The sequence below is a fragment of the Pseudomonas sp. NPDC099000 genome, from assembly GCF_044759925.1.
Taxonomy (GTDB): domain Bacteria; phylum Pseudomonadota; class Gammaproteobacteria; order Pseudomonadales; family Pseudomonadaceae; genus Aquipseudomonas.
The window spans coordinates 115,343-172,508 of sequence record NZ_JBIWAF010000002.1 but is presented as its reverse complement, the minus strand read 5'-3'; the positions used below and the strand labels follow the sequence as shown (position 1 = coordinate 172,508).

Genomic DNA, 57,166 nt, shown 5'->3' with positions numbered 1-57,166 from the left:
GTGACCAGGTTGCCTTTCATCAGTAGCAACCGACCTTTGGAGTAATTGCCGGCATTGAGCTTTTCCTGGTAGTCACCGAACAAAGAACTGCAATAGATGCTGTCGTCCCACACCAGGTTCGTCGCGCGCACGAATGGACCGCGGGTGACCTGTTCACGTAAGGCCAATTTGACGTCATTGCAGCTTTGGCCGGCCAGCGGCAACAGTTCCCGTGCGGCCTGGGCGTTATTGTCGAGCATCAATTCGAATTGGCGGATGGCTTCTTCGGCCGTCAGCTCGGTGCTCTGCTTGAGCGCACGCTCAGCCTGCATATAGAGGATGACAACGCCCAACAGCACCGGGAGCAACCCGCTCAAAATGGTTACAGCCATTCGATTGCCGCGTTTGCGGCGGGTTTTGGCGTTCAGTGGCATTCGCAAAGCCTGTGAGGATGAGATACGGCTCTCAAATGCTGGGAGGACAAGGGCACGCCTCCCATAAAGAGTTCAGGTGATGGGCATGATAGATGGCCGTCGATACTTATGCCGCTCAACGATAGTCAAGGTTTGCAGCCAGCTGGATAAACGCCAGCGTTGCGGGCGACGACTGACGCTGGTCAAGCACCGCCAGACCCACCTGTCGATTGACGGATGGCGACAGCGGTTTTTTCACGTAGCGGCTGTCGTTGTCGTCGGGCAACGAACCTTCGGCGATCAGGGTCACGGCATCGCCACGGCCCACAGTGTCGAGGGTGCTGAGCAACTGCGAGCAGCGATAACGGATGTTCGGTGTCAGCCGGGCCGCACTGAACAGCCGTGAAACCAGCTCCGAAGACCCGGCTTCGGTCAGCACGAACGGGTCGTTACACAAGTCGCTCAAGCTCAAGCTGTCGCGACCCGCCAGCAGATGATCGGAGGGCAGCAGCGCGACCATCTGGTCCTCAATCAGCGCGAAGGTGTCGAAGCGATCTTCGGGCAGCACCACGAAGCCGATATCGATTCGTCGCTCTTCCAGCCACTGGATAATCTGTCGGTCCGGACCTTCGTCGATGTGGACTTCGATACCGGGATGAGCGGCGCGGTAGTGCTGCAGGATCTGCGGCAGCAGTTTGATCGATGAGGTCGGACCGAACGAGCCGATGCGCAGGGTGCCGCGTTTCATCCCGCGAGCATCAGCGGCTTCCTGACGCAAAGTGTTGGCTAGCCCGAGCATCGCCCGGGCGCGCGACAAGAGCTGTTCGCCGATATCGCTCAGCTCGACTTGGGACTGGTGGCGCCGGAATAATTCGACCCCCAATTCCTGTTCCAGCGATTTCAGGGCATGCGACACCGCCGATTGGGAAATCCCCAACCGATTGGCCGCCGCCGTGAAGCCGCGCAGTTCCGCGACCAGCGAGAAAATCTCGAGTTGTGTCAGGGTCATGAGTTTTTACTCATTTTACGATGATCGAGCATTAGTCGAATGATACGGCATCTCCCCCTGATTTCGGTTCTGACGCCCTATGAATTCCTATGTGCAAACAACGTCATCGGACGTACCGGTTTACCTGAAACTCGCCGCTGTCACCATGATCTGGGGCGGGACCTTCGTGGCCGGCCGGTTTCTTGCGGACAGCCTCAGCCCTTTGTTCGCGTCCAGTCTGAGATTTCTCCTGGCCAGCGTGGCGTTGCTGCTGTTTCTGCTGCTGGCCCGCGTGCCACTGGCGAAACCGAGCCCCAGGCAATGGTTGCAACTGGCGCTGCTGGGGTTCTTCGGCATCTTCTTCTACAACCTGTGCTTCTTTTATGGACTGCATTACATCAACGCTTCGCGAGCGTCGTTGATTGTGGCGCTGAACCCCGCCGTGATCGGGCTGGCGTCGTGGCTGCTGTTCAAGGAGCGCTTGAGTCGGGCGAAGGTGATCGGGATCGCGGTGTGCATCGCCGGGGCGAGTCTGGTGATTGTCAGCCGCAACCCGCAGTTGCTGGCCGGCACTGCCGACGCTTGGATCGGTGACCTGCTGATTTTCGGCTGCGTGCTCGGTTGGGGGATCTACTCGCTGTGCTCCAAAGAGCTGAACCACTCGCTGGGGCCGGTGCAGACGGTGACGTATTCGATTTTGCTGGGCACGTTGATGCTATGGGTGACCAGCGCGGTAAGTGGTGAACTGAGCGTCAGCGCGCTTATCAGTCTAGGTCTGCAACAATGGTTGAGCCTGATGTACCTGGGCGTGCTGGGCTCGGCACTGGCCTACATCGCCTATTACGACGGCATTCGCCAGATTGGCGCGACCCGTTCGGGTGTGTTCATTGCCTTGAATCCGCTGACCGCCGTGATCCTCGGCGCGTTGTTGTTGGACGAGCGGTTGACGCTGGCGATGTGCCTGGGAGGCGGGCTGATTCTTGCGGGGATTTTCCTGTGCAACAAACCCCTTGCGCGATCAGGGAAAAAGGGGATTTGATACAGAAGGCGGACAAACCTATTTACGCTGTGTAGAATCGGGTTACGCATACAATAATAATCGTCTTCTGCCAGCAGAAGCCTCGCCCGCATCAGCCTTGGGTCGACAATGAAAAGTTTCGGGTTTCAATTGATCTACGGTGACTTCCTCGCCCGCAGCGTGCGGGGCATCTCCTGCGCGCCACCCGCCGGCTTCAGCATTCTTAGCAACTAACGTTCCGTTAATTCTAAAAAATGATGAGGCGCCAAAATGGCAGATTTATACGAAAACCCAATGGGCCTGATGGGCTTTGAATTCATCGAGCTCGCATCGCCGACCCCAAACACCCTGGAGCCGATCTTCGAGATCATGGGCTTCACCAAGGTCGCGACCCACCGCTCCAAAGACGTGCACCTGTATCGCCAGGGCCAGATCAACCTGATCCTCAACAACGAACCGCACAGTGTTGCTTCGTACTTCGCGGCCGAGCACGGCCCGTCGGTGTGCGGCATGGCGTTCCGCGTCAAGGATTCGCAACTGGCCTACAAGCGCGCGCTGGAAATCGGCGCCCAGCCGATCCACATCGAAACCGGCCCGATGGAACTGAACCTGCCGGCGATCAAAGGCATTGGCGGCGCGCCGCTGTACCTGATCGACCGTTTTGGCGAAGGCAGCTCGATCTACGACATCGACTTCGTGTTCATCGAAGGTGTTGATCGCAACCCGGTCGGCGCCGGTCTGAAAATCATCGATCACCTGACCCACAACGTGTATCGCGGTCGCATGGCGTACTGGGCCAACTTCTACGAGAAACTGTTCAACTTCCGTGAGATCCGTTACTTCGACATCAAGGGCGAATACACCGGCCTGACCTCCAAGGCCATGACCGCCCCGGACGGCATGATCCGCATCCCGCTGAACGAAGAATCGTCCAAGGGCGCCGGGCAGATCGAAGAGTTCCTGATGCAGTTCAACGGTGAGGGCATCCAGCACGTGGCCTTCCTCAGCGATGACCTGATCAAGACCTGGGATCACCTGAAAAGCATCGGCATGCGCTTCATGACCGCGCCACCGGAAACCTACTACGAAATGCTCGAAGGCCGCCTGCCGAACCACGGCGAGCCGGTCGATCAACTGCAATCGCGCGGGATCTTGCTGGACGGTTCGTCCGAGTCAGGCGACAAGCGTCTGCTGCTGCAGATCTTTTCGGAAACCCTGATGGGCCCGGTGTTCTTCGAATTCATCCAGCGTAAAGGCGACGATGGTTTCGGCGAAGGTAACTTCAAGGCACTGTTCGAATCGATCGAGCGTGATCAGGTTCGTCGTGGCGTACTCGCTACCGAATAAATCGCTTCACCGCTAAACCTGTAGGAGTGAGCCTGCTCGCGATAGCTATCTTTCAGTCAACATTGATGTTGAATGTGAAGGCGCTATCGCGAGCAGGCTCACTCCTACATTTGGTTTTGTGCGCGGCTTAAGGCCTGCGCTGGCGCATCAAATGCTTGAACCCTTCAAACACCAGCACCACCACCGCCAACCAGATCGGAATGTAGGTCAACCATTCCCCGGGCTTGATGCTTTCCCCAAGCAGCAACGCAACGCCCAGCAACAACACCGGTTCTACATAACTCAATAGCCCGAACAGACTGAACGGCAGCAGCCGGCTGGCGATGATGTAGACCACCAGCGCCGACGCGCTGATCACCCCGAGTATCGGGATCAGCAGCGACAACCACGGGTGTTGATCGAACACGCCGAAACCCTGTTCGCCACTCTGCACGAACCAGAACGCCACCGGCAGCGTCAACGCCATGTCCAGCCATAAACCGCCAAGATTGTCGGCGGCCAGGCGCTTGCGCAGGATGAAATACAGGGGATAGCCGATGCAGACCAGCAAGGTCGCCCAGGAAAAACCACCGACCTGATACACCTCGTTGATCACGCCAAGGCAGGCCAGCACCACGGCGATTTTTTGCAGATACGAAAGACGCTCGCCATAGGCGATCCTCCCGGTCAGCACCATGGTCAGCGGCAACAGGAAATAGCCGAGCGACACATCCAGGCTGTAGCCGTTGAGCGGCGCCCACATGAACAGCCAAAGCTGCACGCCGAGCAGGGCCGAGGAGGCGACCAGGCCGGCGATCAATTTCCGATTCCCGGCGATGCGCCGAAAAATCTCGACCACGCGTTTCCATTCGCCGGAAACCACCATGAACACGGTCATGCACGGCACGGTCAGCAGCATGCGCCAGCCGAAAATCTCTACGCCGCTCAGGGGCGTGAGCAACGAGGTGTAGTAATACATGACGGCAAACAGCACCGAGGCCGAGACCGATAAAGCGATACCTTTAGACAAACTGCCCTCGCGAGGTTGGACGTGAAGCGGGCGCAGAGGATACGTGGTTTTCGCGTTCAGTATTGACTAACTGATCAACATCGATCGAGTGCGAAAGCGGCACTGCGGTCCTAGCTCAGAAGGCGAATCGGCTCCCCGGACGACCACGCTTGAATGTCCTCGATCATTTGCGAAAAGAACTGCTGGTAATTCTGCCGGCTGACATACCCGACATGCGGCGTCGCCAACACATTGTCCAGCGTTCTGAACGGATGATTTACCGGCAATGGTTCCACGTCGAAGACATCCAGCGCCGCCCCCGCCAGCCGATTCTTCTGCAGCGCCTTGATCAGCGCCGCCTCATCGACAATCGGTCCGCGGGCGGTGTTGACCAGCAGCGCCGAAGATTTCATCCAGTTCAGCGCCTGGGCGTCGACCAATCCCCGGCTGCGATCACTGAGCACCAGATGAACCGACAGCACATCGGCCTGCTCGAACAGTTCCTGCTTGCTGACATAGGTTACGCCCACTTCGACGGCACGTTCGGCCGTGAGATTTTCGCTCCACGCGATCACCCGCATCCCGAACACCTGACCGAACTGCGCGACACGTTTACCGATGCTGCCAAGGCCAAGGATTGCCAGCGTCTTGCCGTGCAAGTCGCCGCCCAGACCTTGTTGCCATTTCCCGGCGCGCAAGGCATTGGCTTCGGTCACGAGGTTGCGGGTCGCCGCCATAATCAACGCCCAGGTCAGTTCCGGAGCGGCGTGTTTGTAGCTGTCGGTGCCACTGACCTGGATGCCCAGCGCCGTAGCGGCCTTGAGGTCCAGCGCGGCATTGCGCATGCCGCCGGTGACCAGCAGCTTGAGTGTCGGTAACTGGCGCAGCAGGTCTTCATCGAACCGGGTGCGCTCGCGCATCACGCAGATCACCTCGAACTTGCCCAGGCGTTCAGCCAGGGTTGCGTTGTCGGCCGGGTAATCATGAACAAAACTCACCTCGCCGAGGCTGTCCAGCACGGACCAGTCGACCACGTCACGGGCCACGTCCTGCCAATCATCGATCACCGCAATCTGCACCGCCATCAGCCTTACCTCATCAACGCACGGGATTGGTTTTGTTCAGCCAGTCGAGCAATGCCTGGTGGAATTTTGCCGGTTCTTCCATCTGCGGCGCATGGCCCATGCCGGAGAATTCAACCAGTGTGGACTGGGGAATCAGTTTTGCCACTTGCTTGCCGAGCACCTCGTAATGACCAAGCTTCGCCTTGACCTCCGGGGAGGCAATATCACTGCCGATGGCCGTGGTGTCGGACGTGCCGATCAGCAACAGCGTCGGCATCTTCAGGTCCTTGAACTCGTAGTACACCGGCTGGGTGAAGATCATGTCGTAGATCAACGCAGAGTTCCATGCCACTTGCGTGTGCCCAGGGCCTTTATTCAGCCCGGCAAGCATATCGACCCAGCGATCGAATTCGGGCTTCCAGCGGCCACCGTAATAGGTGTTGCGTTCGTAAGTGCGGATGCCCTCGGCGCTGAGCTTGAGTTCGCGCTCGTACCATTGATCGACGGTGCGGTAGGGCACGCCGAGGGCTTTCCAGTCTTCCAGGCCGATGGGATTGACCAGCGCCAGTTGCTCGACCTGATCGGGGTATTGCAGCGCGTAGCGTGTGGCGAGCATGCCGCCGGTGGAGTGCCCGAGCACGCTGGTCTTCTGGATGCCAAGGGCTTTGAGCAGTTGCTGGGTATTGGTCGCCAGTTGCTGGAACGTGTACTGATAGTTGTCCGGTTTGCTGGAGGTGCAGAAGCCGATCTGGTCCGGCGCAATGACCCGGTAACCGGCTTCGCTCAGGGCTTTGATCGAACTGTCCCAGGTGGCGCCGCAGAAGTTTTTGCCGTGCATCAACACCACGCTGCGCCCGTTGGCCTTGCCGTGGGCGGCGACGTCCATGTAACCCATTTGCAGGGATTTACCCTGGGACTCGAACGCGAAGTGCTTGACCGTGTAGGGGTACTCGAACCCTTGCAGTTCCGGCCCGTATTCCGGGCCTTCAGCATGAGCCATAACAGGCAATGCAGCTGTCAGAAACAGGCCGGGCAACCAGCGCGAAAGAGCAAGGGACATGGGTGGACTCCGTTGGAAAACAGCCGATGCTGGATCGGCATGATTAGGGCGACATTAAACACAGGCAATCGCCGCCGCCGATCGTTCAACCGATCCAGCCCAGCGTGGCCAGGGCCAGCACACCATAACGAGCACCCTTGGCAAGGGTCACGATCAGCAGGAAGCGCCCAAGCGGCTCGCGCATGACGCCGGCCACCAGCGTCAGCGGGTCGCCGATGATCGGCACCCAACTCAGCAGCAATGACCAGTGACCATAGCGTTGATAGTGTTTTCTGGCCTGTTCCAGATGGCGCGGGCTGACCGGAAACCAGCGTCGATCGCGAAACCGTTCGATGCGGCAGCCGAGCCACCAATTCACCACTGAACCGAGGACATTGCCCAGTGTTGCGACGGCCAGCAGCGACCACAGCCAGTATTGCTCACTGAGCAACAGCCCCACGAGCAGCGCTTCGGATTGCAACGGCAGCAGGGTCGCAGCACCGAACGCCGCGAAGAATAGCCCGATGTAGGCGCCGCCCATCAATGGGCAGGATAGTCCGCCACCACCACGTCAGTGCCGTCCTTCTTCAGGCCGATCACTTGATAGGCATCGCTCATGCCGTCCATTTCCATGCCGGGCGAGCCCATTGGCATGCCCGGTGCCGCAACACCCAGCAGGTCATCGCGTTTGCTCAAGGCCAGGACTTGATCCGCTGGAACATGGCCTTCGACGAATTTTCCGTTGATCAGGCCGGTGTGACAGGACGCCAGGCGCGGAGGCACACCGTGCTGTTGCTTGAATTCGCTCATGTTGGATTCGACGTGGTCTTCAACCTTGAAGCCATTGGCCTCGAGGTGACTGATCCATTTTTTGCAGCAACCGCAGTTGGCGTCACGGTGGACTTCGATCGGGATCAGGTCGGCGGCCTGAGCCAGGGAGGAGATGAAAAGGGCGCTCAGGGCGACCAGACGCAGGTGGGTTCGCATGGGGATTTCGTCTCGGGGTGGCGGCCAAAAAATGCATTTTGACCATTTTTTGCCGCGAAGAGATACGAGGTTGTTTCGAAGTAATACGGCGAATGCTGAACCATTGTGGTGAAGGGGGGCTCACCAGACCAAACTCCCTGGCCACAGGGAGCTTGTGTCATTCAGCCGCGGTCAACGAACCTTGAATCGCCCCATGATCGCGCTAACACGAGAGTTGGCTTGCAGCAGTTGTTGGGTATTGAGCTCGCTGGCCTGACCGCTTTTCACCAGCTCATCCACCATGTGGCGGATCTGCACCATGCTGCGGTTGATCTCTTCGGTCACCGCGCTTTGCTGCTCGGCGGCGGTGGCGATCTGCGTGCTCAGGCTGTTGATGTGGCTGACCGAGCCGGCCATCTCGTCCAGGCCCGTGTTGACCCGCGCCGTGGCATCGGCGGCGGACTGGCAGCTGGCCTGGGTATTTTCCATGGCACTCACCGAGGAACTCACGCCTTGGGTCAGGCGCTTGAGCATTTCATTGATTTGCGACGTGCTGGCCTGGGTGCGGGCGGCGAGGGCGCGGACTTCGTCGGCGACGACCGCGAAACCGCGACCTTGCTCACCGGCCCGGGCGGCTTCGATGGCGGCGTTGAGCGCCAGCAAGTTGGTCTGCCCGGCAATGGCGCCAATCACCCCGAGAATCTCGGTGATGCGTTGCGCATCCTCCTGCATGCTTTCGACCTTATGGGTGGCACTCGCCACTTCATCGATCAGGGCAATCACGCTGCTGGACGCTTCACCGACCACGACCCGTGAACGGTCGGCGTTTTCATTGGCTCGCTGGGTGAAGGCCGCCGTTTCGGCGGCGTTCTGCGCGACGCTTTCGGCGGTCGAACTCATTTCGGTGATCGCCGTGACCGTCTGATCGGTTTCAGAGGCATGGCGCACCAGAATCTGGCTGGTGTGGGCCGAGGTGCGTTGCAGGTTGTCGAGACTGGACGCCATGGCGCCGGTGGCCTGGGTGACCTCGCCGATCATATTCTGCAAGTAAATGATGAAGGCGTTGACCGAGTGCCCGATAGCGCCCAGTTCGTCTTCGGCGCGGATGGTGATGCGCTTGGTCAGGTCAGCGTCGCCAGCGGACAGGGCGTCGATGTTGGCTTTGAGGATTTTCATCCGCTGGATCAGTTGGCGAATCGCGTAGATCTGCAGCAACACCAGCAGGATCACCATCGGGATTTGCAGCAGGCTCAGTGTGCTGAGCACATCGTCACGCTGGGCGGTGATCAGCTTGGTCGGCAGGGCGGTGGCGAGGAACCACGGCGTGTCTTCGATCGGGCGCATGAAGAAGGTGCTGGCCTCACCGTTGTTGTCGAACTCGCCCCGCTGCGACTGATCACGGCTTTGCAGGCCGGCCTTCACTTGACTGGCAAATGGCGAGTTGCCGGCCAGTTCGCTGATGTTCTTCAGCACGATCGGCCCACTGATCCGAGAGCTGTTGCTGATGATCTTGCCGTCTGCTTCGACGATCAGCATTTCTGCGCCGAGGTCTTTTTCCTTGCGCGCGATCAGATCATTGAAGAAGCCCAGGGTCACGTCGATGGTCGAGACGCCATACGCCGCACCGTTTTTCTGAATGGCCATGGCGCAGTTGGTCCGTGGCTCGGCGCTGGCGTCATCTTTATAGGCGGCGGCCCAGGCGCATTGGCCGCGCGGGGTTTGCATGCCGCCCTTGTACCAGGTCTGGTCGTAATAGTTGGGAGCGGCGTCACTGTTCCAGAACGTGTTGACCGCCAGCTTGCCCGAGGCGTCGCGGTGCCAGAAGGTGCTGAACTTGGTGCGTCCCGCCTCACGCTGGCCGGGTAACGGCCAGATACCGCCACCGAACACTTTCAACTCGCCGTACTGATCGACCAGGCCTGGCAGCACCGTGTCGATGGCGGCGCTGTCGAGCAACGGGATGGTCTGGGTGATGCTGCGCTGTTGCGCCTGCACCTTGTTCAGTTCGCCCTGGATTTGCTCGGCCACTTCGGCGATGCGGTTGAGGGCCACCTGTTCTTCGGTGTGGCGAAGTTTGGGGGCGACCAACTGGCTGATGCCGACGACTGTCAGGACGAACAACAGCAGGATGAACAGGACCAGAAACAGCGTGTAGCGAGCCTGGATGGTGCGGAATGCGGGCATGGGACCGGTCCTTGTGCAGCGTTCTTATTGTGGTTTTCGATCGAAAGATCGGCGCTTCGAAGGGCTATCGGCCTGCAATTGGCGAGCTTTAGGTACGGACGTACAAGATTGGAGGCGGGTGACGGACGGTCGAGTCTTGGATGGTGTCAATGTGGATACAAACGAGGCTGATTTGTTGCCCATAACAATGATGAAAAGTTGGTATCGACCAATCAATCAGGGCACTTTGGCTTTGTATGCGAAATGTACGGAAATTGTAAAAACAAGAAATACTTGTTGGTATGGCTAGTTGCCACGCTGATACTTGACCGCTCTAAATCGGGGTTAACAAGGAGTTTTTATGGTCACGCAGTCGGGAGTTCAGTCATGACTATCGGCTACACCGGGGCTTGGACGTCCAAGGCAGGTCTACTGGTTCAGGACACGGGCGGCGGCAAGCCTGTAAAGCAAAGCGTCAGGGTCAAGCAGATGCTGGCAATGGTGGGGAGCAATCCAAACGCGCTGAGCACGGCGAAAATGGATGCAATGAAAATCCATCGAAACGTAAAAGGTTTTGACCCGGAAAATGTCTCCGCCAGACAACTGGGTAATCTCAGTGCCTTTTTGAGAGGTAAAGGTCTGATTTCCGATCTCACGTCGATGACGTTGATGAATGCCGGTGACAAGTTTGACCGGTTCGGGGTTCAGACAGACCCGGATGCAAAATTCAATGCGCTGGAGTATTTCGCCACGCAGCTGGACACCATCCAGAGCAACAGCATCAAAGGCGACCGGTACGCCACTGGACTGATCCCTGAATACAAGACGGCGATCTACGTACTGCAGAACCTGCACACTTATGGCAAAGGCAACGGTACGACGGTGCCTCCTACCGATGGTGGCGTCAGCTCCAAGGCCTGACGTTCGATGGTACTGGCCCACTCAGACCGAGTGGGCCAGTCGTCGGTCACCGGTCAAGCAACTTCATGACTTCCTCCGATACCGAACCGCCTGATCGATCTGCCCAAGCATGTCTCGGTCAACAGCGCTGATGGTTACATTGCCGCCTGTGAGGCAGGCTATGGACTGATCCAGACGCCGTACTACCACGTTGCCCGCCAACTGAAGGAAGGGCGTCTGTGCGAAGTACTGAAAGCGACGCTGCCACCCGGGATGCCGTTGACGGCGCTCTATCCCCCACACCGCCAGTTGTCCCGGCGGGTGAGGGTGTTTGTCGACTGGCTGGTGAAGCTTTGCGCGCAGCCGGGTAATGAGTTTTACCGACAAGACTCAAGCGGCTGAGCGAGCGCTGCCCGGTGCATTGGTGTTTCGCTGCAAGCCGTCGTGCAACTGTTGCATGTAGGGGCAATGCAGATTAAGGGGCCGAGGCTGCGCCCCTCGATGAAACAGGGCGAACCATCCATGACTGCCGGGAGCGGGCATCACCCCGGTGAACGTGAAGCCAAGCGTCGTCAAACTGCGCAAGTCCTCGGCGAACTGTCGCGACAACGCAAGTTGGGTCGAGATCATCCAGTGACCGGGCAATTGCCGGATCTGGTCGAGCAGACGTTTGGTCAAGCGGTGAATGACCATGTCGAAGCGGTGATGGTGTTGCTTGATCTGCAAGGGTATCGAAGGTTGTGTGGTCATTTCCGGATGGGTTCCGAACAGCGAACTCAGGTGCTGCATAAACCCCCGGTAGCGTTCGGGCCAGGGCATGTCGGGAAGTGGGCGCGCTTGCCCTTCGACCACGTGGCAACCCATCACAATGGTTTCCGGGTGCGGTTCGGCGAAGGGTGAAGGAACGTAGTCGGGCAGCAATCCCGTGCTGTGGAAGCCGATGTTTGCAGCCATGCGTTGCGTGTACGGATGGTGGGTCACTTGCTTGATCGAGACACTCTTGAAGCCCAGTGGTCCTGCCTGCAACAGTAACTCCCGGGCCAGGCGGGTCGCGATACTTTGCCCCTGCGCGGCGGGATGCACCACGCTGAGGGCCAGTTCCGCGTTCTGTGGGGAGGATTCATGGCACAACGCGGCATGCCCCAGAACGCGTACATCATCCACCGCCAGCATCGATTTCCAGCGACCGTCGGCGGTGTGCTGGCTGATCATGTGCGGCAGGTAAACATCCGGTTGAACGTAATGATCGCCATAAACCTCGCGAAACAACTGGCTCACGGCGCGAGCGTCGGAAGGGCGGTAGCGTCGAAAAATCAGATGAGACATCACGCAGTCTCCGGCGATGGCGCGTCATAGGTGCGCAAATCCAGAACCCGCATCTGCTTGCCCGAGCGTGGATGCAGCTTCAGGTCGGTGACGGTGCAGGACTGTACTCGCAACTGCAGCAGCCCTTCGCGATTCAGATGATCGAGCGCGGGGTAATGGGCCACAAGCGCTTCATACAGCGCCTGGCATAGCGGGGCGGTGACCACGACGTTAGCGTCAGGCACCCATTTGACACTGACGATGTCCTTGTATCCGTCATGTTCGATGCGCAATTGCCATTGGTCGGTGCCAGCAACGCGCTGGACAATCTGCAGCATTTCGTCGATCAACAACGACGCCGACCCCACTCGAACCCGCTGACTATGGGCGCTACGTCCCTTGAGGGCGAATTTGCGCATCGGGGTGTTGCCGGGCTCACGCCAGCAGGCGCGGTCGCCCACCGGATAACGCAGCAGCGGCATGAGTCGGCGGGTCAGGTTGGTCACCACCAACAATCCGGTGCGGTCGCATTCTTCAATGACTTCACCGGTCAGTTCATCGACGATTTCCAGCAGGGTTTGGGGTTCAAACACCCGATGCTCCCCCAGGGCGCAGTCGCGGCTTGTAGCGCCGATCAGCCCCGCATCGACACTGGCGTAGCCGATTGAGGCGATGCGCACATTGGGAAACACTTCGGAGAGGATGGCCAGTTGCGGACCGAACAGGCTTTCACCGCCGTACAGCAACGTATCAACCCCACACAACACCCGCCGATGCTGGGTCAGGTACGCCGCGAATCGCAACAACTGCGCCGGCACGCCGACCAGCACGTTGATCCGGTGCTGATCCAGCGCATCCGCCAGGACATCCATGCTGACTTCGCCGGTGAACGGAAACTCACAGATGGACCGTTTGACGTGCGCCAGCGAGTCGTGGATGAACAGAAAACTGGCGTAGAGATCGCCGGAAAAGAACAGGTTGGCGACCCTGTCGCCGTCCTTCAGTTGAGAGGAAACACTGGCTCCAAAGGTACTGACCAGCGTTTGCCACTCATTCTGGGAGTAAACCGACAGTTTGCCGTGGCTGGTCGATCCCCCGGTCTTGAACACCAATCCGTTATTGATCGGGCCGGTCAGCACGGGCCATTCAGTCAGGTCGTTACTGTCAGCCCAATAATCGGCCACATTGGTCAGCGGCAGGTCTTTTAAAGTAATACCTTCTGCCGGTAAGTGTTGCAGGTGTTTGTGATAGAAGTTTGAGTGTTGCCTTATATAAGGCACGAGTTGTTCAAGCGAATAAGTTGTGTTCACTGGGTTCTCTTTTTTTATCAGGTGTTTCTACGGTTTGAAGACTATCGATATGTTTATTTTCTGTTGTCGATAACCAACGGTATTTTTCCGCTGTGTTTGTTTCTGGTGAATCGGGATTCAGCACACTCGTGAACTTCTACCGTGATAAGCGCGGCGTTCACGGCATTGGCCAGTGCTGCATGGGTCAATAACGTTGCATAAACCTTGTCGGCCTCCAGGTTCACTAAAACCTTCAGCCGTTCGCTGCCATCGCAGGTGTGGTCCAGCACCAGTTGAACAGGCAGGCCAAGGCTTTCCTGCAGCGCCGACGGTGAAATGAATTCCGTGCCCATCCGTATCAACTTGCCGTGGCGCTGCAGCAATTCGAATCGCGGTGAGTCGAGCCCGCAAGGGCAGGCTCCGGTTATCCAGCGACCGGTGTCTCCAACGTCATACCGGCGCACGGCCTGGCCTTGCCGGGCCCGGGAGGTGAACAGCAGCCGGCCGATCTCATTGGCTTGCACCGGACTATCGTGTTCGAGATGCACGATTTCCAGATGCTGGGTATCGCACATCAAATGAAAGACGCCGTCCGCCGTTGCCGTGCAGGCGTGCCCCAGCGGGCCGGCATCGACCGAGCCATAAATCGCGGAGCGAATCGTCGAGACCCCGCAGCTTTCCATCAGGCGCAGGCTGGCCTGGCCCGGGTGCTCACCGCCGAGGAACACTTTGCTGATGCCCGAGTACGCGCGAAGCTGGCTCTGTTCGTTGGAAAACAAGCGATGCAACGTACTCGGCATGCCGATTAGCACGGTGACGCGATGATCCACGATCATTCGGGCCATTTCGCTGAAGTCATCATCGTGCGGCGCCCCCATGGGGAAATGCGTAACGCCCATCAATTCCAGAACCTTGGTGAAGCTGGAGAAGCCTCCATACAGGCTGCCGCCGTAAAACAGGTTCATCACCCGATCCGTTGACGGGTCGAGACCGGCGGCGAACAGGCCGTCAGCCGCCGCACGCATCTGCCGTTGAAAGTCCTGATAGCTGAACCCGGCCAAGGCTGGCGTGCCGCTGCTTCCCCCAGAGCGGAAATACAGCTGTGCCAAGGCGTTGATCGGCTGGGTCATGAATGTGTTTTTGTCCATGATCGGCTCATGGTGTGTAGCCGCAGCGGCTGGCAGCGCGTCGAGCGTTGCCCGACCAGGCACTGCCTCAGGCGACAGACTCACCGAGAGTCGGCGACTGAAGCGCGACAGCGCATAGACGCCGTCGTGGGGCTCCCCGGGGTAGCCGTCATGAATCAGCCCGCACGGGGCAATACGCGTGACGCCGGCATTGACCAGCGTGCGCACCAGTTCAGGTGTCTGCACTGGAGAACACATCAGCGCGCAGCTTTGCAGGACGGTGCGCCAAGGCAATAGCGTCTCGGCGATCAAGTGTTGCGGCACCGGTTTGAGCAGCAGTGTACGAAACAGCGGCGAGGGCGCGAGCGTCGGGTGGTGATCCCAGATGACTCTCCATCCCGGGCCGCTCCAGACCTGGCCGGTCTGCTGCGCAAAGCAATGTTCCAACTTCGCCATGGCGGTACGGGTGGTGATTTCCGAAGCCTCCTGGTCGGTAGGAACCAGTGCCGGCCACTGTGAGGCGCGACGTCTGAAGGCTTCGGCCAGACGTTCACCCAGGTCCAGCAAAACCGCCGGATCGTTGCTGTCCACCAGCAGCCATTGCGGGCTGGAACAGGCTTGCTGATCCAGACTGCACACTTCATCCACCAACGCGTCCAGCGTCGAAGGACAAGCCGCGTCAGGCGACAAATAAGCGAAGCTGATCCTGTGGCCCCAATCGATCCAGCGACACCCGGCCGGGATCTGCTGACGAATCGCCTTGAGTGCATGTTCACCGCCCCAGGCGGCGACGCCATCGGCGCGAGTGCAGAGTTGCGCTATCTGAGCCGTGCTGACCGGCAGCACCGCGATGTAATCAGTCAGCTTGCCACTGGTGTCGCAATGCACCAGCGCCGCGAGTAACCGGGCGGTCAATCCTTCATCGCTGGAGCTGGGGCGCAACCAGTTGATGTTGCCGGCCAGCAGGCTTTCCAGGACCGCGCAGAACGCCAGCATCGGCGCATTGCCCGGCGTGATGTGCACCACCAGTCCCAGCGGATGCCAGCTTTCAAAACAGGATTGCCGGTAATCGATACGCCGCAACGAACGCGGTTGCACACCCAACTCTCGCTCAAGCTTGGTGACGAGGTTGCTGCGCTGGCAGAAGTCGACAAGCCCCAGTCGTTGATCGTTGTCGAGGGGCACATCCAGCCTGCCAGCTTGCAATTGCAGGGCAAATCGGGCCGCTGCGTCGATGACGGTGTCGCTGTCGATGGGGGCACTCAGCAACTGCGGCAGTTGTGGGTGCAGTTGCTCGAGGGCTGTCTCGAGGGTGACATCGTCCCGCAGTTCACCATTGATCAAGTACATGTCACGCCCCTCCAATCAGTTCAGACGCGGCCATTGCGCAGCTTCGGCTGGCGGTCGTACCAGCGCGTCCATGCAGTTCAAACCAGTCGGTCTGCAAGCCGCATCCGCAGCTGGCACCGGGGTGCAGCGTCGCCAGATCTCCCATGACCACGGCGTGCGCGGGGCTGGAAGAAATGTAGGGCGACACGAATTCCAGCAACCCGCGCCGGCCGTAGGGCTGGACGGTGAAATCGGATGGATTGCGCACGAAGACCTTCGAATAAACCGGGACATGAAAATGCTGGTGAGCACACTGGATGTAGGGCACAGCATGCTCGACAGCGCCGTAACCGTCCCGGCAGCGGGACAGGTCGATGCCCAATTGACGGTGGAGGCGTTCATACAATTGCGACAAAGGAATTTCCTGTGCTGCCTGGGTTTTCCAACCACCCCCGAGAAACACCAGCGACTCGGCCGGCAGCTGCAGATTCGCGACGCCGGTGTCTTCCATCTGTTGCAAGGCGTGGGAGAGGAACGCCGGGAAGCCGAGAATGCGCACCGGCAGTCCTTCTTCGGCGAATTCCTGCAAGGCGCGGATCACCCCAAACAGATCGAATGCGTGACCGTTGCCGGTCAGGCGCAACCCGTAGGCGATACGGTTGACCGGCGCATAGCTGCACAGAAACTGGTCGGTGTAGGCGGTGCCCAGCGTGATCGCAGCCTTGGGTTCATAACTCAGGAGCAAGTAGTTGCAAGGGGTGTCGGGAGTGTCCCAGCCGTAATGGCGAAAAATATGGCTCACCATGCCTTGGGCGGCGGCCATGCTGCGTTGGTCATAGCGCAGGCGACTTTTCTGGCCGGTGGTGCCGGACGATGTCAGCTCCAACGCGCCTTCGCCCGTGGGTCCGAACAACAGGTGACGTTTGAAATAGTGAGCGAAAATCGGCGGCAGTCTTGACCAGTCATCCAGTGTCTCCAGGTCTTGAGCGACGAGCCCGTTGCTGTTGAGCCAGCGCTCATAGCCAGGCGTGTGGTGACAATGAAACAGACTGATTTCCCCCATGGCCCGGTCGAACAGGCCTTCAGGCACGGAATCCAGGCAATAAGGTTGCGTTAACGCGCAAAGCGCATCGGTGTGGGGTAAATGGATCATCAAAGGACCTATCGGGTGGAGTCAGGCAGCAAGCGGGAGGTGGGAACGCCGCAGAAACAGGCGCAAGGGCAACAGGCACATGAGTCCTGCAATACCCGCCATCAGGGCGAAGGATTCGTGGCTGTCACCGGCACCGGCCGCCGCAATCAGCGAGCCGCCGCCGCCCATGACGGCGATCGAGATCATGCCGATCATGGCCGAGACCAGGCCTTTGCTGTCGTCGCTTGAAAACAGCGCGAGCCGGTACAGTGCGGCATTGCTCATGCCAAGACCGATGGCGTAAAGGGCCAGGGCGCTGATCAGCAAAGGCGTCGACGCACCGTAGAAACTGCTGGCGAGCAAGGCGACGAGCCCGCCACAAAACGGCCACAACGCGTATCGAATCAGTTGCGGCAATTCAATGTCGGCGATCAATCGGTTGAGTATCAGGTTGCCGAGAATGACGGCCGCAAACACCGGGATCTGCCACAGGCCGTACTGCAAGGGTGAAAGTCCCTGATTGTGAATCAGCAGGAGCGGTGCCAGCCCGATCCACGCAATCAAGGGCAGGCTCATGACCCCCAGCGCGACAGAGGCACTGAGGAATCGCGGGTTGCCGAGCAACGCGGCATAACGGCGCACGGTGCCGCGCCATTCGAAGGGCACCGCCGTCAGTCGCTGGCCGTCATGACGCACGGTGCCCACGGTTTCCGGCATGAACAGGTAAAGCCCGAGCCAGACCAACAGGCCGCCGATACCCAGCAGTAAAAACAGCTCCCGCCAGGACAACCATTCCAGCAGCAGACTGCCGAGCAACGGCCCCAGCAGCGGCGATAGCAGCGCAACATTCCCCAGCAACGCCATGATTTTTACCGCGTCGGCTTCGCAGAACACTTCTTGCAAGGCCGGGTAGCTGACCGCGATGACAAACCCCAGCCCCATACCCTGAATCAGGCGCAAGCCGTTGAACGCATAGATGCTATTGACGCTGAACGCTGCGGCACAGGCCAGGGCGAACACCGCACAACCGATGAGCAACATCTTGCGGCGGCCGAAGTGATCCGACAGTGGACCAATAAGCCATTGCAGAAGAATGCCACCCGCCAGGTAGAGATTGAAGGCGTAGGGGACATGACGCGCGCTGGCATTCAGTTCATCAGTCACGGTCAACATGGCCGGCATGATCATGTCGCTGGCCATGTAGGTCAGAAGCTCAAAAAAAGTTATTGCAAGGCAAAAGCCCAGTAAATAACGCGGGGTGATACTTATCAAAGGCGTTTGCATGATATCCCTGTTCATCATCATTCGAAGTTCGTAACGGGTCTCTTGCGAGCGCCGAAGAATAAGCAGGAGGTGTGAATGGCTCAAACAGGCGATTGATACTTTAAGTTTCATTATTTGCGCGACAGCTGAAGTCAGTGGGTTATAGGGAGAATAAGGGGGGAGGGTTGTAAAGTAACTTACGTTAACTACAGATTAGTCCTACACGAAAAATGCCCGCTGTTAAGCGGGCATATCTACGAGTCTTACAGCGAATGTTTGTGGTCGTGTGAGTGGCTATTGGTTCTTCGGTGTTTGAGACACGTTATCGATGCTGGTAATAGCCGGGTCCGCCGTGATCGTAATAGCGGTCGTGGTGCCAGCCGCCATCGGGGAAAACGATGCAGCCGCTCAGCGTTAGCAGAGCGAGCAGGGGAATCAGCCGTGTGATCCGACGGAACATTTGAAAATCCTCATGGTTATCACCGCAATAAAGCCAAATATCTTCATCGGCTGTAACATGAGACCCCGTTTGCAGCGTCCCATTCCCGCACAAAGGTAGGGGTTTGGCATGCTTTCGGACACAAAGCGGATACATTTTTCAGGTTCAGGAACTCGCAATGACTCAGTCGCAACGTTTGAAATACTCGATTCTGATCTCCCTGGTGGTGCTGGGGATCATGTTCGGCCTTTCGTACCTGCAAAACGCAGGCGTCATCAGCGAGAAGCTGTTTCAGTACATCGCCATCGGCGTGGCGGTGATCGTGGTGGTGATCAATGGCGTGATGCGTCGCAAGGTCAAGCCTTGAGCGACGCACCTTGAGCTGATCAGTCGCGATGAAGCATGGCTACAGCGTGCGGATGCAGGCTGTAGCTTTTGTCCGCATTGAGCGTGATCACGCCTTCGCTGCACAAGCGTTTCAACACTTCTCGCACACTGAGGAAGGACAGGGGAATATCCAGGTCCAGCAAATGGCCGTGCACGCCACGCACGCCCAGGCTGCGCTCGCTTTCGGCGGCGGTCAGCAAGGCATCGATGACCTTGAGGCGAATCAGGCTGGTTCGCAGGCCGAAGCTTTTGAGCAGCACTCTGATCCGCTCGTTACTATTGCGCTCGCCTCGTTGACTGAAGACCCCGGAGCCCATGGCTGAGCGCTTGGGTGCGTGACTACCGTCCGTTGGCAGTTGCGAGTTGTACATGCAAAAACTCCTTTTCCGAGCCGGCCAGGAAATGTGATGGGTGCTCTCATTCAATAAGACGTATGAGCACCGCAAATAATGAAGGTCCAAATGTAGAAAATTCGTCACCGTCACGTCAGCGTCCTGTGAGATGGCCGGTCAAAGCACCTTTCAGGGCCTAAATTTTTGTCGTGGGGTTCGTTCCTAGGGGAAGGCGCGGTGCGTGTTTGACGCAGGGTGTTTGTCTTTTCGATCAGGAGCGAGCGTGATTATTTCCAGGCAATTAACCAGGTTGAGCCTTGCGGGCATGTTGGTGGGGCTGAGTCTTGCGGCAAACGCGCGCAGTCAGCCCGAGCAGGCCAGCGTCGATATTCGCCGCACCAGTTTTGGTGTGCCGCATATTCGTGCCGACAACGAGCGTGGGCTCGGTTATGGCATCGGTTACGCCTACGCCCAGGACAATCTGTGCTTGCTGGCCAATGAGATTGTCACCGTCAATGGCGAGCGTTCTCGCTATTTCGGCCCGGACCAGCTGACGGTCGAGGAGCGCGAGAACCAGGTCAGCGACCTGTTCTTCACCTGGCTCAATACCCCTGAAGCCGTCGCCGGATTCTGGAAGGCGCAAACCCCGCCAGTGCGTGATCTGGTCGAAGGTTATGTCGCCGGATACAACCGCTCGCTGGGCGAACGTCGCGCACAGGGTTTGCCGCAGCAGTGCCAAGGCGAATGGGTACGCGACATCACCTCGCAGGACCTGGTCAAGTTGACCCGCCGACTGTTGGTCGAAGGCGGAGTAGGGCAGTTCGCCGAAGCGTTGGCGGGGGCGACGCCGCCCAAAGCGGTTACTCAGGCCGCGGGCGAAAGGTCGTCGTTTCAGCTGGCGGCCACACGCATGCAGCGGTTCGCACTGGATCGCGGCAGCAATGCGGTGGCGGTCGGCAGCGAGCGTTCGTTCAATGGCCGCGGAATGTTGCTGGCCAATCCGCATTTTCCCTGGATCGGCGGGATGCGTTTCTACCAGATGCACCTGACCATTCCCGGCAAGCTGGACGTGATGGGCGCGGCGCTGCCGGGGCTGCCGATGATCAACATCGGTTTCAACCAGCAGCTGGCGTGGACCCACACCGTGGACACGTCCAAGCACTTCACCTTGTATCGACTGCAACTTGATCCCAAGGATCCGACCCGTTATCTGCTCGACGGCAAGTCGCTGCCGATGGACAAGCAGACCGTGACGGTGAATGTGAAACAGCCCGACAGCCAGACCAAAGCGGTGTCCCATGTGGTCTACAGCTCGCAGTTCGGCCCGATCGTGCAGTGGCCCGGAAAACTCGACTGGGACACTCAGTACGCCTACAGCCTGCGCGATGCCAACCTGGAAAACGACCGGGTGTTGCAGCAGTGGTACGCCATGAACCAGGCCACCAGCCTCAAGGATTTGCAGGCCTCGGTGCACAAGATTCAGGGCATCCCGTGGGTCAACACCCTGGCGGCGGATAGTCAGGGTCAGACGCTGTACATGAACCTGTCGGTGGTGCCGAACGTCAGCGCGGACAAACTGGCCAAGTGCAGCGATCCCCGCATCGGGTTGCAGATGATCGTGCTCGACGGTTCCAACAGCGCCTGTGCCTGGGACATCGATCCGAATGCAGCGCAAAAGGGTATTTATGCGGCGGACAAGTTGCCGCAACTGCTGCGCAAAGACTACGTACAACACTCCAATGATTCGGCGTGGATGGCCAACCCGGCGCAACCACTCACCGGTTTCTCGCCCCTGATCAGTCAGGAAGGCCAGCCACTGGGGCTGCGCTCGCGTTTCGCTTTGGATCGATTGAGCACGCTGAGCAAGGCCGGCGAGATCTCGGCGGCGGATTTGCAACGGATGGTGATGGACGATCAGGTGTATCAGGCCGGGCAAGTGATGCCGGATCTGTTGCAGTTCTGCGCTGGCGATCTGGGCGCCGATGCCGCCACGCTCGCTCCATTGTGCGCGAGCCTCAAGGCATGGGACCGCAGCGCAAATCTGGACAGCGGGCTCGGGTTTGTTCACTTCCAGAACGTAATGGAACCGTTGCAGCAAGTCCCGGACATCTGGCGAGTGGCGTTCGACCCGAAAGACCCGCAACACACGCCGCGTGGCCTGGCGCTGGATAATCCACAGGTCACCAAGGCTATTCGCGAAGCGATGCTGGCGTCGGTGGAACAGATCAAAAAGCTTGGGCTCAAGGATGACAGCCGCTGGGGCGATATTCAGGTGGTCAGCAGCGGCGGCCAACAGACGCCGATCCACGGCGGGCCGGGCACGCTGGGCGTGTACAACGCCATCCAGAGTGTGCCGAGGACCGATGGCAAACTCGAAGTCATCAGCGGCACCAGCTATTTGCAAGTGGTGACCTTCGATGACAAAGGCCCGCACGCGCAAGGTCTGCTGGCATTCTCGTTGTCCAGCGATCCGACGTCGAAGTATTCCCGGGATCAGACAGTTGCCTTTTCGAAGAAGCAGCTGAGCCCGTTGCCGTTCACCGAGCAACAGATCATCGCCGATCCGCAGTACCAGGCGCAGACGATCCGCGAGCAGGATGAAAAAGCCGGGAAGGTGGCCGCTCAGTAAGAAGAGGGTGGTTCAAGCAATAAAGAAGGCCGCATCCCCTTGAGGGTTGCGGCCTTTTCAGCTTTTAGGGGCTTGTTGCGGGATCGAATTAAGTACCGGATTACCTTCCTTGTTACGGGTCAGGTAGACCGGCAGCACCTTGGGCAGGGAAGCCACCAGGTTGTTCAGTTCCTTGATGTTGTAGATGCCACCCAAGCGAATCGTGCCGGTACTGTGATCAGCGACCATGATCGGTTTGCTCAGGTAACGGTTGATCAACGGCAGGGCGTCGTTCAGCGCCAGATCATCGAGCACCAGTTTGCCACTGCGCCACGCCAGGGAATTGTCGTTGGGGTAGGTCTGATTGATCTGCGGAGTGAAGTCGCCGTGTTTATAGCGCGCCTGCATGGCTGGCCCGAGACGCAAGCCATCCCCCGGAAGGTCATCGTTGCTGCTGACCAGCACCGAGCCTTCAATCAGGTTCACTCGTACCTGATCCTCATACATCCAGACGTTGAATTTGGTTCCGGTGACGCGAATCCTGCCGTCCGCTGCCCTGACCACAAAAGGATGAGCCAGGTCGTGGCTGACGCTGAAGAAGGCCTCGCCTTTTTCCACCGTGACCCGGCGCTGATCCTTGTAGTTGCTGAACGTCAGCTCGCTGCCCAGGTTCAGTTCCACTTGGCTGCCATCGCTCAGGGTGACCTGACGGACCGTGTCACTCGCTTCGAAATGCTGATATGAATTCGGTAGCCAGCCCATGTTCCAGCCGCTGTACGCCGCGAGCGGCAACGCCAGGGCGCACACGGCGGCGGCGATGCCGACCGTGCGCCAAGGCGTGGCCGGTTTGAAGCGAGCCACCGAGGCGACGGCTTCGGGACGCGGCAAATCGCCTGCGACTTCCCAGATTTCCAGCATGGCCTCGTACTCGAACGCATGCAGCGGATGAGTCTCACGCCAATGTTCGAAAGCGATCCGCTCTTCAGCGGTGCAGTCGCTGGCGTGCAGCCGCATGCACCAGTGCGCAGCGGCATCGGTGATAGCGTCATATTCGGCTTGCGAGAGAGAATTGTCGGTCATTGACTCATCCTGATTTCCTGCATTCTAACCTTGAGGGGAAGCCTGCGAGAACAGCCGTCATGGCAATAAACCATCAATTGAGAATTATTTTTGACATCAGGGCGTGCTGACGTGCAGTTCACGGCCAAGATGACTGACCAGCCAGGCCACGCTGTCGGCATTGCTCAACTGCACGGCCAGCCTGACCAGTGGGTTTTTCTTGAACGTTTCGCGGGCTCCGCTCAGGTTTTCTGCGCCGGTCAACTCCAAAATACGTGCCTTTATCCGGTTGGATTCTTCATTGGAGGTACTGCCCGGATCTTCCCACACACCGGTATCAGGATCCTGGGTCATAAACAGCCGGGTATACGGGGTCTGGATCGAGAGTGCCGTTTTCTGCACGTCGGTCAAGGCGCGTTTGAGTTCAGTGGCGAGGGGCGTGGCTGTTCCAATCAGGTCGGTGAACGGTCTGCCGGGATCGAGATAAAAAATGTCCTCGGTTTTACAGACCATGTGCGACAGCTCATGAATCAAGGTCACCGCTCGGGCATGGGTGTGGATAGGGAAGGCCGCGTCGGTCAGGTGCTGGCGGTAGTGTTCAAATCTGGGATCGAAGAATCTTTCTGCGAGGTGAATTCTCCGGTTTTTGTCTGTCGCCACGATGAAGGCAAACGTGTGTTGTGCGTCTTCGGTCACCCTGCCGACGGCAAAACGGCTGGACTTCGGTTTTCTCAGTGATGGCTCCAACAGCGCTGTGAAAACGTCGCCCATGATTTTTTCAACCTTCTCGACATGCGTCGGCAGCACTTGCTGCACACCCAGGAAATCCATGATGAGTTGATGCACGGGAGTGATGGTGTCGTCGGAGTTCTTGAGCAGTTGCAGGTTTCGATAGCTGTTCCAGGCATAGGTCGTTGCCAGGTCCAGCGCTTCGTCAATTTGACGGGCCTTCTGAGGAAACAGTCGACGGATGTCGGACATGCCTGTGGCATCGACGTTCATGCCATCGAAAACCAATCTAGCGGTCTCCAATCGTCGGAACAGGCTGAAGCGAGGCGCCGATTCTCGCCCATCAATCAGCCATTGTTTCGATTCGTTCTGGCGCAAATGAGGGCCCAGCGTGCTTGTGTCGCCGATGCGCCAGCGGGTGCCGCGCTTGATGACCGGAAACACCTTTCCTTCAACCGGCCCGTAGTGTTGTTTTGTCGTCGGGTGGGTGTAGAGGCCAAGCGTTGCGTCTGATTTCAGCGAACCCAGGTCGACATTGATGCTTTCATGGCGCTTGAGCTTCGTGCGTTCGGGGCCTGTAACGTCGATTTCCTGCCATTTGAGCTGGGTATCGGTTTTTTCCGGTGCCGGTGTGGCGGGTGTCGAAGACAGCAGCGTTGGATCCCCCAGTGATTGTCGCAGCGTGGAGAGTTCGGCCATGCCGCTGATGAACGCTTTTATGGCAGGGCCCCATTTATGGGTTTGCAGGTCTTCGGCGGATTGCTTGATATCCCGGTAACTGCGCCATACCGTCTCCGGGTAGGCGAGTTTGCCCATGAAAAATGTATAAGCCTCGTGCAGGTCTTCGCCCAGCACATGCTTGATGGCTGCCCACTCGCCCTGTTTTTGGTCATCGGACTGGCAACCGAGCAATCGGCCCAGCAAGGCGACGTTGTCATTGAGCAGATGTTTGAACAGGCTCCCCTTGATCGGATGGGAGCCCAGTGTGGTCTCGGCGATGCGATTAACGGTGCTCGACGACGTGGCTCTGGCAACGCGGTGACTGTTGGTTGCCATCCGGGTTTCCAGCAGCAGCCTGTCAGACGGTTGCAGATGCAGGAGTAGCCAGTCAAGCAATGGTCCCCGGGTCTTCAGTTCTGTCAGTAGTCGGGCTTCATTTTCATATTCCTTCACACCGTACCCGGGGCTGTGAGGCGCAATCAGCACCTGTGGTGCAGCGCGATCAGCCGTTGAACCGATCAGATACACACCGGGCACTTTGATCGTCCCGTTACTCTTGATACCTAAAAACTCAAGCGGACGGATGATTGCGTGTGCACCGTCGACCGCTGCGCGGGCGAGGGCGTCAGGCATGTCCATGACTTGCCGGATCAGATCAAACCCGGTTTCGCTCAGGCGCTCCTGAAGTTTTTCCGTGTGGGCGTAATGCATCAACTGCCAGGGCAATTGTGTGTAAAACCGTTTTCTGCGGTCCGCGTTCGCCGGCGTGTCTGCCAAGGCGTCGCTCACTATTTTCTGCTGATGCTCACCCGGTTTCAGGTTGCGGATCAGGTCTTTGATGTAGCGTTCGTCCATGCCCTCGGGAATCACGGTGCTATCAAGCGGCACCAGTTTTAAATGGAGCTGATCGAGATCCTTGAGGTGAGTCAGCGCAAAGTCGGTCAGGGTTTGAGTGCGGGCCGCCGATGTCGGTCGGGCGTTGATCCGGACCTGGACGTTGTCCGGGTTGATGTTGAAGTCGTCTGCCTTGAGTTGTTTTTCAAGTTCGTGGTGTGCCGTGCGTTGCAGTGACCGTATGCCGCTCAGGTAATCCTGGTCGTCCTTAACGTTATCGAGGTATTGCTGAAGCAGTTCGGCATGCACAATCAGCTCTTTGACCGACGCCTGGGCCAGCCATGCCGGCAGTTTTTGTCGGGTCGTCAGTGACCGCGCAATGTCGATGGGACGGTCGAGCCCTGTCATTGGCTTACGCAGCGAGACGAGGTTCAGGAGACTGCTCAGCGGCGTGGCGGAGAGCTTCGTCGCCAAGGCATCGGTCAGGCACGCCTGGTCCAGGTGCACATAGGGCTTTTGCAGGTAATCAAGAAAGTGCCCATAGACCCGCTGCAAGGGCGCCAACGTGTAGGTCCTGCCAGGCAAACGCTCGTTGCGGCCAAGGTTCTCCAGAAGGGTAGAGCGATGGTTGGCGTCGGCAAGGCGTCGATCGAGTTCGGTCAGCAATGGGGTTAACGCCTTGAAGCTTTCAAACCCCAGCGCGGGCGTCCACAAAATCGCTTTGCCCGAATGCCCCGCGTCCAGACCGCCTCGTTCAGTCAGCACAAAACAACTGGCCAGTTTCAGCGGGGCCGTCGCATCGCCAGCCTTCAGCTCCAGGGAAAACACGTCTGGCAAAAAACCGTTCAATGCCGCTCGTTGCAGGTGTATCGGGCTATCGAGCACGGTTTTGATGATTGCCTGTTCCGTCGTACCCAAGGTGCGCGATACGGCCCGCAGCTTCAGTTCACTGCGCAATGCCGTAGACAGCGTGTGAGTAAACGTCGATTGCAAACTCGCCACGGAGGATCCCAGGACGCGCTCCGCGTCTTCGATCGAGCGGGTTGCCGTGGAGATGGCCGGGTGTTTTCCAAGGAGTTCATCGAGCGCCTGCTCGACAGAATTGAGCAGTGACAGCTCCTCTTTGGCCGACTCGGCGCGCACGGTGGCCGGTTGCGCGCTGCCGCGCCGATCCACGCGTGTACTCCAGCGCCCTGAAGAGTCGGGAGCCAGCAGACGGTCATCGATCAATCCCCGGACATCCAGGGCGCTGTCGAGCAAGGCATGGGGGTCGAGCGTACCTTCACTTTCGCGCAAGCGACTCAGCGCATGGGACAGGTTGTCCCGTTGCTTGCCAAGGATGTCGGCCATCAAATGTTTGAACACCGGGCCAACGACCGGTTTGCCATCAATCACGCGCTTAATGGGCTCCAACGCAAGAAAGGTGGCGCGTTCTTCCAGCGACATAAAGTTGAGCAAGGTGTCTTCATGCCCTTCGGTTTTCATCATCTCCAGCACGATTTTTTTGACCGCCGACAGATTGCTCGTCGCTTCGACACCTCGGGGGGGGGAGTACAGAAACCCCAAGGTGTTGGTGTCTCCGATCATCAAGGTCGAGGCCAGCTCCACAAAATGCCTGAAGGGCGCAGTCACACGTACTTTCTCGATGCGAAGCGGATCGTGCGCGTCAGGCGGGAGGCTGACTTTCATCAGTCGCAGGTATTCCTGCGTCGTTAAAGTACCGTTCTGGCGCTGGTGCAGAAGCTTCAGGTGAAAGGTGTCGCGCAAGCCCTCAGTGAAAAACGCCAAACGTGAAAGACCTGTGCTCATGGCGGTGTTCCAGAACAAGGCGAGCAGGCTGTGCAAGTGCGGCGTGAAGCTCTGTGCGATTTCTTTCACCGCGTTTTCCAACGTCTGGTTATCAGCGTCGCTGCTCACGCTATGCTCGGGATTGGCGAAGACTCTTGAATCGCCGGTTGGCCACTGGTTGGTCAGGTAGAAGTGCAGAAGTGCATCGCTCAGGGGGATCGAGGAAATCGTGTGCAGGTCTTCGTTGCCGTCGAAGGCTGAAATTGTCTTCACGAGGCTCTTGAGCCGGGTCAGGCGCTGGTCCAGCGTGGGGAATGCCTTGTGCAGCGCGTGCTTGAGGGTGTCGTCCAGCATCGATTGCAGGGTTGGCGTCTTGAGCAGCTCAGCCTTCATCGCCTCGATGTTCTGTTCCTGATTGTGATCGAGGGTCAGTTGCTGGTCCTGGAACACCGCGCCTTCGATGTCTTTCGTGGCAATGTCGGGAGCCGTGGCGGCGGGTAGAGCGCTGCGTTGTTCGATGGAGAGAAAGCGCAACAGCTCGCACTTGCCAGTGGCCTGCGCCAGCCATTCCTTGAGTTTGTTTTTGAGGTCGGCCATGTCCGCGAACTTGATCAAGCCCTTCCACGGTGTGTAGAGCGTGACCTCTCCATCATCGGGCCGACTCATGGCAAAGGCGCCGGCCAATGGAATATCCGTTTTGCCCGTCACCTTCAGCAACAGTTGGCAGACGTGCATGGGCTCTTTTTGCGCGATACGGGCAGCGTCGGTGGCCAGATAAACGTGCTTCAGCCACTTCAGGTCATCGAGGGTGAAGGCCAGTGCATTTTCGCGCTCGCCGGGTTGCCCGGCATTGGCTGTGCGTTCTGCCTCGTCGAAAAAATAGGGCTCTACGGATTCAGTCATGGTTTTTCCTCATGTGCTGCGATCAGTAGCCATCGCAGGCTATTGGTTGAGGAAAAACACTAAGGTCAGTGGAGTGCTTCGGTGCGGTACATATTGCTTGAGCCGAACAGGCGCTCGAGACTTGACAGGACGCCGGTACAACAGCGCTTAATCGACATCTGCTGTTGGTTGCCGAGCAACCTCGTTTCCCCTGGTGCCCGTACTCAATAATAAAACTGGAGCTTCAGATGACCGCAACGCCCGAAGTGGCCGTCAGTTCGACCACCCTATCGCTCGATTTCGACGCGCTTGTTGTATTGCTTGAACAAATTTTCCTGCGCCATGGCACCTCCGCCGATGTCGCCAAGACCCTGGCGCTGAACTGCGCCGGCGCTGAACGCGATGGCGCCCACAGCCATGGTGTGTTTCGTATTCCAGGTTACGTCTCGACACTCAAGAGCGGCTGGGTCAACGGCCAGGCCGTGCCCGTGGTCGAGGACGTTGCCTCGGGGTTTGTCCGGGTCGATGCGGCTAACGGTTTTGCCCAGCCCGCGCTTGCGGCCGCCCGAGCTCTGCTGGTGAAAAAAGCCCGCAGCGCCGGGATTGCGGTGCTGGCGATCCGTAACTCCCACCATTTCGCTGCACTGTGGCCGGATGTCGAGCCTTTTGCTTATGAAGGGCTGGTGGCGTTGAGCGTGGTGAACAGCATGACCTGCGTGGTGCCCCACGGCGCCGATCGGCCGTTGTTCGGCACCAACCCGATCGCCTTCGCCGCACCCCGGGCTGACGGTGAGCCGATTGTCTTTGACCTGGCCACCAGCGCCATTGCCCATGGCGATGTGCAGATTGCCGCGCAAAAAGGTGAACGCTTGCCGGCGGGCATGGGCGTGGACAGCCTTGGCCAGCCGACCCAGGATCCGAAGGCGATTCTGGAGGGGGGCGCGTTGCTGCCGTTTGGAGGGCACAAGGGTTCTGCGCTGTCGATGATGGTCGAACTGTTGGCGGCGGCCTTGACCGGCGGCAATTTCTCTTTCGAGTTCGACTGGAAGAATCATCCGGGTGCCAAAACACCGTGGACCGGCCAACTGCTGATCGTGATCGATCCGAGCAAGGCGGCCGGGCAGAATTTCGCCGAACGCAGCCAGGAACTGGTCCGTCAAATGCACAGCGTGGGGCTCAAGCGCCTGCCGGGTGATCGACGTCATCACCAGCGAACGAAGTCCAACGCTCAAGGTATCCAGCTGAATGCGCAGACGCTGGCAAACCTGCGAGAACTGGCAGGGCTCTGAGACGCTTTTTTGTAGGAGCCAGGCTTGCCGGCGAAGGCGATTTCAAATACGCCTTCGCCGGCAAGCCTGGCTCCTACAGGTTCGATGTGTTTATGTTTAACGGCGGCCCAGCAACAACCCGACCACCAGGCCAAAACCGGCGGAGATGGCGACGGTTTGCCATGGATGGCCACCGATGTAGGTCTCGGTCGCGTCGACCACCGGTTTGGTGCGGTCGCGAACGCTGGTGACCGAATCCCGGGCCTGCTGGAGTTTCTGGGCGATTTGCCCGCGAAGGGTCTCTGCTTCCTCACCCACCAGTGAAGCGCTGCTTTTGAGCAGTTTTTCCGACTCTTCGATCAGGGCTTGAAGTTCGCTGAATGCCTGATCCTTGATCTGGTCTTCGGCAACTTGTGCGGCGGTTTTCCGGGCCATTGGGTACTCCTTGCAGGTAAATGGGCAGTGAACAATGGAGTCTGCGGCGACTGAAAAAGTTGCAGCGAATTTGTGCATTGTCCGGGGAGCGAGGAAAAATCCTGAGTCGGACATTTCGTCCTACAGTGTAAGATGTCGCCTATTTTACGCAGCAGGTAATTCCCATGAGCTTCAATCTGGCCGACAAACCCCTGGCTGAGCGCGCCGCGCTTGAAGATGAGAAATCCCGTCTGTTCGACCTTTGGCAAAGCAACCTTGGTAAATCCAAGGGCGAGGCCGCACGGTTGTTTGGCGAACGCGCCAAGCGCAAAGGCAAATGGGCAGAATGGGTTCGCGCGGAACTCGATGGTATGTCGCCCCCGGAATTCGCCAACATGGTGCGCAGCGAAGTGAATCGCTTGATGGCGGCCAAGTAAGGCCCGCCTCAGGCAAAACTCGCGACAATCGCCTCGCGCACTTTCAACACCACCGGATCGAGCTGCGTGCTGGTGCGCCAGCCCAGTTCGATCGGGTAGCGCGGTAACGCCAAAGGGCAGGGCAGCAGCGCCAGCCCGCAGAGCGCCGCAATGCTTTGAGCGGCGTGGGCCGGAATGGTCGCCACCGCCTGACTGCCCTTGAGCAAGTACGGCAACGCCGCAAAGTGGGTGGTCGAGGCGCACACCCGCCGACTCAGCCCCAGTGCCGCCAACCCCTCATCGGTGATCCCGATAAAGCCGCCGGATGACACCAGAATGTGCTCGCGGGCGACGAACTCCTCAAGCGTGAGACTCTGCTGCCCCGGGGCCAGGCTGAGTGGATCCACCAGGCACAGATAACCGCCTTCACCCAGTACCTGACGGCTGAGCAACCGTTCGCTGAACCCGCCCGCGGTGATCGCCAGATCAATGCTGCGCTTCATCAACGCCTGAGCGACGATCTGGCTGTGGGTTTGCCGAAAGATCAGGCGCAACTTCGGCGCACTGCGCGCAATGGCCTCGATCAACCGTCGACCGTAGGCCATCTCGAAATCATCCGACAACCCCACCGTGACCGAACGCCCGTCGTAATGATTGGCCGCCGGATCGACCATCGCCAGGCTCTGACGGCATTTGTTCAGCGCATCGCTCACCACCGGTTTCAACTGATTGGCCTTGAGCGTCGGTGCCAGGCCACGGCCGGTGCGCACGAACAATTGATCGCCATACAACTCGCGCAGCCGCCGCAGCGCTGCGCTGACGGCCGATTGTGTCACGCCCAGGCGCAACGCCGCACGGCTGGCGCTGGACTCTTCATGCAGCGCTTCGAAGACTTTGAGCAGGTTGAGGTCAACGGTGGTGATATTCATTTGGCTCATATCATTCAGCAGTGAATCGGGCTTTGTTCATGATCCCGTGGCGCATAAGAATGGGCAACACCTCAATGCTTTCGGAGAGATTGCCATGCCCAAGTCCATTGTTGCAGCGTTGCAAATCGGCGCCTTGCCCGGCGGCAAGGCCGAAACCCTTGAACAGATCCTTGCCTGGGAAAACGCGATTATCGACTCCGGCGCCGCGCTGGTGGTCATGCCCGAAGCGTTGCTCGGTGGTTACCCCAAGGGCGAGGGCTTTGGCACGCAACTGGGCTACCGATTGCCGGAAGGTCGCGAAGCGTTTGCCCGCTATTTTGCCAACGCCATCGATGTGCCCGGTGTCGAGACTGAAGCCTTGGCCGGGCTGTCGGCGCGTACCGGGGCCAACTTGGTGATCGGGGTCATCGAGCGCGCCGGCAGCACGTTGCATTGCACGGCGCTGCTTTTCGATCCGCAGGCCGGGCTGGTCGCCAAGCACCGCAAACTGATGCCCACGGGCACTGAGCGATTGATCTGGGGTAAGGGCGATGGCTCGACGCTGCCGGTGATCGACAGCCAGGTCGGGCGAATCGGCGCGGTGGTGTGCTGGGAAAACATGATGCCGCTGCTGCGCACCGCGATGTACGCCAAAGGCATCGAGGTCTGGTGCGCGCCTACCGTGGATGAGCGGGAGATGTGGCAGGTCAGCATGCGCCACATCGCCCATGAAGGCCGTTGTTTTGTGGTCAGCGCTTGCCAGGTTCAGGACTCACCGCAGGCATTGGGCGTGGAGATCGCAAACTGGCCGGCGGATCGGCCGCTGATTGCCGGCGGCAGTGTGATTGTCGGGCCTATGGGCGATATTCTGGCGGGGCCGCTGCGTGACGGAGCGGGGTTGCTGACCGCTGAAATCGACACTGACGACCTGATCCGCGCGCGTTATGACTACGACGTGGTCGGTCACTACGCGCGCCCGGATGTGTTCGAGCTGAGCGTCGATGAACGTGCAAAGCCCGGCGTCCGCTTCACCGCATAAACCCCCGAGCCTTTCTAGCGGTTCAACTGTGCGGCCGCCGCAGGCCGCGCGGGTTCACCCTTGGCCGGGACATCGGGGTTTTCCATGACCTGGAGGATCGAAGCTTCCGGGTCGAAATCGTCCTCTTCCAGCTCGATGAACTCTTCGGGCAGGAAGATGTTCAGCGCGATAGCGCACAACGCCCCGACGGTGATCGGCGATTCGAAGATGTTGTGCAGCGCCTTCGGCAGCTCGCGCAACACTTCCGGCACCGCCGCGACCCCCAGGCCCATGCCGATGGATATCGCCACGATCAGCATATTGCGTCGATGCAGGCCGGCTTCGGCGAGGATCTTGATGCCGGCCACCGCCACGGTGCCGAACATCACCAGTTCCGCGCCGCCGAGTACGGGTTTGGGCATCAATTGCAGTACCGCGCCGATCATCGGGAACAGCCCCAGCAGCACCAACAAACCTGCGATGAAAAAAGCCACGTAACGGCTGGCCACGCCGGTCAACTGGATCACGCCGTTGTTCTGCGCGAAGGTCACCATCGGCATGCTGTTGAACACCGCTGCCATGGCCGAGTTGAGGCCGTCAGCCAGCAGGCCGGACTTGATCCGGCGGATGTAGATCGGGCCCTTGACCGGCTGCCGGGAAATCATCGAGTTGGCGGTCAGGTCACCGGCGGCTTCCAGCGGCGACACCAGGAAAATCACCGCCACCGGCACAAACGCCACCCAGTCAAAATTGAAGCCGTACTTGAACGGCACCGGCACGCTCATCAGCGGCACGTCGGGCAGGCTGGCGAAATTGACGTCGCCCATCAGCCAGGCCACGACGTAACCCAGCGTCAGGCCAATGACAATCGCCCCCAGGCGCAGGAACGGCACATCGACCCGGTTCAGCACCACGATCGTGCCGAGTACCAACGCCGCCAACGCCAGATGACTGGCCGCGCCAAGGTCCGCTGCGCCGAAGCCGCCGGCAATGTCGGTCATGGCGACCTTGATCAGCGACAGGCCCATCAGGGTAATGATGGTGCCGGTTACCACGGGGGTGATCAGCATCCGCAGCTTGCCGATGAACTGGCTCAACACCACTTCGATAAACGCGGCGAAAAAGCACACGCCGAAGATCGTTGAGAGGATTTCATCGGTGCCGCCACCCCGGGCCTTGACCATGAACCCGGCGCTGAGAATCACGCTGATGAACGAGAAACTGGTGCCTTGCAGGCACAACAGGCCGGAACCGATCGGGCCGAAGCGCCGCGCCTGAACAAACGTGCCCAGGCCCGAGACAAACAGCGCCATGCTGATCAGGTACGGCACTTCGCTTTGCAAACCGAGGGCGCTGCCCATGATCAGGGTGGGCGTGATGATGCCGACAAAACTCGCCAACACATGTTGCAGAGCGGCGAACACCGTGGCGGTGAGGTGGGGGCGATCGTTGAGGCCATAGATCAGGTCGGAACGGGACTGGGGTTTTGCGTGTTCGGAAGAAGTCACGAGGAAAGCGCCAGGGGCCAGGTGAAAAAATGGAGGCGCAGGATGCCAGAAAGACCATATTGTGGCGAGCGATGACCTCGATACTCGCACAATCCTTGTGGGAGTAACCTGTGGCGAGGGGATTTATCCCCGTTGGGTCGCGAAGCGGCCCCCGCGACCGTTCAGGCAGACCGGTTTGTCCGGTTTGACGACTGCTTCGCAGCCGAACGGGGCGGTGCGACGTTTCGCTAAATCCCCTAGCCACAGGTCGCTCCCACAGGAATGTAGCTGCCTCAGGAAAATGCGGCGAGCAGATCCTCTTCAAACGCCTTTTGCGCATCCCCCGGCACCTGCGCGCGATGGCGCGCCAGATGAAACGCCACATCAAAACTCATGTCATCCCGGCGCACGGCGCGCAGCAAGCCTTTGTCTTCCCAGCTGCGGGCAAAGTGTTCGGGCAGATAGCCGACATGCTTGCCGGAAAGGATGAAGGCGAGGGTGCCTTCGACCTGCTCGGACCGTGCCGAACATAATTTGCCTTGAAATGGCTCGTCACTACGCAGAAAACGATAGGGATGATCGACCCGGTCGCACGCCTGCAACGCCAGATCGTCCGGCGCATCGTCGGTGAACAGCGGATGCCCGGGGGAGCAATACAGGTGTTGGGTTTCGCTGAACAGTTCACGGTAGTCAAACGCGCTTTGTACCTGGGAGAAATAGCCGATTGCCAGGTCCAGTCGCTGTTGCAGCAGCAGGCGTTCCATTTCGCCGGGCATGGCGCTCATCAACTCGATGCGCACCGATTCGTCCCGCTCACGAAACCGGCGGATGGCATCGGCCACTTTTTGCAGCACCGATTGATCGAGGGCTTCGGACAAGCCCAGGCGCACTTCACCGATCAACCGACCCGCCACGCCGTTGGATTGATGGCGGAACGCTTCGATGGATTCAAACAGCCCACGCGTCGCACTCAGCAGCTGTTCGCCCTTGGGTGTGACCCGGAATCCACCCTTGCCGCGACTGCACAAACGATAGCCGAGCCGGGTTTCGAGTTTGGCCATTTGCTGACTGATGCTCGACTGGCTCAAGCCCAATTCACCTTGCGCCGCGCTGAACCCGCCGCACTCCACCACGCGGACAAACAAGCGCAGCAGTTGCAGGTCGAGGTCGTGGAGTTGACCGAGCATCAAACATTACTCCGCAATAAAGTCAGGTTAACAAACTTGATATTTCGCCAATGTATCCGAGGGCGCACGCTGCAACCACTTCCTCCGGTCAGGTGTTCGTCATGGCTCCCGTATTCAAACTGTGTTTACCCGCGCTGTTTCTCGCCATGGCCGCGTCGGCCCAGGCTGAGGAAAAGACCCTCAACCTCTACAGTTGGGCCGATTACGTGGCGCCTGAAACCTTGCAGCGTTTCGAAAAGGAAACCGGCATTCACGTGCGTTACGACACATTCGATTCGTCGGAAGTGCTGGAAACCAAACTGCTCACCGGCGGCAGCGGTTATGACGTGGTGGTGCCGTCCTCCAGCGTGTTGGCCCGTGGATTAGCGGCCGGCGCGCTGAAGGAAATTCCGCATGAAGGGCTCAAGGGTTACGCCAACCTCGGCCCGGACCTGCTGGAAAAACTGGCGGCCGTCGACCCCGGCAATCGTTTTGGCGTGCCGTATACCTGGGGCACGCTGGGGCTGGGGCTTAACGTTGAAGCGGTGCAAAAACGCTTGCCGGATGTGCCGCTCAACAGCCTCGACCTGCTGTTCAAGCCGCAATATGCCAGCAAGTTGAAGGACTGCGGCATTGCGATTCTCGATTCGCCGCAGGAAGTGATTGGCTTGGCGTTGCACTATCTCGGTAAAGATCCCTACAGCACCGACAAGGCAGATCTGTCCGCCGCCGAGGCGTTGTTGCATCAGTTGCAGCCCAATGTGCTGTACGTCGCCACCGGGCGGCAAATCAGCGATCTTGCCAATGGCAGCGTGTGCCTGGCCTTGACCTATAACGGTGACGCCAGCATGGCCGCCGACCAGGCGCGCAAGGCCAACAAACCGTTCGAGGTGGCTTACCGGATTCCGAAGGAAGGCACGCTGGTCTGGCAGGACAACCTGGCGATTCCCAAGGATGCGCCACACCCCGAAGCGGCCCGGGTGTTCATCGAATTCATGTTGCGCCCCGAGTCCGTCGCGGCGCTGACCAACACGCTGTTCTTTGCCACGGCCAACCAGGCCGCGACGCCGCTGGTGGACGAAGCCGTGCGGACCGACCCGGACATCTACCCTCTGGCCGACACCCGTGAACGGCTGTACGCCGACCGCAGCATGAGCCTCAAGGACATGCGCTCGCGAACTCGCCTGTGGACCACTTTCCGTAGCCGCCAATAAATAAAAAGGAGATCACCATGGACGTCCCGATGCAAAACGATCAGGCCATGACCCGCGACAGCCTCTTTGGTACTGCCGCCGAAAGCACCTACGCCGGTATCACCAGTTTCATGCGTCGTCGTTACAGCCGTGATTTGCGCGGCGTCGACGTGGTAGTCAGCGGTGTGCCGTTCGACACCGCCACCAGCAACCGTCCCGGTGCGCGTTTCGGCCCGCGCGGCATTCGCGCCGCGTCTACCGGGATCGCCTGGGAACGGCACTGGCCATGGACTTTTGACCCGTTCGATCATCTGGCGGTCATTGACTACGGTGATTGCGACTTCGATTACGGCTCGCCGCACTCGGTGCCGGAAAGCATCGAGGCCCACGCCGAGCACATCCTGAACGGCGGTTGCGCGATGCTGACGTTCGGCGGTGACCACTTCATCAGCTATCCGCTGCTCAAGGCCCATGCGCGCAAACATGGTCCGCTGTCGTTGATTCACTTCGACGCCCACAGCGACACCTGGCCGGACGAAGAGGGTAAACGCGTCGACCACGGCACGATGTTCTGGCACGCGGCCAAGGAAGGCCTGGTGGATCCGTCGCGCTCGGTGCAAATCGGTTTGCGCACTACCAATGATGATCACCAGGGCTTTCAGGTGCTGGATGCTCGGCACGTGCATCGACAAGGGTGTGAGGCGATTGTCGAGGCGATTCGTGCGCGGGTGGGGGATAACCCGGTGTACCTGACGTTCGATATCGATTGCTTCGACCCGGCGTTCGCACCGGGCACCGGCACGCCGGTGTGTGGCGGTTTGAGCACGGTGCAGGCGCTGGAAATTCTTGGCGGGTTGCGCGGGATCAATCTGGTGGGAATGGACGTGGTGGAAGTCGCGCCGGCCTACGACCATGCGGACATTACCTCACTGGCGGCAGCGACATTGGCGATGGAGATGCTGTGCTTATACGCCGCCAAACACAAAGTAGACCGGTAAGACGCCTTCGCGGGCAAGCCTCGCTCCTACAGATTTGCGGCGAACACAAAGTCGGTGAACGCTATATATCTGTAGGAGCGAGGCTTGCCCGCGAAGCTTTTTCAGGCCACTGGAATGATTGGCAGATAGAGGGTCTCAGCCCCGGTGAACCGCGTCGCCGAATCGGCAATCGTTTCATGCGGCACACCCTTCGGTACGTCGCTGACCCCATCAAGCCGCGACAATTGCCCGGCGCTCAATTGCACCGTCAACGCGCCCAATGTCGCATCCAGTTGCTCACGAGTCCGCGAACCCAGAATCGGAATCAGCGCTGTCGTCGAACGCTTGGCCTTTTCCCGCAGCCAGGCAATGGCGACGTGGGTCGGCGTGGCTTCAAGCTCCGCCGCCACCGCGAGCAAGGTGTCGAGCAGGGCGGTTTCGTGGGCGCTTTTCTCAGTGTGGATCAGCATGCCGAGTTTGGCGGCGCGGTTGTTGTCGTCATTGCTGCGGTACTTGCCCGTGAGAAACCCGCCACCCAATGGCGACCAGATCGTAGCCGCCAGCCCGAGCGCTTCGGCCATCGGCAGCAGTTCACGTTCGGCGGTGCGTTCGGCCAGGCTGTATTCGGCCTGAATCGCTGCAATCGGCGCAAAGCCACGTACTTCGGCCAATACGTCAGCACGGGCAATGCGCCAGGCCGGGAAGTTCGATAGCCCGGCGTAGTGAATCTTGCCGGCACGCACCAGGTCGTCGAAGCCACGCAGGATCTCTTCCATCGGCGTCACGCCGTCACTGATGTGCGCCCAAAACAGGTCGATGTGATCGGTGTTGAGCCGTTTCAGGCTTTCTTCCACGGCACGAACCATGTTCTTGCGGTTGTTGCCAGTGTGTGAAATGCCCGCGGCCGGTGTGGTACCCATGGTGTATTTGGTGGCGATGACCAGGCGATCGCGTTCCGGCGCGATAAATTCGCTGAGCATGGCTTCCGATTGGCCGGCCTGATAACCTTTGGCGGTGTCGATAAAATTACCGCCGGCTTCCAGGTAACCGTCGAAAATGCGCTTGGCTTCGTCACGCTCGGCGCCATGCCCCCAGCCGGTGCCGAAGTTACCGGCGCCCAGCGCCAGTTCCGAAACCCGCAAGCCGGTTTTGCGGCCGAAAACTTTGTAATGCATGAGGAAACTCCTGAGGAACGACGCCGGGGTTAATTTAAATGTCTAGCAACATGTATTTAATATGATGCGAGTAATATGGTCCGTCAAGACGCTTTTTCATTGAGGGCAAAAGAGCCGACCGCCGGGCGATGCTTCTTCAGTTGACCAAGAACCTGTGGCGAGGGGGCTTGCCCCCGTTCGGCTGCGAAGCAGTCGTAAACCCAGACAACTCAGTCTGTCTGAAAGGACGCCGGGGCCGCTTCGCAGCCCAACGGGGGCAAGCCCCCTCGCCACATTGGCTACTGCCAGTTTCTGACAGCAGCCTCTGCTAAGCTCCGACGACTTTTCAGGAAAGAGCCCGCCGATCGTGTCGCGTACCACTCGTTTACTCACGTTGTTGCAGGTGCTGCGAGGTAAAAGTCGTCCGGCCACGGCCGCGACGCTCGCCGGTGAACTGCAGATTTCCGAACGCACGCTGTACCGCGACATCGCCGAGCTGACGGCGCTGGGTGCACCGATCTTCGGCGAAGCAGGGGTCGGCTACGTGTTGCGCAGCGGTCTGTTCCTGCCGCCCTTGATGCTTAATGCCGACGAAACCGAAGCCATCGTGTTGGGCTTGCGTTACGTCGATCAGCGTGGCGACGAGGTGTTGAGCAAAGCCGCAGCCGATGCCCTGGCGAAGATTGCGGCGGTGTTGGCACCTGAAGCCCAGGACGCCTTGCGCAACCCGACGGTGCTGCCGGGCCCGCGCGGTTATGGTTATCCGCAAAATGCCGTGCCGTTGAACGTGTTTCGCCAAGCCATTCGCGATCAGTCCAAGCTGAGCATCGATTATGCGGACGCCCAACAGGTGCCCAGTCAGCGGCTGATCTGGCCACTGGCGCTGGGCTTTCTCAATGAAGTGCGGATTATTGTGGCCTGGTGTGAATTGCGCAGTGCCTACCGCACGTTTCGCACAGACCGGATCTCGGCCGCCCATGAGCAGGGCGAGCGCTATCCGGGGCGGCGCAGCGACCTGCTGCGTACCTGGCGCAAGCACATGCAATTGGATGAGGCGGGGCGTTTCACTCCTGACAAGAACTGACACAGACCTGTTCTAGCATGGCTCCAGAATCAATCAACAAGGAGCCGCACCCATGTCCAATCCAGCCTCTTCACTGGCGCCCGCCATCGCCGCCTACATAGCTGCCGCCAATGCCCGCGACACCTCGCGGGTCGGCAGTTTTTTTGCCGAGGATGCCAACGTGTTCGATGAGGGCCAGCACCGGATCGGCACGCAAGCCATCGCCCAGTGGATGCAAGACACCGCGCAACGTTATGAACCACGGGTCGAAGTGCTCGACGTTCAGCAGCGCACCGGCAAAGTGCTGGTACACAATCTGATTTCCGGGACCTTTCCCGGCAGTCCGCTGGAACTGCGCTACATGTTTCGCCTCAACGAGCAGGGCAAGATTGCCCGGCTAGACATCTCTCTGTAAATCCGAGCGCATGGCATACTGCCGCGCATGAATGTCGACTCTCCCCTAAGCGCCTGGCAACACGCCATCGAACAGAAGGGCTTCGTCCAGGACGAAGCCCAGGAACATGCCGTGTGGGCGCTGCAAAAATGCCACGAAGCCTTGCATGAAGGGCGCACGCCGATCACCGGCGTTTATCTCTGGGGCCCGGTCGGGCGAGGCAAGACCTGGTTGATGGACCAGTTCTACCAACACCTCAAAGTCCCGGCCCGACGCCAACACTTTCACCACTTCATGGGTTGGGTGCATCAGCGCTCGTTCCAGCTGACCGGCACCGCCGACCCGTTGAAGGCGCTGGCCCGTGAGTTGAGCCAGGAAGTGCGGGTGCTGTGTTTCGATGAACTGTTCGTCAACGACATTGGCGATGCGATCATTCTCGGGCGTTTGTTTCAGGTGATGTTCGAGCAGGGCGTGGTGGTGGTCTGCACCTCCAACCTGCCGCCGGACCAGCTGTACGCCGATGGCTTCAACCGTGACCGCTTCATGCCCGCCATCGAGGCGATCAAAAAGCACATGCAAGTGATCGCGGTGGATGGCAGCGAAGACCATCGCCTGCACCCGGGCGCTGGCCTGCAACGTTATTGGGTGGCGGCGCCCGGGCAACCCAGCGCGCTCGCTGAAGTATTCAAGGCGTTGACCGCAGGCCAGGCCACTTCCAGCGATCCGATCACGGTCGGTTACCGCTCGATCAATGGGGTGCAGGCCAGTTCGACGGTGCTTTGGTGCCGCTACGCCGACCTGTGCGAACAACCGTTCGCCGCCATGGACTTCATGGCGCTGTGTGACACCTTCAGCGCTATTCTGTTGAGTGACGTGCCGAATCTCAGCGCGCAGAAACGCGAAGGACGCATCGCCCGAGGTACGGAAGACGGTGCCGAGCGCGTCGTGGCCGGTGATCGCGAGCTGCCGCAATTGTCGGTGCATGACGACGGTGTCCGGCGTTTCATTGCCCTGGTGGACGAGTGCTACGACCGAAAGGTGCCGTTGTACCTCGAAGCGCAGGTGCCTATGGCGGCGTTGTACACCGAGGGTTATCTGGAATTTCCGTTCCGCCGCACGTTAAGCCGTTTACAGGAAATGCAGCTGCAACGTTTCGCCGAAGCCTAATTAGCGGGAGCCGCGAAGATGAATCAGCCTCTGTCTCATCATTTGCTGACCATGGCGTATCAGAATGCCTGGGCCAATTACCGACTCGCCAAGGCCTGGAATCAGTTGAGCCCGGTGGAACTGGCGGCACCGCGAGTGAGCTTCTTCCCCAGCCTCATTGCCACCCTCAACCACATCCTGACATGCGACTGGTTTTACGTGGATGCGCTGGAGCGAGAACTGCGCGGGGACGATCCGCACCCTGATTGCTATGTGTTCTTTGCCAAAGACGAACCGTTCGCGGCGGCTGCCGATCTGCAACGTGAACAAGCGCATGTCGACAGTCGCCTGATTGCCTACTGCGAACAATTGCGCGACGCCGACCTGGAGCGAATCGTGACCATCGCCCGGGACACACCGCAACATGACAGCCGTTTGCGCCTGCTCTCGCACTTGTTCGAACACCAGCTTCATCATCGCGGTCAGGTTCACGCGATGCTCAGCGGCACCTCGGTCAAACCGCCGCAACTGGACGAGTTTTTCTGTGCCGGTGAATCGCACCTGAGGGCCGAGGATTTTGCCGAATTGGGCTGGACCGAAACGCTGATCTGGGGTGTTTGAGAGAGGTTCGGGTTGTCGCCGATTGCGCCTCGCGATAATGTCCGTCGACCTCCCGGCGCGAGCGACGCGCCGGGACAACTTGACGGGGCGTTGACGATGGGAATGGAATCCGCAGAAATTCTGGTACTTCAGGCCAGCTACACCAATGCGCTGCATGCCGAGGCGATCGGTGTGGTGCTCAATGCCTACGCCGAAGACCCGATGGGCGGCGGGCACCCATTGCCCGAAGACATCCTTCAGCAACTGCCGGGGGAACTGGCCAAGCGTCCTCATGCGTTCAGCGTACTGGCGTTTGTCGGTGGCGCGCCGGCCGGGCTGGTCAATTGCTTCGAAGGCTTCTCGACGTTTGCCTGTCGGCCGCTGGTCAACGTGCACGATGTGTCGGTGGTACCGATGTTTCGCGGCCTGGGGTTGAGTCAGAAAATGCTGCAAAAGGTTGAAGACATTGCCCGTCAACGCGGCTGCTGCAAGATCACCCTGGAAGTCCTCGAAGGCAATGCCGTCGCGCAGGCGTCTTATGGCAAATTCGGGTTTGCGCCCGGTATGTTCGACCCGGCCCATGGCCGAATGCTGTTCTGGACCAAGGACCTTTAACGCCACATGAACAGCCTCGATGACGCGCAGGGCAGGGCACCCGTGACAACAGACAAGGCGTGGGCGATTTTCCTGATCTTCCTGCGCCTGGGGCTGACCTCGTTTGGCGGCCCTGTCGCGCATCTGGGCTATTTTCGCAGTGAGTTCGTGGCGCGTCGGCGCTGGTTGAGTGAAGCCGCTTACGCCGAATTGATTGCCCTGTGCCAGTTTTTGCCGGGCCCGGCGAGCAGCCAGGTGGGCATGGCACTGGGTTTGTCCCGTGCCGGCTATTCGGGGGCATTGGCGGCGTGGGCAGGGTTTACCTTGCCCTCGGCGTTGATCCTGACGCTGTTGGCAATCGGCATCAGCCACGGGGGCTGGGCGTTGCCGGCAGGTTTGATTCACGGGCTGAAAATTGTCGCCGTCGCCGTGGTTGCCCAGGCCGTGTGGGGAATGGCCCGCACGTTATGCCGAGGTCCGGTGCGCGTGGGCATCATGCTGCTGGCGACTGCCGGGGTGTTGCTCTGGCCAACGACTGGCGGGCAGTTGACGGTGATGGCCGTGGCGGCGGTGATCGGCCTGGCTTTGCTGCACAACACACATGCAACGCAAAGGGAGGGCCTGTCGATTCGGGTCAGTCGACGGGCAGGCTGGCTGGCGATTGGAGTGTTCGTGGCGCTGTTGCTGGGTTTGCCGCTGATCGCGCATCACTGGCCGGACTCGCTGACCAGCCTGTTCGACAGCTTCTACCGCACGGGGGCGCTGGTGTTCGGCGGTGGCCACGTTGTGTTGCCGTTGTTGCAAAGTCAGGTGGTGGGCACGGGATTGCTGAGCAATGACGTGTTTCTCGCCGGTTACGCCGCCGCGCAAGCGATGCCGGGGCCATTGTTCACGTTTGCGGCTTTTCTCGGTGCATCCATCAGCGGCTGGAGTGGTGCGCTGGTGTGCGTCTTGGCGATTTTCCTGCCGTCGCTGTTGTTGGTGATCGGTGTCCTGCCGTTCTGGCAGCGGTTGCGGGGCAATGGCCGGGTGCAAGCGGCGCTGGCCGGGGTGAATGCGGGGGTGGTCGGGTTGTTGTTGGCCGCGTTGTATCAGCCATTGTGGACCACCTCGATCCTCAGCCCGCTGGATGTTCTGTTGGCGGTTCTGGCGTTGATCGCGCTGCTGTTCTGGCGATGCCCGCCGTGGTTGCTGGTGCTGCTGGGCGGGATTTGCGGTGTGCTGCTGGGCGCATGAAACCTTTCGAGCGGGCATAAGAAAGGGCGCCCATCAGGACGCCCGTTTGCCAGCGTTTATTTCGGCCGATAGGTTTCCGTCACTTGTGCGGTTTGATCGTTCGGAACCCTCAGTTCAATAGTCCTGGTTTCGATGCCGTTAGTTTGCTGTTGTTTGAGGTGCAGGGTTTCGAAGTAATACCTCATGCGCTCGGCGCCGCCTTCGGCAAAGGCTGCGGTCGAACCGAACATCATCAGACTGGCGAGGATCAACGCGGTACGTTTCATGGTGTGCCTCCCACTACGGATATAGGGTGCTCTTTCGTCCATGAAGCAATGTTGCCGAGCCATTATCCGCCGATTCCGTAAATTGGGAATTAACCCCGTCAGAGCTTCCAGTCCAGGCTCAGTGTGACTGTGCGCGGGTCGCCCCAATAGACGCCGTTATAGAACCCGACGTTGTCGTAATACTTTTTGTCGAACAGGTTGTCGACGTTCAGAGAAGCGGACAGGTGCTTGTCGAACTCATACCGCGACATCAGCTTGACCACGGTGTAGGCCTCCTGGCGGATGTTGGTGCTGGCGGTGATGATCTCGCCATCGGCGCCACGACCCACTGGGCGTCTGGCGGCGCGGTAGACGTCGCTTTGCCAGTTCACGGCGCCGCCCACGGTCAGTGCCTGCCAGTCGCCGGGCAAGCGATAAGCCGTGGAGAAGCGGAACATGTTCAACGGCTGGTTGGTGTTGTTGCGCTGTTTCTCGCCATTGGCCGAGTGGGTGTAGGTGTAGCCGGCCGTCATGTTCCAGCCTGCCATGACTTCACCGGAGACCTCCGCTTCGAAACCCTGGACCTTGTTGCCTTTGCCGCCCGATTTGAAGAATTCCTCACCGGTGACCGGGTCCGGTGGCACCGAGTCGTCCAGTTCGGCGACGTTGTCCTGCTTGCTCCAGAACACCGCGGTGGCGAGGTTGAGTCGTTCTTCCAGCAGGCTGCCCTTGAGCCCCAGTTCATAGTTGCTACCGACCACCGGTTCCAGGTACTGGTGATTGCTGTCGCGGTCGTCTTGCGGTTTGAAAATGTCGGTGTAGCTGACGTACACCGTGTATTCAGGCGTGATGTCGTAGAGCAACCCGGCGTACGGCGTCCACATGTCGTTGTGCTGCTGGCGGGTGGTTTCGACACTGGTCAGGTGCAGATTGCCGTCGTATTTGTTGGCCTTTTTCGAGATTTCCCACGTGCCATAGCGACTGCCGAGTACCGCGTGCAGGTCGTCGGTCAGGGTCAGGCGTGTGGCCAGGTAACCGGCCTTTTGTCGGGTGCTTTCATCGGAGCCTTTCAGGCCGGTGACGGTGTCGGGGAATTTGGGAATGCCGCCCATGTACTTCCAGTCGGGGACCTTCTCGTAATCCGGCGAGCGCGGGCCGTCTACCGTGTAAGGGTTGACTTCGCTTCGTTCGGCTTCGCCATAGCCGATCATCATTTCGTGCTCACGCCCGAACAGCGAGTAAGGGCCGGACACGTTGAAGTCATAGGCTTTCATTTTTTGCGTGCCGACCATGTGGCTGACGTTGGCGAACATGCCGCTGCGATCGGCCTCGGGGAAACCGCCACCCCCGTAGTAAATCTTGCCGTCGGTGTCACTCTCGCGGTGGGTGTAGGCGGTCTTGAGGTGCCAGCCCGCACCCAGTTGCTGGTCCAGCGTGGCGAACGCGGTCTTGTCCTTCAGCGGCCAGGAACTCCATGGCGTGGCCATGTTGGTGGAGCGTCCGAGGTTGGCTTTGCTGCCGTCAGCGTTCCAGTAGGGCACGGTGCCCCAGGACGTGCCTTGCACCTGCTTGTCCTGATAGTCGTAACCCACCGCCAGCACGGTGTCGTCGGTCAGGTCGGCTTCGAGAATCCCGTAGCCGACTTCCCGTTGCAGCGCGTACTTGTCGCGGTAGGAACCGCTGTCGCGATAGGCCAGCACACCGCGACCGCGCAGACGCCCGTCGAAGGCCAGTGGTCCACCGACGTCCACATAACTGTAGTAATCGTCATAGCTGCCGCCGCTCACACCGGTCTGGGCTGCCCATTGTGCGGTCGGCCGTTTGCGCACCATGTTGATCGTCGCAGAAGGGTCGCCGGCGCCCGTGGTCAGGCCGGTTGCGCCGCGAACCACTTCGATGCGGTCGTAGATGATGGTGTCGGAATCGGACTTCATGTAGCTGAAGGTGTTGAGCATCCCATCGATCTGGAAGTTGTTGATCGAGTAACCGCGGGAGGAATAGCTGACGCGGTCCGAGTCGTTGTGCTGGACCACTACGCCGGTGGTCTGGCTCATGGCTTCGGAGAGCGTGCCGAGTTTGAAATCGTCCATTTGCTGGCGCGTGACCACGGACACCGATTGCGGCGTTTCCTTGATCGACAGGTTCAGCCGCGTCGCGGTGCTCATGGCACCGGTGGTGTACGACTCGGTGTTTTCGGTGGTGCTGCCCAAGCCCTGAGCGCTCACATGGGTGGCACCCAGTTCAAGGGTGCGGCTCGGCTCATGATCCGGAACGGCTTCCGCCAGCAGATCGGGGCTCAAGGCAGCACTGCACAGGCCCAGGGTAAAGGTCATGGAACGGGTGATAGGCGCGAACATCGCAGCCGACTCCTTGTCTTCGAGGGAAAAATTCCGTTTGTTCAAAGACGAAGGGGGGAGAGGGGATTTAAGTCTAAACGAGAATTATTGTTATTTTAAGATGTTTCGGAAGGCGTTGGCGTGCGGGAAAAGAGGGCTGAAACCGTTCCCCTGTGGCGAGGGGGCTTGCCCCCGTTGGGTCGCGAAGCGGCCCTGAAAAATGGGACTGCTGCGCAGTCCAACGGGGGCAAGCCCCCCTCGCCACAGAGGCACGCTCCAGGTTCACTACTACAAGATTACTTCAACGCAACTTCCGGATCCCCAGGCTTGGCCTTGGGCTTCATCAAGCTGAAGTCAATCAACGGACGCGACTGACGCTCATACGGATTGCCGATCATCAACGGCCGCGGCGTGAAGCTGTCGCTGACCAGACTCTTGCTGCGGTCCAGTTCATCGAAACTCAGACCCGCCAAGTCAGCCCAGGTGTGGATCAGGTGCGAGCTGCTGTAAGGCCGCCCCAGGTCACCGGCAAAACTCCAGTCGTGGGTTTCACGCCATTTCGGCGAAGCCCAGGCCATGAACGGAATGGTGTACATCGGCGCCGTCGGCTTGGCTTCGTTGCGCCCCAGCGTGCTGTGGCCCGGGGAATCGAAGACATCTTCGCCGTGATCCGAGAGGTACATCAGGAAGCCGTTCGGATCGGATTTGGCGTAATCCTTGATCAGGCTCGACACCACGAAGTCGTTGTACAGCACCGCGTTGTCGTAGCTGTTGTACGTCGGCACCTGATCGTCACGCACGCCGTCCGGCACGCCTTTACGATCGGTGAACTTGTTGAAGGTTGGCGGGTAACGGTACTGATAGCTCATGTGCGTGCCGAGCAAATGCACCACGATCAGCTTGCGCGGCGCGGCGTCTGCCAGGGCCTTGTTGAACGGCGCGATAACGTCGCCATCGTACTGCGCGGCGTTCTGGTTGCGGTTGTTGTTCAGGTACACCTGTTCGTCGGCCTGTTCGGAGAACGTGGTAAGCATGGTGTTGCGCTTGGTCATGGTTTGCTGGTTGGTGATCCAGAAGGTCTTGTAACCCGCCTGTTTCATCATGCTGACCAAAGACGGCGTGGACAGGTAAAGGTCCGGGTTTTCTTCGTCGGCGAACGTCAGCACCTGCTGCAACGCCTCGATGGTGTACGGGCGCGGGGTGATGACGTTGTCGAAGACCGCCATCTGATCCTTGAGTTTGTCCAGTTCCGGCGTGGTTTCACGCGGGTAGCCGTAGAGGCTCATGCGCTGACGGTTGGTGGACTCGCCGATCACCAGCACCAGGGTCGCTGGCTGGTTGGCCATCGTGTCCTTGAGGTTCTTGAGCGGTGGGATCTTGCTCGCGCTGTCGAGCATGTCTTGCATGCCGGCCAGGGTGTCGAGGTAACGGTGATACGCCACCGCCATCTGCCAAGGCACCGCCGGCTCGATACGGGTTTCGAATTTCTCGAAGCCACCGGCCAGGCTGCCGGTGCGCGCGGTCTGCTTGATCAGCGGGTAACCGACCACGGCCACCAGAATGGCGGTCGCGGCCACCAACGCACGACCGCGAGGCATGTACACCGGGCGCAAGCGCGTCCACAGGAAATACGCGAACAGGGTGTGGGCGAGGAACGCCGCCACCATCCACCAGGCGAAATACTGGGTCATGTACTCGCCCGCTTCAGAGATGTTCGATTCGAACATGATGAAGATGACGCTTTGGGAGAATTCCTGCTGATAGATGAAGAAGTAACCCAGGCTGGCCATCGAACAGGCCCACAGCACTACGCCGATCATCGCGGCCATGACGCGTGTCTGTCTTGGGAACAGCAGCATCGGCGCGAGCCAGATGGCGCTCATTACAAAGGCCTGGCGGAACCCGGTGAAACCCGAGGTGCCCGTCAGTTGGATCAGCAGTTGGGTAATGCCGGAAAAATACCAGAAGAACAGGAACAACCAGAGAAATCCTGCCCAATCGAAACCTTTCGCAGTCGTAGTGCTGCGTTTAAACACAGTCATTCATCGCTCCAGCCAGGAAATCACGTCGACCCGTCGGGAGCCTTCCATGTTGCCGACGAACGAAAGCCGCGCGGATACCGAGCGGCCATAATGAGCCGGAGTATCAACACTTCGATGTGAAAACTTTGTGAGTTGCCGTAAACGGCAAGGCAGGGGAGCGGTGTCGGAAACAGCAGAAGGCTGCTTCCGAATCAAGCGTGGGGATCAGGCGTGAGGCGCGCGCGCAGTGACGGGCAAGGGCTGAGCCGAAGAGCTTTGTGTGAGTAAGCGCAGCTGCGCGAGCTCCTGCTTCAACAGGTCGCGCTCTTCTTTCAACTGGCGCAATTCATCACGACGGATCGTGACGTAAAGGGTTTGTGCTGGCCGTGCTGCTTGTACTGTGCCCATTGCTCACCTCGCAAATGGCTGTCTCAACTGTAAATCCGCCCCGACATCGGTGCTTATTTACTATCGGCGCCAATTTTGATTTCTTTTGCCCCTGAAGGGAACTTTTTTATTTTTCATGGTCGTTGTGTCTTGAGTTCGATTTCCGACGTTATCAGTCAGGATCGGGCACAATGCCCGGAAACTTCACGCCAACGCTCTGGACTAACCCTCATTAGTCGCGTTGGGCTATAACCTTTGACACACTTTATTTGTAGTAGGGAGCATCAGCACATGCAACTCGGGATTATCGGACTGGGCCGCATGGGCGGAAATATTGCGCGTCGCCTGATGCTCAACGGGCATACCACCGTTGTTTACGACCGCAATACCGCCTTTGTCGACACCCTGGCCGCAGAAGGCGCCAAGGGCGTCATCGACCTGCCGGCGCTGGTCGCAGGCCTGGCCAAGCCACGTGCGGTGTGGGTCATGCTGCCGGCCGGCGCGCCGACCGAAGACACCATCGACACCCTGAGCACCTTGCTCGAAGCCGGCGACACCATCATCGACGGCGGCAACACCTTTTATAAGGACGACATCCGCCGGGCGAAAACCCTGTCGGAGAAAGGCCTGCACTACATCGACGTCGGCACGTCCGGCGGCGTCTGGGGCCTGGAACGCGGTTATTGCATGATGATCGGCGGCGAAGCCGAGGTGGTGAAACGCCTTGATCCGCTGTTCGACAGCCTGGCCCCTGGCATGGGCGACATCCCTCGCACCAAGGACCGCAAATCGGAGGACGATCGCGCCGAGCGCGGATACATCCACGCAGGTCCTGCAGGCTCTGGGCATTTCGTGAAGATGATCCACAACGGCATCGAATACGGAATGATGCAGGCTTTCGCCGAAGGCTTCGACATCCTCAAGACCAAGGCCAGCACCAACCTGCCGGAAGATCAGCGTTTTGACCTGAACGTGGCCGACATCGCCGAAGTCTGGCGTCGTGGCAGCGTTGTGTCGTCGTGGTTGCTCGACCTGACTGCCGACGCGCTGGCCAGCGATCCGAAACTCGATGGTTACTCCGGCTCCGTGGCTGACAGCGGTGAAGGCCGCTGGACCATCGAAGCAGCCATGGAGCAATCGGTGCCCGTACCGGTGCTGTCGAACTCTCTGTTCTCCCGCTACCGTTCGCGCGGGCAGGGCACCTTTGGCGACAAGATTCTCTCGGCCCAGCGCTTCGGCTTCGGCGGCCATGTGGAGACTTCGAAAAAATGACCCGTCTGATCCGCAATAAATCCAAGGCAGAACCCGCACCACCGACCACGCTGTTTTTGTTCGGTGCCCATGGTGACCTGGTCAAGCGCTTGCTGATGCCGGCGCTGTACAACCTGAGTCGTGACGGTCTGCTTGGTGATGGACTGCGGATCATCGGTGTTGACCACAACGCCATCAGTGACGAAGCCTTTGCGCAGAAGCTCGAAGATTTCATCCGGACCGAAGCGGCCACCAAAGTCGGCAAGGGCGATGAAGCCCTTGACCCGGCGCTGTGGGCCAAACTGGCCAAAGGCATCAGCTACGTCCAGGGCGACTTCCTGGACGACAGCACTTATCAAGCGCTGGCGGCGAAAATCGCCGGCAGCGGCACAGGCAATGCGGTGTTCTACCTGGCCACCGCGCCACGGTTCTTCAGTGAAGTGGTGCGCCGCCTCGGCGCCGCCGGCTTGCTGCAAGAGACGCCCGAAGCGTTCAGAAGGGTGGTGATCGAAAAACCGTTCGGCTCCGATCTGCACACCGCCGAAGCCTTGAACGCGTGTTTGCTCAAGGTGATGTCGGAAAACCAGATCTACCGGATCGACCACTACCTGGGCAAGGAAACCGTGCAGAACATTCTGATCAGCCGGTTCTCCAACAGCCTGTTCGAAGCATTCTGGAACAACCATTACATCGACCACGTGCAGATCACCGCCGCCGAAACCGTTGGCGTGGAAACCCGTGGCAGTTTTTATGAACACACCGGCGCGTTGCGGGACATGGTGCCCAATCACCTGTTCCAATTGCTGGCGATGGTGGCGATGGAACCGCCGGCAGCCTTTGGCGCCGATGCGGTCCGTGGAGAGAAAGCCAAAGTGGTCGGCGCGATACGCCCGTGGTCCACGGAAGAGGCTCGGGCCAACTCGGTGCGAGGCCAATACGCAGCCGGCGAACTCGATGGCAAACCCCTGGCCGGTTATCGCGATGAAGCCAACGTCGCGCCGGACAGCAACACGGAGACCTACGTCGCGCTCAAAGTCATGATCGACAACTGGCGTTGGGTCGGGGTGCCGTTCTACCTGCGCACCGGCAAACGCATGAGCGTGCGTGACACCGAGATCGTCATCTGCTTCAAGCCTGCGCCGTATGCGCAGTTCCGTGATACCGAGGTCGATGAGCTGCAACCGACCTATCTGCGGATTCAGATTCAGCCCAACGAAGGCATGTGGTTCGACCTGTTGGCCAAGCGGCCCGGGCCGGCCCTGAAAATGGCCAACATCGAATTGGGTTTTGCCTACAAGGATTTCTTTGAAATGCAGCCGTCCACCGGCTATGAAACGCTGATCTACGATTGCCTGACCGGCGATCAGACGCTGTTCCAGCGCGCCGACAACATCGAAAACGGCTGGCGTGCCGTGCAGCCATTCCTCGATGCCTGGCAGCAGGACGCGAGCGTGCAGCGCTATCCGGCCGGCGACAACGGACCGAAGACGGCTGATGAGCTGCTGGCCCGCGACGGTCGCGTCTGGCACGGCCTCGGATGAGTGACGTCACGCCACAGCCCATCCGTTTTCTGCTGAGCGACATGGACGGCACCTTGCTGCTGCCCGATCACAGCCTCAGTCAGCGCACCATCGAGGCGGTTCGTTCATTGCGCAAGGCCGGCGTACTGTTCAGCCTGGCCACCGGGCGTCCACCGAAAGCCATGCTGCAGCAGATCGAAGCCCTTGGTGTCGACCTGCCGACGGCAGCGTTCAATGGCGGCACGATCGTCCATCCGGACGGCAGTTTACTGGTCGCGCATTATTTGCCGGCCACGGCTGCGCTGACGGCGTTGGCACTGTTTGCCGACCAGCCGGACGTTGAAGTCTGGGTGTTCAGTGGCGGTGACTGGTTGCTCAAGGACCCGAACGGGCCGATGGTCCCACGCGAGCAGCACGGCCTCGGCTATCCGCCGGTGGTGGTCGAGAGTTTCGAGCCGTATCTGACGCGCATCGACAAGATCGTTGCCACCAGCAACAACACCCAGTTGTTGATCGAGCTGGAAGCGCAACTGTTGCCGAAAGTGGAAGGCCAGGCGCAGGTCTCACGGTCGCAACCGGTGTATCTGGACGTGACGGCGATGCAAGCCAACAAAGGCGCCGCACTGGCGACACTGGCCGAGTTTCTCGGTGTGCCGCTGGAGCAGACTGCCGCGATGGGCGATGGCGGCAATGACCCGGCGATGTTTCATTGTGCCGGGTTGTCGATTGCCATGGGGCAGGCGGAAGAGGCGGTGAAACGTCAGGCCGATGTGGTGACAGGCGCCAATACCGAAGAGGGCGCTGCCCAGGCGATCGAGCAATACATCCTCAACTCAGGTTAAACCGCGTTATCGTTCTTCGCGGGCAAGCCTCGCTCCTACAGATCCACCGCTGACCTGTAGGAGCGAGGCTTGCCCGCGAAGGCGTCAAACCTGCTGACTCAAAGCCAGAAACTCACTGCATACCAACCCAACACACCCATCACCACCGTATACGGCAACGCCATCCACACCATCCGCCCGTACGACAATCGAATCAGCGGCGCAATCGCCGACGTCAGCAAAAACAGAAACGCCGCCTGACCATTGGGTGTCGCCACGCTCGGCAGGTTGGTGCCGGTATTGATCGCAATCGCCAGTGTCTCAAAGTGTTCCCGACTCATATGGCCGGAGACGAACGCCTGTTTCACCTCGGTGATGTAAATGGTCGCCACAAACACGTTATCGCTGATGGCCGACAGCAAGCCGTTGGCAATGAACAACATGCCCGGCTGCTGATCGGCCGGCAGCGCCAGCACCCATTGGATTAGCGGCGTGAACAGCTGCTGATCGTGGATGACCGCAACCACCGCGAAAAACACCACCAGCAATGCGGTGAACGGCATGGCGTCCTTGAACGCGTTGCCGATGCGGTGCTCGTCGGTGATGCCGGTGAAGGCGGTGATCAAAACGATCACCATCAAACCGATCAGGCCGACCTCGGCGATATGAAACGCCAGCCCTGCAATCAGGATCAACGCCGCGGCGCCTTGCACCAGCAAGGCTGCGCGTTGGCGGGCGGTGCGTTCAGCGTTGTCTTCGGCCGCATAGTTGGCCAGCACCACGCGCACGTTGTCCGGCAGCAGCGTGCCGTAACCGAACCAGCGCAGTTTCTCCAACAGCACGCACGTCACCAGGCCCGCTGCCAGCACCGGCAGCGACACCGGGGCCACCTTCAGGAAAAACTCGGCGAAGTGCCAGCCCATTTCATGGCCGATCAACAGGTTCTGCGGTTCGCCAACCAGCGTGCAGACACCGCCCAACGCTGTGCCCACGGCGCCGTGCATCAGCAGGCTGCGCAGGAAAGCGCGGAATTGATTGAGGTCGTCATGGTGCAGTTTGGGCAGGTGCTGGTCGTCACTGAACTCACTGTCCTGACGCGGATCATTGCCCGAGGCGACGCGGTGATACACCGAGTAAAACCCTACGGCGGCACTGATGATCACCGCCGTCACCGTCAGGGCATCGAGGAACGCCGACAGGAACGCCGAGAGGAAGCAGAACATCAAGGCCAGCAGGGCCTTCGAGCGAACCCCCAGCAGCAGGCGCGAGAACAGAAACAGCAGCAGGTCTTTCATGAAGTAGATGCCCGCCACCATGAACATCAGCAGCAGGATCACCGGAAAGTTGTGCACCAGTTCGTCATAGAGTGCCTGGGGCGTGGTCATTTTCAGCAGCAGCGCTTCAATCAGCAGCAACCCGCCGGGCATCAGCGGATAACATTTGAGCGCCATGGCCAGGGTGAAGATGAACTCGAGCACCAGCAGCCAACCGGCCGCCAGCGGACCGACCGTCCACAACACCAGGGCGTTGAGAATCAGGAAGCCGACAATGGTCGCCTTGTACCAGCGGGGGGAGTGGCCTAGAAAGTTGTGCGCGAAAGCCTGGGCCATTGAACCGGACATCGGCTACTCCTTGTATTAAGAAGCGCGCAACTTGCCGTAAGCCGAAGGGAAGATCAAGTGCGGGAAAAGTCGTTGGCTTAACCGAGATAGCGCACCACAACTGCCCGGTAGGTGCCGTCCAGCGAATAACCGCCTACGACGATGCCTCCATCCGGCTGAACGGCCACTGACGTGGCGGTGTCCAGGCTGCGACCCAGACGGGTACGAACCCAGCAAGTGCCCTCGGCAAAACCAGGATCCAGTTGCCCGCCAGGTAAATACCGGGCCAGCAGGAAATCGGCTTCGACGCCGCCAATCGTGGCACCAACCGCCAGCACGCGGCCGTCCGGCTGAAGTTGGGCGGCGTTCCACTGGCAGCCACTGCGTCCGATTTTCAGCAGGTGTGGCTGACCACCATTGCAATGAGCGTTCGGGCGACCATTGCTGTGCAGGGTCAGCGCCAGGCAATGCATCGGGTCGCGGCTGCTGCCAAAACAATGCAAATCGCCATTTTCCTGCTGGACGATCTGGCTGACCTGAGCGCTGCGCCCCTGGACACTGAAGGTCATGAAACCATCCACGGCGAAGTGATCATCCAGGCTGCCATCGGGGAGGTAGCGCGCCAGCAAGCCTTCTTCGGGGAAATTGATCGAGCCGCCCACCATGATCCGACCGTCCCGCTGCACCATCAGGCTGCTGAGCCAGGAGTTCATCAGCAAATGCCTGACCATGACAAAGCCGCGGCCGTTGAAGGAGGTATCGAGCTCGCCAGTGCCGGTCAGGCGAATCAGCAGGCCCACGTGGTCGGCCAGTTCGAAATGGTGATTGGCCAGCAGCAAGATTCGGCCGTCAGCCTGTACCTGGACGTCGCAGGCTTCAGCCCCCGGCACGCCGGGAGGGAGCCAGGCGTCGCGCACGCCCTGCGACAGATTTCCCGGCAGGCGTATGACGCAGCATCCATTGTCGCCAAAATCCCTGACCGGGTGACCTTGCGAGTCGAACAGCGCCAAGGCCGGCAGCGTCCGGTGAGCGTCTTCATAGTGCAGGCCGGCGACCAGGATCTTCCCATCGTCCAATACGAGGACTTTACCCGCCATGGCCTCATGACCGCGCTGAAATTGCCCGATGACGCTGCCACGAACGCCGAATGCCAGGTCTGCCGAACCGTCTTCAAGCAAGCGGGCCAGGCCAAAGCAATGGCCGCCTCGAGTGCCGACTTTCGCCGCCACCAGCACGCGACCGCTCGAATCGATCGCCACGCTGTTGGCGATGCTCGACGTACTGCCGGCGAAATACACCTGGGTCTTGCCACTGGAGGCGAAACTTTTATCGAGTTGACCGGGCGTGTACTGCGCTGCAGGTCGGGCAAAAGCAGTCTGGTTTGGCATGCGCGCGTCTCCTTGCGAGTGACCGAAACCCGGGGACCGGGAGGGCAACTGCGTGTGCAAAACATTCAATCCCTGAACGCTCGATTGCACAACTGTCACAACAAACAGGTGGAGGGTCGCTTTGTGCCAGAACATTGTCTTTTCGGACCACTGACTAGCGTGCCAAGCAATAAAACAAAAAGATCGCAGCCTCGTTTCACTCGACAGCTCCTACCTATAAACGCGTATCCGTTGTAGGAGCTGTCGAGTGAAACGAGGCTGCGACCTTTTTTACGCTTTAACGTGAATCTCTTAGTGCGGCATCGACCACGATTGCAGCGTGTAGCCTTCTTCACTCAATTCAGCTCGAGCTTCTTCCAGAAGGTGTTCAAGTTGCGCTGGGTCGGAATACGTACTGCATGGGATTTGCGTACGGCCGATATGGGTATTGGTGCGGTCGATAATGGTCAGGCTGAGTTCGCCATTGCCGTCTTGTGGGGCCCAGGCAACGCATTGAAAAGGTTGGAATGCGCGGTTGGCAATCAAAAGAGCTTCGTTGATACGGAGCGGGGCGGTCATGGGATCTTCTCTCTATATGCCCAATCAAGTGACAGGCCGTCGGTTGGGCTTACCGCTCGGCTGGTTACTTGTACTGATGCCCTCAACCGGGGGTCAGGTCACACACAATCAAAAGAAAATTCAACTTTCTTTCATATACTCAATGCAGGGGCGGTTTTTGAAAGCTGAATGAAAGGTTGAACTCGATAGGTAACTAACAAATTGGTTCTTATAACTAATAACGCGACGTCCCTATAGTCAAACGGTACAAGGGCGCGTCAAATTCTTGCTAATGTTACAGCCAGATCCGCCAAACGACTGTTTTTAATAATATTTCCTAAAGTTTGGCGCCAAGGAACAGTCATGATCGAAACGCCCGCGTTACGACGTCTGTTAGTAGTGGATCCCTGTGACGACTGCCATCGTCTGTTGCCGGGTCTTCGCTCTGTGGGCTGGGATGTTGACAGCTGTTCCCTGGAGAACGCCGCCGACCGGACGTGCGACGTTGGCCTCCTGCGATTACAACCCTTTCATCTGGAACGCCCGGAAGCCGTCAAAGAACTGATCAGCCGCAGCGGTACCGAGTGGATCGCCGTACTCAACCAGGAAGTCCTGCGCCTGCAAAATGTCGGGGATTTTGTTTGCGAATGGTTTTTTGACTTCCATACCTTGCCGTTTGACGTCTCCCGGGTGCAAGTCACGCTGGGCCGGGCGTTCGGCATGGCGCGCCTGCGTGGGCAGGGCACGATTCATATCGATCAGCCTGAGCACGAGCTGCTTGGCGACAGCAAGCCGATTCGCGAGCTGCGCAAATTACTGAGCAAGCTGGCGCCCACGGAGTCTCCGGTATTGATTCGTGGTGAAAGCGGTACCGGTAAAGAACTGGTCGCCCGCACGCTCCATCGACAATCCCAGCGTCACAGCAAACCATTCGTGGCGATCAATTGCGGGGCAATTCCCGAACACTTGATCCAGTCCGAACTGTTCGGCCACGAGAAAGGTGCCTTTACCGGCGCCCACCAACGCAAGGTCGGTCGAATCGAAGCGGCGAATGGCGGCACACTGTTTCTCGATGAGATCGGTGACCTGCCACTCGAGTTGCAAGCCAATCTGCTGCGTTTCCTGCAGGAAAAACACATCGAGCATGTCGGCGGCAGCCAGTCGATTCCGGTGGACGTGCGGGTATTGGCAGCGACTCACGTCGACCTTGAGGCGGCGGTCGAGAAAAAAAGCTTTCGTGAGGATTTGTACTACCGCCTTAACGTATTGCAAGTCGTCACCGCGCCACTGCGTGAGCGCCATGGTGACTTATCGATGCTGGCCAACCACTTTTCCCACTTCTACAGCCATGAAACCGGCCGTCGCCCTCGCAGCTTCAGCGACGACGCCTTGATTGCCATGGGCAAGCATGACTGGCCCGGCAATGTTCGTGAACTGGCCAACCGGGTACGTCGCGGGTTGGTACTGGCCGAAGGCCGGCAGATCGAAGCGCGAGACCTCGGGCTGATCAGCCAGCACACCATTCCTGCGCCCATGGGTACGCTGGAAGACTACAAGACCCGTGCTGAGCGCCAAGCCTTGTGCGATGTACTCAACCGCCACAGCGATAATTTAAGCATTGCCGCCAAGGTGCTGGGGATATCCAGGCCGACCTTCTACCGTTTGTTGCACAAGCATCAGATCCGTTAGACGCAGATCAAAAGTGTTTCACACACAAAAGCCCCGCTGGGATTGAAGTCGCAGCGGGGCTTTGTTGTTGGGGATCAGAAGTAGTACGGGAATTTCAGGCTGAAGGAAAAGTCTGGCGAGTCGTCGGTCAGGCCGATGGCCAGGTTGGGTACGATCGTCAGGTTATCGGTTGCGGCCAGAGTCATGCCGATGTTGAAGTTGGCCGAGTTGTAATCACTGTTGGAAATCGATTGCCAATCACCACCGTC

49 protein-coding genes and 3 pseudogenes (2 of these 52 cut by a window edge) are annotated in these 57,166 nt (G+C 59.3%); 21 read left to right on the top strand and 31 right to left on the bottom strand.

The window, feature by feature from the left end; all coding sequences use genetic code 11:
- Window positions 1-413 carry the 5' end (the start) of an EAL domain-containing protein gene (locus tag ACIQV9_RS03010; protein WP_403097996.1) on the bottom strand. 1,123 nt of this gene lie to the left of the window's left edge, so the window shows 413 of its 1,536 coding nt (coding positions 1-413); it begins with the start codon at window positions 411-413; its stop codon lies off the left edge, out of view.
- Window positions 414-528: 115 nt separating this feature from the next.
- Window positions 529-1,401, bottom strand: coding sequence for a LysR family transcriptional regulator (locus tag ACIQV9_RS03005; RefSeq protein ID WP_403097994.1), 873 nt, complete (start codon window positions 1,399-1,401; stop codon window positions 529-531).
- A 79-nt stretch (window positions 1,402-1,480) separates the two neighbouring features.
- Between ACIQV9_RS03005 and ACIQV9_RS03000 the strand changes: the two genes are divergently transcribed.
- Window positions 1,481-2,419: a DMT family transporter gene (locus tag ACIQV9_RS03000; RefSeq protein ID WP_403097992.1), complete on the top strand. Its 939-nt coding sequence runs from the start codon at window positions 1,481-1,483 to the stop codon at window positions 2,417-2,419.
- A gap of 249 nt (window positions 2,420-2,668) precedes the next feature.
- Window positions 2,669-3,745: a 4-hydroxyphenylpyruvate dioxygenase gene (gene hppD, locus ACIQV9_RS02995; RefSeq protein ID WP_219093983.1), complete on the top strand. Its 1,077-nt coding sequence runs from the start codon at window positions 2,669-2,671 to the stop codon at window positions 3,743-3,745.
- Window positions 3,746-3,872: 127 nt separating this feature from the next.
- Here the strand turns inward: hppD and rarD are convergent, their stop codons facing one another.
- From rarD to ACIQV9_RS02960, 7 genes and pseudogenes are all read right to left on the bottom strand, one after another.
- Window positions 3,873-4,754, bottom strand: coding sequence for an EamA family transporter RarD (rarD, locus tag ACIQV9_RS02990; protein WP_403097989.1), 882 nt, complete (start codon window positions 4,752-4,754; stop codon window positions 3,873-3,875).
- A 110-nt stretch (window positions 4,755-4,864) separates the two neighbouring features.
- Window positions 4,865-5,818, bottom strand: coding sequence for a D-2-hydroxyacid dehydrogenase family protein (locus ACIQV9_RS02985; protein ID WP_403097987.1), 954 nt, complete (start codon window positions 5,816-5,818; stop codon window positions 4,865-4,867).
- 13 nt (window positions 5,819-5,831) lie between these two features.
- Window positions 5,832-6,857 (bottom strand): alpha/beta fold hydrolase, encoded by a 1,026-nt coding sequence (locus ACIQV9_RS02980; RefSeq protein ID WP_403097985.1) that lies wholly within the window; start codon window positions 6,855-6,857, stop codon window positions 5,832-5,834.
- An 85-nt stretch (window positions 6,858-6,942) separates the two neighbouring features.
- Window positions 6,943-7,377, bottom strand: coding sequence for a YqaA family protein (locus tag ACIQV9_RS02975; protein ID WP_403097983.1), 435 nt, complete (start codon window positions 7,375-7,377; stop codon window positions 6,943-6,945).
- Window positions 7,377-7,823, bottom strand: a complete 447-nt coding sequence (locus ACIQV9_RS02970) for a DUF411 domain-containing protein (RefSeq protein WP_403097981.1) — start codon at window positions 7,821-7,823, stop codon at window positions 7,377-7,379. Before ACIQV9_RS02970 ends, ACIQV9_RS02975 begins: the two co-directional genes overlap by 1 nt.
- A gap of 171 nt (window positions 7,824-7,994) precedes the next feature.
- Window positions 7,995-8,519, bottom strand: a pseudogene (locus tag ACIQV9_RS02965) (methyl-accepting chemotaxis protein); the annotation flags it as partial.
- Between the two features lie 339 nt (window positions 8,520-8,858).
- A pseudogene (locus tag ACIQV9_RS02960) lies at window positions 8,859-9,986 on the bottom strand (cache and HAMP domain-containing protein); the annotation flags it as partial.
- Between the two features lie 366 nt (window positions 9,987-10,352).
- Between ACIQV9_RS02960 and ACIQV9_RS02955 the strand changes: the two are divergent.
- Both ACIQV9_RS02955 and ACIQV9_RS02950 read left to right on the top strand, forming a co-directional pair.
- Entirely contained in the window at window positions 10,353-10,886 is a 534-nt protein-coding gene (locus tag ACIQV9_RS02955; protein WP_403097979.1) for a hypothetical protein, read from the top strand.
- 87 nt (window positions 10,887-10,973) lie between these two features.
- Window positions 10,974-11,267, top strand: a pseudogene (locus tag ACIQV9_RS02950) (LysR substrate-binding domain-containing protein); the annotation flags it as partial.
- On the opposite strand, the gene ACIQV9_RS02945 reads toward ACIQV9_RS02950, so the two are convergent.
- The 6 genes from ACIQV9_RS02945 to ACIQV9_RS02920 all read right to left on the bottom strand — a co-directional run bounded on the left by ACIQV9_RS02945 (window position 11,256) and on the right by ACIQV9_RS02920 (window position 18,770).
- Window positions 11,256-12,191 (bottom strand): GNAT family N-acetyltransferase, encoded by a 936-nt coding sequence (locus ACIQV9_RS02945; RefSeq protein WP_403097976.1) that lies wholly within the window; start codon window positions 12,189-12,191, stop codon window positions 11,256-11,258. The pseudogene ACIQV9_RS02950 and the gene ACIQV9_RS02945 overlap by 12 nt on opposite strands.
- Complete coding sequence (locus ACIQV9_RS02940) at window positions 12,191-13,480, bottom strand: phenylacetate--CoA ligase family protein (protein ID WP_403097974.1); 1,290 nt, start codon at window positions 13,478-13,480, stop codon at window positions 12,191-12,193. The genes ACIQV9_RS02945 and ACIQV9_RS02940 overlap by 1 nt, the downstream gene beginning before the upstream one ends.
- A gap of 53 nt (window positions 13,481-13,533) precedes the next feature.
- The gene (locus ACIQV9_RS02935; protein WP_403097972.1) at window positions 13,534-15,936 is read right to left on the bottom strand and encodes an aldehyde dehydrogenase family protein; all 2,403 of its coding nucleotides are present in this window, start codon (window positions 15,934-15,936) and stop codon (window positions 13,534-13,536) included.
- Between the two features lies 1 nt (window position 15,937).
- Complete coding sequence (locus tag ACIQV9_RS02930; protein ID WP_403097970.1) at window positions 15,938-17,068, bottom strand: acyl-protein synthase; 1,131 nt, start codon at window positions 17,066-17,068, stop codon at window positions 15,938-15,940.
- A gap of 21 nt (window positions 17,069-17,089) precedes the next feature.
- Window positions 17,090-18,331 carry an MFS transporter gene (locus tag ACIQV9_RS02925; protein ID WP_403097968.1) on the bottom strand — a complete coding sequence of 414 codons (1,242 nt, stop codon included), beginning with the start codon at window positions 18,329-18,331 and terminating at the stop codon, window positions 17,090-17,092.
- A gap of 301 nt (window positions 18,332-18,632) precedes the next feature.
- The gene (locus tag ACIQV9_RS02920) at window positions 18,633-18,770 is read right to left on the bottom strand and encodes a hypothetical protein (RefSeq protein WP_403097966.1); all 138 of its coding nucleotides are present in this window, start codon (window positions 18,768-18,770) and stop codon (window positions 18,633-18,635) included.
- A 157-nt stretch (window positions 18,771-18,927) separates the two neighbouring features.
- Here ACIQV9_RS02920 and ACIQV9_RS02915 point away from each other — a divergent pair, with 157 nt between their 5' ends.
- Entirely contained in the window at window positions 18,928-19,116 is a 189-nt protein-coding gene (locus tag ACIQV9_RS02915) for a hypothetical protein (RefSeq protein ID WP_008024801.1), read from the top strand.
- A 19-nt stretch (window positions 19,117-19,135) separates the two neighbouring features.
- On the opposite strand, the gene ACIQV9_RS02910 is transcribed toward ACIQV9_RS02915, so the two are convergent.
- Window positions 19,136-19,507: a fe2+ zn2+ uptake regulation protein gene (locus ACIQV9_RS02910; RefSeq protein WP_403097964.1), complete on the bottom strand. Its 372-nt coding sequence runs from the start codon at window positions 19,505-19,507 to the stop codon at window positions 19,136-19,138.
- A gap of 244 nt (window positions 19,508-19,751) precedes the next feature.
- Between ACIQV9_RS02910 and ACIQV9_RS02905 the strand changes: the two genes are divergently transcribed.
- Window positions 19,752-22,097 (top strand): acylase, encoded by a 2,346-nt coding sequence (locus ACIQV9_RS02905; RefSeq protein ID WP_403097962.1) that lies wholly within the window; start codon window positions 19,752-19,754, stop codon window positions 22,095-22,097.
- Between the two features lie 57 nt (window positions 22,098-22,154).
- Here ACIQV9_RS02905 and ACIQV9_RS02900 read toward each other — a convergent pair whose 3' ends face one another.
- Entirely contained in the window at window positions 22,155-23,156 is a 1,002-nt protein-coding gene (locus ACIQV9_RS02900) for a FecR family protein (protein ID WP_403097960.1), read from the bottom strand.
- A gap of 96 nt (window positions 23,157-23,252) precedes the next feature.
- Window positions 23,253-28,109 (bottom strand): dermonecrotic toxin domain-containing protein, encoded by a 4,857-nt coding sequence (locus tag ACIQV9_RS02895; RefSeq protein ID WP_403097958.1) that lies wholly within the window; start codon window positions 28,107-28,109, stop codon window positions 23,253-23,255.
- Between the two features lie 227 nt (window positions 28,110-28,336).
- Here ACIQV9_RS02895 and ACIQV9_RS02890 point away from each other — a divergent pair, with 227 nt between their 5' ends.
- A complete protein-coding gene (locus ACIQV9_RS02890; RefSeq protein WP_403097956.1) occupies window positions 28,337-29,377 on the top strand; it encodes an Ldh family oxidoreductase in 1,041 nt (346 codons plus the stop codon).
- Between the two features lie 96 nt (window positions 29,378-29,473).
- Here the strand turns inward: ACIQV9_RS02890 and ACIQV9_RS02885 are convergent, their stop codons facing one another.
- Complete coding sequence (locus ACIQV9_RS02885) at window positions 29,474-29,791, bottom strand: YqjD family protein (protein ID WP_403097954.1); 318 nt, start codon at window positions 29,789-29,791, stop codon at window positions 29,474-29,476.
- A gap of 164 nt (window positions 29,792-29,955) precedes the next feature.
- Between ACIQV9_RS02885 and ACIQV9_RS02880 the strand changes: the two genes are divergently transcribed.
- On the top strand, window positions 29,956-30,207 hold the full coding sequence (locus ACIQV9_RS02880) for a hypothetical protein (protein WP_008155229.1): 252 nt from the start codon (window positions 29,956-29,958) through the stop codon (window positions 30,205-30,207).
- An 8-nt stretch (window positions 30,208-30,215) separates the two neighbouring features.
- Here ACIQV9_RS02880 and ACIQV9_RS02875 read toward each other — a convergent pair whose 3' ends face one another.
- Entirely contained in the window at window positions 30,216-31,124 is a 909-nt protein-coding gene (locus tag ACIQV9_RS02875) for a LysR family transcriptional regulator (protein ID WP_403097951.1), read from the bottom strand.
- Window positions 31,125-31,209: 85 nt separating this feature from the next.
- Here ACIQV9_RS02875 and ACIQV9_RS02870 point away from each other — a divergent pair, with 85 nt between their 5' ends.
- On the top strand, window positions 31,210-32,133 hold the full coding sequence (locus ACIQV9_RS02870; protein ID WP_403097948.1) for a carbon-nitrogen hydrolase family protein: 924 nt from the start codon (window positions 31,210-31,212) through the stop codon (window positions 32,131-32,133).
- 14 nt (window positions 32,134-32,147) lie between these two features.
- Here ACIQV9_RS02870 and ACIQV9_RS02865 read toward each other — a convergent pair whose 3' ends face one another.
- Together ACIQV9_RS02865 and ACIQV9_RS02860 are read right to left on the bottom strand one after the other, a co-directional pair.
- Window positions 32,148-33,620, bottom strand: a complete 1,473-nt coding sequence (locus ACIQV9_RS02865; RefSeq protein ID WP_403097945.1) for a nucleobase:cation symporter-2 family protein — start codon at window positions 33,618-33,620, stop codon at window positions 32,148-32,150.
- A 272-nt stretch (window positions 33,621-33,892) separates the two neighbouring features.
- On the bottom strand, window positions 33,893-34,786 hold the full coding sequence (locus tag ACIQV9_RS02860) for a LysR family transcriptional regulator (RefSeq protein WP_403097943.1): 894 nt from the start codon (window positions 34,784-34,786) through the stop codon (window positions 33,893-33,895).
- A 101-nt stretch (window positions 34,787-34,887) separates the two neighbouring features.
- On the opposite strand from ACIQV9_RS02860, the gene ACIQV9_RS02855 reads away from it, so the two are divergent.
- Window positions 34,888-35,979, top strand: coding sequence for a polyamine ABC transporter substrate-binding protein (locus ACIQV9_RS02855; protein WP_403097941.1), 1,092 nt, complete (start codon window positions 34,888-34,890; stop codon window positions 35,977-35,979).
- A gap of 17 nt (window positions 35,980-35,996) precedes the next feature.
- On the top strand, window positions 35,997-36,956 hold the full coding sequence (gene speB / locus ACIQV9_RS02850; RefSeq protein WP_403097939.1) for an agmatinase: 960 nt from the start codon (window positions 35,997-35,999) through the stop codon (window positions 36,954-36,956).
- Window positions 36,957-37,057: 101 nt separating this feature from the next.
- On the opposite strand, the gene ACIQV9_RS02845 is transcribed toward speB, so the two are convergent.
- Complete coding sequence (locus ACIQV9_RS02845; RefSeq protein WP_403097937.1) at window positions 37,058-38,110, bottom strand: aldo/keto reductase; 1,053 nt, start codon at window positions 38,108-38,110, stop codon at window positions 37,058-37,060.
- Window positions 38,111-38,456: 346 nt separating this feature from the next.
- On the opposite strand from ACIQV9_RS02845, the gene ACIQV9_RS02840 reads away from it, so the two are divergent.
- From ACIQV9_RS02840 to chrA, 6 genes are all read left to right on the top strand, one after another.
- A complete protein-coding gene (locus ACIQV9_RS02840; protein ID WP_403097935.1) occupies window positions 38,457-39,173 on the top strand; it encodes a helix-turn-helix transcriptional regulator in 717 nt (238 codons plus the stop codon).
- A 52-nt stretch (window positions 39,174-39,225) separates the two neighbouring features.
- Window positions 39,226-39,567, top strand: a complete 342-nt coding sequence (locus ACIQV9_RS02835; RefSeq protein ID WP_077747789.1) for a nuclear transport factor 2 family protein — start codon at window positions 39,226-39,228, stop codon at window positions 39,565-39,567.
- Window positions 39,568-39,594: 27 nt separating this feature from the next.
- Complete coding sequence (zapE, locus tag ACIQV9_RS02830) at window positions 39,595-40,713, top strand: cell division protein ZapE (protein WP_403097933.1); 1,119 nt, start codon at window positions 39,595-39,597, stop codon at window positions 40,711-40,713.
- 18 nt (window positions 40,714-40,731) lie between these two features.
- The gene (locus tag ACIQV9_RS02825) at window positions 40,732-41,313 is read left to right on the top strand and encodes a DinB family protein (RefSeq protein ID WP_403097931.1); all 582 of its coding nucleotides are present in this window, start codon (window positions 40,732-40,734) and stop codon (window positions 41,311-41,313) included.
- Between the two features lie 102 nt (window positions 41,314-41,415).
- Window positions 41,416-41,907, top strand: a complete 492-nt coding sequence (locus tag ACIQV9_RS02820; RefSeq protein WP_403097929.1) for a GNAT family N-acetyltransferase — start codon at window positions 41,416-41,418, stop codon at window positions 41,905-41,907.
- A 6-nt stretch (window positions 41,908-41,913) separates the two neighbouring features.
- Complete coding sequence (gene chrA, locus ACIQV9_RS02815) at window positions 41,914-43,122, top strand: chromate efflux transporter (protein ID WP_403097927.1); 1,209 nt, start codon at window positions 41,914-41,916, stop codon at window positions 43,120-43,122.
- Between the two features lie 56 nt (window positions 43,123-43,178).
- On the opposite strand, the gene ACIQV9_RS02810 is transcribed toward chrA, so the two are convergent.
- The 4 genes from ACIQV9_RS02810 to ACIQV9_RS02795 all read right to left on the bottom strand — a co-directional run bounded on the left by ACIQV9_RS02810 (window position 43,179) and on the right by ACIQV9_RS02795 (window position 48,132).
- Entirely contained in the window at window positions 43,179-43,388 is a 210-nt protein-coding gene (locus ACIQV9_RS02810; protein WP_403097925.1) for a hypothetical protein, read from the bottom strand.
- Between the two features lie 98 nt (window positions 43,389-43,486).
- On the bottom strand, window positions 43,487-45,724 hold the full coding sequence (locus tag ACIQV9_RS02805) for a TonB-dependent siderophore receptor (protein ID WP_403097922.1): 2,238 nt from the start codon (window positions 45,722-45,724) through the stop codon (window positions 43,487-43,489).
- Between the two features lie 275 nt (window positions 45,725-45,999).
- Window positions 46,000-47,745, bottom strand: a complete 1,746-nt coding sequence (locus ACIQV9_RS02800) for a phosphoethanolamine transferase CptA (protein WP_403097920.1) — start codon at window positions 47,743-47,745, stop codon at window positions 46,000-46,002.
- Window positions 47,746-47,949: 204 nt separating this feature from the next.
- Window positions 47,950-48,132 carry a DUF6026 family protein gene (locus ACIQV9_RS02795; RefSeq protein WP_077747795.1) on the bottom strand — a complete coding sequence of 61 codons (183 nt, stop codon included), beginning with the start codon at window positions 48,130-48,132 and terminating at the stop codon, window positions 47,950-47,952.
- Window positions 48,133-48,402: 270 nt separating this feature from the next.
- On the opposite strand from ACIQV9_RS02795, the gene gnd reads away from it, so the two are divergent.
- The 3 genes from gnd to ACIQV9_RS02780 are packed head-to-tail and all read left to right on the top strand — an operon-like array spanning window position 48,403 to window position 51,724.
- Window positions 48,403-49,383 (top strand): phosphogluconate dehydrogenase (NAD(+)-dependent, decarboxylating), encoded by a 981-nt coding sequence (gene gnd / locus ACIQV9_RS02790; protein ID WP_403097917.1) that lies wholly within the window; start codon window positions 48,403-48,405, stop codon window positions 49,381-49,383.
- Entirely contained in the window at window positions 49,380-50,903 is a 1,524-nt protein-coding gene (gene zwf, locus ACIQV9_RS02785; protein ID WP_403097915.1) for a glucose-6-phosphate dehydrogenase, read from the top strand. The genes gnd and zwf overlap by 4 nt, the downstream gene beginning before the upstream one ends.
- Window positions 50,900-51,724 carry an HAD family hydrolase gene (locus ACIQV9_RS02780; protein ID WP_403097913.1) on the top strand — a complete coding sequence of 275 codons (825 nt, stop codon included), beginning with the start codon at window positions 50,900-50,902 and terminating at the stop codon, window positions 51,722-51,724. The genes zwf and ACIQV9_RS02780 overlap by 4 nt, the downstream gene beginning before the upstream one ends.
- A gap of 98 nt (window positions 51,725-51,822) precedes the next feature.
- Here ACIQV9_RS02780 and nhaB read toward each other — a convergent pair whose 3' ends face one another.
- From nhaB to ACIQV9_RS02765, 3 genes are all read right to left on the bottom strand, one after another.
- A complete protein-coding gene (gene nhaB / locus ACIQV9_RS02775) occupies window positions 51,823-53,325 on the bottom strand; it encodes a sodium/proton antiporter NhaB (RefSeq protein WP_403097911.1) in 1,503 nt (500 codons plus the stop codon).
- A 77-nt stretch (window positions 53,326-53,402) separates the two neighbouring features.
- The gene (locus tag ACIQV9_RS02770; protein WP_403097909.1) at window positions 53,403-54,692 is read right to left on the bottom strand and encodes a hypothetical protein; all 1,290 of its coding nucleotides are present in this window, start codon (window positions 54,690-54,692) and stop codon (window positions 53,403-53,405) included.
- A 291-nt stretch (window positions 54,693-54,983) separates the two neighbouring features.
- Entirely contained in the window at window positions 54,984-55,250 is a 267-nt protein-coding gene (locus tag ACIQV9_RS02765) for a hypothetical protein (RefSeq protein WP_403097907.1), read from the bottom strand.
- Window positions 55,251-55,592: 342 nt separating this feature from the next.
- Here ACIQV9_RS02765 and ACIQV9_RS02760 point away from each other — a divergent pair, with 342 nt between their 5' ends.
- Window positions 55,593-56,918 (top strand): sigma 54-interacting transcriptional regulator, encoded by a 1,326-nt coding sequence (locus tag ACIQV9_RS02760; RefSeq protein ID WP_403097905.1) that lies wholly within the window; start codon window positions 55,593-55,595, stop codon window positions 56,916-56,918.
- Between the two features lie 74 nt (window positions 56,919-56,992).
- Here the strand turns inward: ACIQV9_RS02760 and ACIQV9_RS02755 are convergent, their stop codons facing one another.
- Window positions 56,993-57,166: the 3' end of a hypothetical protein gene (locus ACIQV9_RS02755; RefSeq protein WP_403097903.1), read on the bottom strand. 1,107 nt of this gene lie beyond the right edge of the window; only the last 174 of its 1,281 coding nucleotides appear in the window; its start codon lies off the right edge, out of view; its stop codon occupies window positions 56,993-56,995.

Coding starts and splice junctions, on each gene's coding strand:
- ACIQV9_RS02820 (WP_403097929.1), top strand. CDS start 41,416: ATGGAATCCGCAGAAATTCTGGTACTTCAGGCCAGCTACACCAATGCG.
- hppD (WP_219093983.1), top strand. CDS start 2,669: ATGGCAGATTTATACGAAAACCCAATGGGCCTGATGGGCTTTGAATTC.
- ACIQV9_RS02985 (WP_403097987.1), bottom strand. CDS start 5,818: ATGGCGGTGCAGATTGCGGTGATCGATGATTGGCAGGACGTGGCCCGT.
- ACIQV9_RS02825 (WP_403097931.1), top strand. CDS start 40,732: ATGAATCAGCCTCTGTCTCATCATTTGCTGACCATGGCGTATCAGAAT.
- ACIQV9_RS02780 (WP_403097913.1), top strand. CDS start 50,900: ATGAGTGACGTCACGCCACAGCCCATCCGTTTTCTGCTGAGCGACATG.
- chrA (WP_403097927.1), top strand. CDS start 41,914: ATGAACAGCCTCGATGACGCGCAGGGCAGGGCACCCGTGACAACAGAC.
- ACIQV9_RS02975 (WP_403097983.1), bottom strand. CDS start 7,377: ATGGGCGGCGCCTACATCGGGCTATTCTTCGCGGCGTTCGGTGCTGCG.
- ACIQV9_RS02930 (WP_403097970.1), bottom strand. CDS start 17,068: ATGATCCATTTACCCCACACCGATGCGCTTTGCGCGTTAACGCAACCT.
- zwf (WP_403097915.1), top strand. CDS start 49,380: ATGACCCGTCTGATCCGCAATAAATCCAAGGCAGAACCCGCACCACCG.
- ACIQV9_RS02845 (WP_403097937.1), bottom strand. CDS start 38,110: ATGCATTACAAAGTTTTCGGCCGCAAAACCGGCTTGCGGGTTTCGGAA.
- speB (WP_403097939.1), top strand. CDS start 35,997: ATGGACGTCCCGATGCAAAACGATCAGGCCATGACCCGCGACAGCCTC.
- ACIQV9_RS02970 (WP_403097981.1), bottom strand. CDS start 7,823: ATGCGAACCCACCTGCGTCTGGTCGCCCTGAGCGCCCTTTTCATCTCC.
- ACIQV9_RS02885 (WP_403097954.1), bottom strand. CDS start 29,791: ATGGCCCGGAAAACCGCCGCACAAGTTGCCGAAGACCAGATCAAGGAT.
- ACIQV9_RS02920 (WP_403097966.1), bottom strand. CDS start 18,770: ATGTTCCGTCGGATCACACGGCTGATTCCCCTGCTCGCTCTGCTAACG.
- ACIQV9_RS02935 (WP_403097972.1), bottom strand. CDS start 15,936: ATGTACTTGATCAATGGTGAACTGCGGGACGATGTCACCCTCGAGACA.
- ACIQV9_RS02910 (WP_403097964.1), bottom strand. CDS start 19,507: ATGTACAACTCGCAACTGCCAACGGACGGTAGTCACGCACCCAAGCGC.
- ACIQV9_RS02945 (WP_403097976.1), bottom strand. CDS start 12,191: ATGTCTCATCTGATTTTTCGACGCTACCGCCCTTCCGACGCTCGCGCC.
- ACIQV9_RS02890 (WP_403097956.1), top strand. CDS start 28,337: ATGACCGCAACGCCCGAAGTGGCCGTCAGTTCGACCACCCTATCGCTC.
- ACIQV9_RS02895 (WP_403097958.1), bottom strand. CDS start 28,109: ATGACTGAATCCGTAGAGCCCTATTTTTTCGACGAGGCAGAACGCACA.
- ACIQV9_RS03005 (WP_403097994.1), bottom strand. CDS start 1,401: ATGACCCTGACACAACTCGAGATTTTCTCGCTGGTCGCGGAACTGCGC.
- ACIQV9_RS02795 (WP_077747795.1), bottom strand. CDS start 48,132: ATGGGCACAGTACAAGCAGCACGGCCAGCACAAACCCTTTACGTCACG.
- ACIQV9_RS02915 (WP_008024801.1), top strand. CDS start 18,928: ATGACTCAGTCGCAACGTTTGAAATACTCGATTCTGATCTCCCTGGTG.
- zapE (WP_403097933.1), top strand. CDS start 39,595: ATGAATGTCGACTCTCCCCTAAGCGCCTGGCAACACGCCATCGAACAG.
- ACIQV9_RS02925 (WP_403097968.1), bottom strand. CDS start 18,331: ATGCAAACGCCTTTGATAAGTATCACCCCGCGTTATTTACTGGGCTTT.
- ACIQV9_RS02860 (WP_403097943.1), bottom strand. CDS start 34,786: ATGCTCGGTCAACTCCACGACCTCGACCTGCAACTGCTGCGCTTGTTT.
- ACIQV9_RS02855 (WP_403097941.1), top strand. CDS start 34,888: ATGGCTCCCGTATTCAAACTGTGTTTACCCGCGCTGTTTCTCGCCATG.
- nhaB (WP_403097911.1), bottom strand. CDS start 53,325: ATGTCCGGTTCAATGGCCCAGGCTTTCGCGCACAACTTTCTAGGCCAC.
- ACIQV9_RS02800 (WP_403097920.1), bottom strand. CDS start 47,745: ATGACTGTGTTTAAACGCAGCACTACGACTGCGAAAGGTTTCGATTGG.
- ACIQV9_RS02805 (WP_403097922.1), bottom strand. CDS start 45,724: ATGTTCGCGCCTATCACCCGTTCCATGACCTTTACCCTGGGCCTGTGC.
- ACIQV9_RS02880 (WP_008155229.1), top strand. CDS start 29,956: ATGAGCTTCAATCTGGCCGACAAACCCCTGGCTGAGCGCGCCGCGCTT.
- ACIQV9_RS02955 (WP_403097979.1), top strand. CDS start 10,353: ATGACTATCGGCTACACCGGGGCTTGGACGTCCAAGGCAGGTCTACTG.
- ACIQV9_RS02980 (WP_403097985.1), bottom strand. CDS start 6,857: ATGTCCCTTGCTCTTTCGCGCTGGTTGCCCGGCCTGTTTCTGACAGCT.
- ACIQV9_RS02760 (WP_403097905.1), top strand. CDS start 55,593: ATGATCGAAACGCCCGCGTTACGACGTCTGTTAGTAGTGGATCCCTGT.
- ACIQV9_RS02875 (WP_403097951.1), bottom strand. CDS start 31,124: ATGAGCCAAATGAATATCACCACCGTTGACCTCAACCTGCTCAAAGTC.
- ACIQV9_RS03000 (WP_403097992.1), top strand. CDS start 1,481: ATGAATTCCTATGTGCAAACAACGTCATCGGACGTACCGGTTTACCTG.
- ACIQV9_RS02835 (WP_077747789.1), top strand. CDS start 39,226: ATGTCCAATCCAGCCTCTTCACTGGCGCCCGCCATCGCCGCCTACATA.
- ACIQV9_RS02765 (WP_403097907.1), bottom strand. CDS start 55,250: ATGACCGCCCCGCTCCGTATCAACGAAGCTCTTTTGATTGCCAACCGC.
- ACIQV9_RS02770 (WP_403097909.1), bottom strand. CDS start 54,692: ATGCCAAACCAGACTGCTTTTGCCCGACCTGCAGCGCAGTACACGCCC.
- ACIQV9_RS02810 (WP_403097925.1), bottom strand. CDS start 43,388: ATGAAACGTACCGCGTTGATCCTCGCCAGTCTGATGATGTTCGGTTCG.
- ACIQV9_RS02870 (WP_403097948.1), top strand. CDS start 31,210: ATGCCCAAGTCCATTGTTGCAGCGTTGCAAATCGGCGCCTTGCCCGGC.
- gnd (WP_403097917.1), top strand. CDS start 48,403: ATGCAACTCGGGATTATCGGACTGGGCCGCATGGGCGGAAATATTGCG.
- ACIQV9_RS02900 (WP_403097960.1), bottom strand. CDS start 23,156: ATGACCGACAATTCTCTCTCGCAAGCCGAATATGACGCTATCACCGAT.